Annotated in this window: 56 protein-coding genes and 1 tRNA gene; 33 read left to right on the top strand and 24 right to left on the bottom strand. The window is 64.1% G+C overall.

All coding sequences use genetic code 11. The features are described from left to right. Window positions 1-73 precede the first annotated feature (73 nt). Both ACREB4_RS16805 and ACREB4_RS16800 read left to right on the top strand, forming a co-directional pair. Window positions 74-1,792, top strand: a complete 1,719-nt coding sequence (locus tag ACREB4_RS16805; protein ID WP_431589387.1) for an NAD+ synthase — start codon at window positions 74-76, stop codon at window positions 1,790-1,792. A 64-nt stretch (window positions 1,793-1,856) separates the two neighbouring features. Continuing rightward, window positions 1,857-2,195: a P-II family nitrogen regulator gene (locus tag ACREB4_RS16800; RefSeq protein ID WP_431589386.1), complete on the top strand. Its 339-nt coding sequence runs from the start codon at window positions 1,857-1,859 to the stop codon at window positions 2,193-2,195. Between the two features lie 37 nt (window positions 2,196-2,232). On the opposite strand, the gene ACREB4_RS16795 is transcribed toward ACREB4_RS16800, so the two are convergent. The 5 genes from ACREB4_RS16795 to ACREB4_RS16775 all read right to left on the bottom strand — a co-directional run bounded on the left by ACREB4_RS16795 (window position 2,233) and on the right by ACREB4_RS16775 (window position 5,539). Continuing rightward, window positions 2,233-2,826 carry a TIGR00730 family Rossman fold protein gene (locus ACREB4_RS16795; protein WP_431589385.1) on the bottom strand — a complete coding sequence of 198 codons (594 nt, stop codon included), beginning with the start codon at window positions 2,824-2,826 and terminating at the stop codon, window positions 2,233-2,235. A gap of 49 nt (window positions 2,827-2,875) precedes the next feature. Further along, on the bottom strand, window positions 2,876-3,421 hold the full coding sequence (locus tag ACREB4_RS16790) for an RDD family protein (protein WP_431589384.1): 546 nt from the start codon (window positions 3,419-3,421) through the stop codon (window positions 2,876-2,878). A 66-nt stretch (window positions 3,422-3,487) separates the two neighbouring features. Beyond that, complete coding sequence (locus ACREB4_RS16785; protein WP_431589383.1) at window positions 3,488-4,297, bottom strand: DUF3106 domain-containing protein; 810 nt, start codon at window positions 4,295-4,297, stop codon at window positions 3,488-3,490. Beyond that, window positions 4,294-4,917: a DUF3619 family protein gene (locus ACREB4_RS16780; RefSeq protein WP_431589382.1), complete on the bottom strand. Its 624-nt coding sequence runs from the start codon at window positions 4,915-4,917 to the stop codon at window positions 4,294-4,296. Before ACREB4_RS16780 ends, ACREB4_RS16785 begins: the two co-directional genes overlap by 4 nt. Before the next feature lie 37 nt (window positions 4,918-4,954). Further along, a complete protein-coding gene (locus tag ACREB4_RS16775; protein WP_431589381.1) occupies window positions 4,955-5,539 on the bottom strand; it encodes an RNA polymerase sigma factor in 585 nt (194 codons plus the stop codon). Between the two features lie 300 nt (window positions 5,540-5,839). Here ACREB4_RS16775 and ACREB4_RS16770 point away from each other — a divergent pair, with 300 nt between their 5' ends. From ACREB4_RS16770 to ilvC, 3 genes are all read left to right on the top strand, one after another. Then, on the top strand, window positions 5,840-7,579 hold the full coding sequence (locus tag ACREB4_RS16770; RefSeq protein ID WP_431589380.1) for an acetolactate synthase 3 catalytic subunit: 1,740 nt from the start codon (window positions 5,840-5,842) through the stop codon (window positions 7,577-7,579). 177 nt (window positions 7,580-7,756) lie between these two features. After that, window positions 7,757-8,248, top strand: a complete 492-nt coding sequence (ilvN, locus tag ACREB4_RS16765; protein WP_431589379.1) for an acetolactate synthase small subunit — start codon at window positions 7,757-7,759, stop codon at window positions 8,246-8,248. A gap of 67 nt (window positions 8,249-8,315) precedes the next feature. Beyond that, window positions 8,316-9,332, top strand: coding sequence for a ketol-acid reductoisomerase (gene ilvC, locus ACREB4_RS16760; RefSeq protein ID WP_230179540.1), 1,017 nt, complete (start codon window positions 8,316-8,318; stop codon window positions 9,330-9,332). 58 nt (window positions 9,333-9,390) lie between these two features. Here ilvC and ACREB4_RS16755 read toward each other — a convergent pair whose 3' ends face one another. After that, window positions 9,391-10,029: a transglutaminase-like domain-containing protein gene (locus ACREB4_RS16755; protein ID WP_431589378.1), complete on the bottom strand. Its 639-nt coding sequence runs from the start codon at window positions 10,027-10,029 to the stop codon at window positions 9,391-9,393. A 140-nt stretch (window positions 10,030-10,169) separates the two neighbouring features. Between ACREB4_RS16755 and ACREB4_RS16750 the strand changes: the two genes are divergently transcribed. Together ACREB4_RS16750 and xerD are read left to right on the top strand one after the other, a co-directional pair. Next, window positions 10,170-10,808 (top strand): chalcone isomerase family protein, encoded by a 639-nt coding sequence (locus ACREB4_RS16750; protein WP_431589377.1) that lies wholly within the window; start codon window positions 10,170-10,172, stop codon window positions 10,806-10,808. Continuing rightward, window positions 10,792-11,712 carry a site-specific tyrosine recombinase XerD gene (gene xerD / locus ACREB4_RS16745; RefSeq protein WP_431589376.1) on the top strand — a complete coding sequence of 307 codons (921 nt, stop codon included), beginning with the start codon at window positions 10,792-10,794 and terminating at the stop codon, window positions 11,710-11,712. Before ACREB4_RS16750 ends, xerD begins: the two co-directional genes overlap by 17 nt. 28 nt (window positions 11,713-11,740) lie before the next feature. Here xerD and ACREB4_RS16740 read toward each other — a convergent pair whose 3' ends face one another. Then, a complete protein-coding gene (locus ACREB4_RS16740) occupies window positions 11,741-12,544 on the bottom strand; it encodes a ferritin-like domain-containing protein (RefSeq protein WP_431589375.1) in 804 nt (267 codons plus the stop codon). 41 nt (window positions 12,545-12,585) lie between these two features. Next, window positions 12,586-13,434, bottom strand: a complete 849-nt coding sequence (locus ACREB4_RS16735; RefSeq protein ID WP_431589374.1) for an undecaprenyl-diphosphate phosphatase — start codon at window positions 13,432-13,434, stop codon at window positions 12,586-12,588. 262 nt (window positions 13,435-13,696) lie between these two features. Between ACREB4_RS16735 and ACREB4_RS16730 the strand changes: the two genes are divergently transcribed. From ACREB4_RS16730 to ACREB4_RS16720, 3 genes are read left to right on the top strand one after another with little or no spacing between them, the layout of a single operon-like run. Next, window positions 13,697-14,338, top strand: a complete 642-nt coding sequence (locus ACREB4_RS16730) for a septation protein A (protein WP_431589373.1) — start codon at window positions 13,697-13,699, stop codon at window positions 14,336-14,338. A gap of 16 nt (window positions 14,339-14,354) precedes the next feature. Next, the gene (locus tag ACREB4_RS16725) at window positions 14,355-14,624 is read left to right on the top strand and encodes a BolA family protein (protein WP_431589372.1); all 270 of its coding nucleotides are present in this window, start codon (window positions 14,355-14,357) and stop codon (window positions 14,622-14,624) included. Between the two features lie 28 nt (window positions 14,625-14,652). After that, entirely contained in the window at window positions 14,653-15,474 is an 822-nt protein-coding gene (locus ACREB4_RS16720; RefSeq protein WP_431589371.1) for a peptidylprolyl isomerase, read from the top strand. Window positions 15,475-15,485: 11 nt separating this feature from the next. On the opposite strand, the gene putA is transcribed toward ACREB4_RS16720, so the two are convergent. The 4 genes from putA to ACREB4_RS16700 form a co-directional block, all read right to left on the bottom strand. Continuing rightward, window positions 15,486-18,575: a bifunctional proline dehydrogenase/L-glutamate gamma-semialdehyde dehydrogenase PutA gene (gene putA / locus ACREB4_RS16715; protein WP_431589370.1), complete on the bottom strand. Its 3,090-nt coding sequence runs from the start codon at window positions 18,573-18,575 to the stop codon at window positions 15,486-15,488. Window positions 18,576-18,646: 71 nt separating this feature from the next. After that, on the bottom strand, window positions 18,647-19,372 hold the full coding sequence (gene trmB / locus ACREB4_RS16710) for a tRNA (guanosine(46)-N7)-methyltransferase TrmB (protein WP_431589369.1): 726 nt from the start codon (window positions 19,370-19,372) through the stop codon (window positions 18,647-18,649). 463 nt (window positions 19,373-19,835) lie between these two features. Beyond that, window positions 19,836-19,909: transfer RNA gene (locus ACREB4_RS16705), tRNA-Gly, on the bottom strand. Window positions 19,910-19,923: 14 nt separating this feature from the next. Continuing rightward, window positions 19,924-20,721, bottom strand: coding sequence for an AraC family transcriptional regulator (locus ACREB4_RS16700; protein ID WP_431589368.1), 798 nt, complete (start codon window positions 20,719-20,721; stop codon window positions 19,924-19,926). Window positions 20,722-20,777: 56 nt separating this feature from the next. Between ACREB4_RS16700 and ACREB4_RS16695 the strand changes: the two genes are divergently transcribed. Beyond that, on the top strand, window positions 20,778-21,980 hold the full coding sequence (locus ACREB4_RS16695) for an MFS transporter (protein WP_431589367.1): 1,203 nt from the start codon (window positions 20,778-20,780) through the stop codon (window positions 21,978-21,980). 30 nt (window positions 21,981-22,010) lie between these two features. Here ACREB4_RS16695 and ACREB4_RS16690 read toward each other — a convergent pair whose 3' ends face one another. From ACREB4_RS16690 to ACREB4_RS16670, 5 genes are all read right to left on the bottom strand, one after another. Next, window positions 22,011-23,792 (bottom strand): ATP-binding protein, encoded by a 1,782-nt coding sequence (locus tag ACREB4_RS16690; protein WP_431589366.1) that lies wholly within the window; start codon window positions 23,790-23,792, stop codon window positions 22,011-22,013. A 12-nt stretch (window positions 23,793-23,804) separates the two neighbouring features. Then, complete coding sequence (locus ACREB4_RS16685) at window positions 23,805-24,206, bottom strand: response regulator (RefSeq protein ID WP_431589365.1); 402 nt, start codon at window positions 24,204-24,206, stop codon at window positions 23,805-23,807. A 3-nt stretch (window positions 24,207-24,209) separates the two neighbouring features. Next, window positions 24,210-25,679 carry a PAS domain-containing sensor histidine kinase gene (locus tag ACREB4_RS16680; RefSeq protein WP_431589364.1) on the bottom strand — a complete coding sequence of 490 codons (1,470 nt, stop codon included), beginning with the start codon at window positions 25,677-25,679 and terminating at the stop codon, window positions 24,210-24,212. Between the two features lie 75 nt (window positions 25,680-25,754). Then, entirely contained in the window at window positions 25,755-26,684 is a 930-nt protein-coding gene (locus ACREB4_RS16675) for an aspartyl/asparaginyl beta-hydroxylase domain-containing protein (RefSeq protein WP_431589363.1), read from the bottom strand. A gap of 7 nt (window positions 26,685-26,691) precedes the next feature. Further along, window positions 26,692-28,179, bottom strand: a complete 1,488-nt coding sequence (locus tag ACREB4_RS16670) for an NAD-dependent succinate-semialdehyde dehydrogenase (RefSeq protein ID WP_431589362.1) — start codon at window positions 28,177-28,179, stop codon at window positions 26,692-26,694. 136 nt (window positions 28,180-28,315) lie between these two features. On the opposite strand from ACREB4_RS16670, the gene alaS reads away from it, so the two are divergent. The 6 genes from alaS to dut all read left to right on the top strand — a co-directional run bounded on the left by alaS (window position 28,316) and on the right by dut (window position 36,319). Further along, a complete protein-coding gene (alaS, locus tag ACREB4_RS16665; RefSeq protein WP_431589361.1) occupies window positions 28,316-30,976 on the top strand; it encodes an alanine--tRNA ligase in 2,661 nt (886 codons plus the stop codon). A gap of 158 nt (window positions 30,977-31,134) precedes the next feature. Further along, complete coding sequence (locus ACREB4_RS16660; RefSeq protein WP_431589360.1) at window positions 31,135-32,019, top strand: metal-dependent hydrolase; 885 nt, start codon at window positions 31,135-31,137, stop codon at window positions 32,017-32,019. A gap of 120 nt (window positions 32,020-32,139) precedes the next feature. Further along, the gene (locus ACREB4_RS16655; RefSeq protein ID WP_431589359.1) at window positions 32,140-33,201 is read left to right on the top strand and encodes a helix-turn-helix domain-containing protein; all 1,062 of its coding nucleotides are present in this window, start codon (window positions 32,140-32,142) and stop codon (window positions 33,199-33,201) included. 330 nt (window positions 33,202-33,531) lie between these two features. Then, window positions 33,532-34,587 (top strand): AraC family transcriptional regulator ligand-binding domain-containing protein, encoded by a 1,056-nt coding sequence (locus tag ACREB4_RS16650; RefSeq protein ID WP_431589358.1) that lies wholly within the window; start codon window positions 33,532-33,534, stop codon window positions 34,585-34,587. A 36-nt stretch (window positions 34,588-34,623) separates the two neighbouring features. Further along, a complete protein-coding gene (gene coaBC, locus ACREB4_RS16645; RefSeq protein WP_431589357.1) occupies window positions 34,624-35,853 on the top strand; it encodes a bifunctional phosphopantothenoylcysteine decarboxylase/phosphopantothenate--cysteine ligase CoaBC in 1,230 nt (409 codons plus the stop codon). 16 nt (window positions 35,854-35,869) lie between these two features. Beyond that, window positions 35,870-36,319: a dUTP diphosphatase gene (gene dut, locus ACREB4_RS16640; RefSeq protein ID WP_431589356.1), complete on the top strand. Its 450-nt coding sequence runs from the start codon at window positions 35,870-35,872 to the stop codon at window positions 36,317-36,319. Window positions 36,320-36,334: 15 nt separating this feature from the next. On the opposite strand, the gene ACREB4_RS16635 is transcribed toward dut, so the two are convergent. Beyond that, the gene (locus ACREB4_RS16635) at window positions 36,335-36,859 is read right to left on the bottom strand and encodes an FKBP-type peptidyl-prolyl cis-trans isomerase (RefSeq protein ID WP_431589355.1); all 525 of its coding nucleotides are present in this window, start codon (window positions 36,857-36,859) and stop codon (window positions 36,335-36,337) included. Between the two features lie 58 nt (window positions 36,860-36,917). Here ACREB4_RS16635 and ACREB4_RS16630 point away from each other — a divergent pair, with 58 nt between their 5' ends. The 3 genes from ACREB4_RS16630 (at window position 36,918) to ACREB4_RS16620 (ending at window position 39,036) form a co-directional block, all read left to right on the top strand. Then, complete coding sequence (locus ACREB4_RS16630; protein ID WP_431589354.1) at window positions 36,918-38,078, top strand: JmjC domain-containing protein; 1,161 nt, start codon at window positions 36,918-36,920, stop codon at window positions 38,076-38,078. A gap of 30 nt (window positions 38,079-38,108) precedes the next feature. Continuing rightward, complete coding sequence (locus ACREB4_RS16625; RefSeq protein WP_431589353.1) at window positions 38,109-38,636, top strand: hypothetical protein; 528 nt, start codon at window positions 38,109-38,111, stop codon at window positions 38,634-38,636. Between the two features lie 160 nt (window positions 38,637-38,796). Then, window positions 38,797-39,036, top strand: a complete 240-nt coding sequence (locus tag ACREB4_RS16620; RefSeq protein ID WP_431589352.1) for a hypothetical protein — start codon at window positions 38,797-38,799, stop codon at window positions 39,034-39,036. A 146-nt stretch (window positions 39,037-39,182) separates the two neighbouring features. Here ACREB4_RS16620 and bamC read toward each other — a convergent pair whose 3' ends face one another. From bamC to fliE, 6 genes are all read right to left on the bottom strand, one after another. Then, window positions 39,183-40,325, bottom strand: coding sequence for an outer membrane protein assembly factor BamC (bamC, locus tag ACREB4_RS16615; RefSeq protein ID WP_431589351.1), 1,143 nt, complete (start codon window positions 40,323-40,325; stop codon window positions 39,183-39,185). Window positions 40,326-40,393: 68 nt separating this feature from the next. Beyond that, window positions 40,394-41,275, bottom strand: a complete 882-nt coding sequence (gene dapA, locus ACREB4_RS16610; protein ID WP_431589350.1) for a 4-hydroxy-tetrahydrodipicolinate synthase — start codon at window positions 41,273-41,275, stop codon at window positions 40,394-40,396. A gap of 106 nt (window positions 41,276-41,381) precedes the next feature. Continuing rightward, a complete protein-coding gene (locus ACREB4_RS16605; protein ID WP_431589349.1) occupies window positions 41,382-42,191 on the bottom strand; it encodes an SDR family oxidoreductase in 810 nt (269 codons plus the stop codon). After that, window positions 42,188-42,334 (bottom strand): hypothetical protein, encoded by a 147-nt coding sequence (locus tag ACREB4_RS16600; protein ID WP_431589348.1) that lies wholly within the window; start codon window positions 42,332-42,334, stop codon window positions 42,188-42,190. The genes ACREB4_RS16605 and ACREB4_RS16600 overlap by 4 nt, the downstream gene beginning before the upstream one ends. 10 nt (window positions 42,335-42,344) lie before the next feature. Beyond that, window positions 42,345-43,592, bottom strand: a complete 1,248-nt coding sequence (locus tag ACREB4_RS16595) for an MFS transporter (protein WP_431589347.1) — start codon at window positions 43,590-43,592, stop codon at window positions 42,345-42,347. A gap of 51 nt (window positions 43,593-43,643) precedes the next feature. Next, window positions 43,644-43,994, bottom strand: a complete 351-nt coding sequence (gene fliE / locus ACREB4_RS16590; RefSeq protein ID WP_431589346.1) for a flagellar hook-basal body complex protein FliE — start codon at window positions 43,992-43,994, stop codon at window positions 43,644-43,646. Window positions 43,995-44,199: 205 nt separating this feature from the next. Between fliE and fliF the strand changes: the two genes are divergently transcribed. From fliF to ACREB4_RS16525, 13 genes are all read left to right on the top strand, one after another. Next, a complete protein-coding gene (gene fliF / locus ACREB4_RS16585; RefSeq protein ID WP_431589345.1) occupies window positions 44,200-45,927 on the top strand; it encodes a flagellar basal-body MS-ring/collar protein FliF in 1,728 nt (575 codons plus the stop codon). Window positions 45,928-45,943: 16 nt separating this feature from the next. Then, a complete protein-coding gene (gene fliG, locus ACREB4_RS16580) occupies window positions 45,944-46,939 on the top strand; it encodes a flagellar motor switch protein FliG (protein ID WP_431589344.1) in 996 nt (331 codons plus the stop codon). After that, on the top strand, window positions 46,926-47,993 hold the full coding sequence (locus ACREB4_RS16575) for a FliH/SctL family protein (protein ID WP_431589343.1): 1,068 nt from the start codon (window positions 46,926-46,928) through the stop codon (window positions 47,991-47,993). Before fliG ends, ACREB4_RS16575 begins: the two co-directional genes overlap by 14 nt. Continuing rightward, on the top strand, window positions 47,990-49,423 hold the full coding sequence (gene fliI, locus ACREB4_RS16570; RefSeq protein WP_431589342.1) for a flagellar protein export ATPase FliI: 1,434 nt from the start codon (window positions 47,990-47,992) through the stop codon (window positions 49,421-49,423). Before ACREB4_RS16575 ends, fliI begins: the two co-directional genes overlap by 4 nt. Window positions 49,424-49,428: 5 nt before the next feature. Then, window positions 49,429-49,917 (top strand): flagellar export protein FliJ, encoded by a 489-nt coding sequence (gene fliJ, locus ACREB4_RS16565; RefSeq protein ID WP_431589341.1) that lies wholly within the window; start codon window positions 49,429-49,431, stop codon window positions 49,915-49,917. A gap of 27 nt (window positions 49,918-49,944) precedes the next feature. Beyond that, complete coding sequence (locus tag ACREB4_RS16560; protein ID WP_431589340.1) at window positions 49,945-51,348, top strand: flagellar hook-length control protein FliK; 1,404 nt, start codon at window positions 49,945-49,947, stop codon at window positions 51,346-51,348. A gap of 142 nt (window positions 51,349-51,490) precedes the next feature. Continuing rightward, on the top strand, window positions 51,491-52,129 hold the full coding sequence (locus ACREB4_RS16555) for a flagellar basal body-associated FliL family protein (RefSeq protein ID WP_431589339.1): 639 nt from the start codon (window positions 51,491-51,493) through the stop codon (window positions 52,127-52,129). Window positions 52,130-52,150: 21 nt separating this feature from the next. After that, complete coding sequence (gene fliM, locus ACREB4_RS16550; RefSeq protein WP_431589338.1) at window positions 52,151-53,152, top strand: flagellar motor switch protein FliM; 1,002 nt, start codon at window positions 52,151-52,153, stop codon at window positions 53,150-53,152. Further along, complete coding sequence (gene fliN, locus ACREB4_RS16545) at window positions 53,145-53,636, top strand: flagellar motor switch protein FliN (RefSeq protein ID WP_431589337.1); 492 nt, start codon at window positions 53,145-53,147, stop codon at window positions 53,634-53,636. The genes fliM and fliN overlap by 8 nt, the downstream gene beginning before the upstream one ends. Before the next feature lie 26 nt (window positions 53,637-53,662). Continuing rightward, a complete protein-coding gene (locus ACREB4_RS16540; RefSeq protein WP_431589336.1) occupies window positions 53,663-54,025 on the top strand; it encodes a FliO/MopB family protein in 363 nt (120 codons plus the stop codon). Between the two features lie 24 nt (window positions 54,026-54,049). After that, complete coding sequence (gene fliP / locus ACREB4_RS16535; RefSeq protein ID WP_431589335.1) at window positions 54,050-54,814, top strand: flagellar type III secretion system pore protein FliP; 765 nt, start codon at window positions 54,050-54,052, stop codon at window positions 54,812-54,814. Between the two features lie 10 nt (window positions 54,815-54,824). Then, the gene (gene fliQ / locus ACREB4_RS16530) at window positions 54,825-55,094 is read left to right on the top strand and encodes a flagellar biosynthetic protein FliQ (protein WP_431589334.1); all 270 of its coding nucleotides are present in this window, start codon (window positions 54,825-54,827) and stop codon (window positions 55,092-55,094) included. Between the two features lie 6 nt (window positions 55,095-55,100). Further along, window positions 55,101-55,688: flagellar biosynthetic protein FliR (locus ACREB4_RS16525; protein ID WP_431589333.1), on the top strand; the 588-nt coding region annotated here is incomplete at its 3' end.

Raw genomic sequence — 55,688 nt, 5'->3', positions numbered from 1 at the left:
AGTCCCGGGGCCGGGCGGCTACCATGCTGACTTGCGCGCACCTGCCGCGCCATCATGGGTTCTTGTCTTGATCATGAGTTCTGCTGTGTCCCTTGCCTCGCCAGTGTCCGCCACCGCGCCTTTGTCGGTGGCCTTGCTTCAAATCAACCCCACGGTGGGTGACCTGGCCGGCAACGCCCGCCAGATCATCGACAGCAGCCAGCAAGCCTACACCGACGGTGCCCGGCTCGTGGTCACCCCCGAGTTGGCCTTGTGCGGCTACCCACCCGAAGACCTGCTGATGCGGCCGGCTTTCCTGGCGGCATGCGATGCGGCGGTGCTGGACATCGCCAAGGCCCTGGCCCACCTGCCCGACCTGCACCTGGTGCTGGGCCATCCACGCCTGGGCCAGTCCGAAGAACTGCGCACGCGCTCCGTGTCAGCCCCTCGCTTGCTGAACGCGGCGTCGGTTTTGAATGGCGGCCAGGTGACGGCCACCTATGCCAAGCGCGAGTTGCCCAATTACCAGGTCTTCGACGAGCGCCGCTATTTCGTCAGTGGCCGTGAGGCTGAACTCGGCGCCGTGGTGATCGACGTCGCTGGATGGCGCGTCGGCCTGCTGATTTGCGAGGACGCCTGGTTCGACGAGCCGGCTGCATCGGCCAAGGCCCTGGGCGCGCAAGCCTTGGTGGTGCTGAACGCCTCGCCCTTCCATGCTGGCAAGCGTGCCGAACGCGAAACCAGCATGCTCCAGCGCGCGCGCCAGACGGGCCTGCCCTTGTTCTATGCCCACCAGGTGGGGGGGCAGGACGAGGTCGTGTTCGATGGCGCTTCTTTCGCCGTCGATGCCCAGGGCCAGATCCGCGCCCGTGCCCCGAGCTTTCAGGCCGCCACCCTGCTGGCCACCCTGCACCCCGATGGCGCGCTGCACGGTTCGGTGGACGATCCCTTGTCGTTCGAAGCCGAGATCTGGGCGGCGCTGGTCTGTGGTGTGCGCGACTACATCGGCAAGAATGGTTTCCCCGGCGCCATCATCGGCCTGTCGGGGGGCATCGATTCCGCCCTGGTCCTGGCCATCGCGGTCGATGCCCTGGGCACCGACAAGGTCCGCACGGTGATGATGCCATCGCCCTACACGGCCGACATCTCCTGGATCGACGCCAAGGACATGGCCGACCGCTTGAACGTGCGCCACGACGAGATCGCCATCGCGCCCATGTTCGGCGATTTCAAGGCCTCGCTGGCACCGCTCTTCGTGGGCCGGGCCGAGGACACCACCGAGGAAAACATCCAGGCCCGCATTCGCGGCACCTTGCTCATGGCCTTGTCCAACAAAATGGGCGCCATCGTGCTCACCACGGGCAACAAGAGCGAACTGGCCACGGGCTATTGCACTTTGTACGGCGACATGGCGGGGGGCTTTGCCGTCATCAAGGACCTGGCCAAGACCCTGGTCTACAAGCTGTCGCGCTGGCGCAATGAGCAGGCCGTGGCCGCCGGCCAGGTGGAACCCATCCCCGATCGCATCATCACGCGGCCGCCTTCGGCCGAGCTGCGCCCGGACCAGACCGACCAGGACAGCCTGCCGCCTTACGAGGTGCTCGATGCCATCCTGGAGCGCTACATGGAGCTCGACCAGTCCATCGAGGACATCGTCGCGGCAGGATTTGCACGCGCCGATGTGGACCTGGTCACGCGCCTCATCAAGGTCAATGAATACAAGCGTCGCCAGGCTCCGGTGGGGGTGCGCATCACACACCGTGCTTTTGGCAGGGATTGGCGTTATCCCATAACCTCCAAATTCCGCGCCTGACGAATAATCCAGCGAACGTGCTTAAATTGTCACTATCCTTTCGCAGATCTTCCCGGAGCATTCCATGAAACAAATCACCGCCGTCATCAAACCTTTCAAGCTCGAAGAAGTCCGCGAAGCGCTGGCTGAAGTGGGTGTCACCGGCCTGACGGTCACCGAGGTCAAGGGCTTTGGCCGCCAGAAGGGCCACACCGAGCTCTACCGTGGCGCCGAATACGTCGTCGACTTCCTGCCCAAGGTCAAGATCGAAGTCGTCGTCAAGACCACCGACGTGGACCGCTGCATCGAGGCCATCGTCAAGGCTGCCAAGACCGGCAAGATCGGCGACGGCAAGATCTTCGTGACCGCCGTCGAGCAAGTGGTTCGCATCCGCACCGGCGAAACCGACGAAGCCGCCGTCTGACGTCAGGCCGCCCGCATGGCGGCCACGTTGTTCGACCTCAAATGTCAGGCGAGACGCCGCCTGGGCCGACACCATTCGCGCCCGGCGGCGTTTCTGTTTGCGCGGCCTGTGCTTTCAGCCGCGAGGCGTCGGCGTGCAGGCGATCGAGCAGTTCGCCAACCTGCGTTTCGACCAGCAGCAGTTCCTGCACATCGGGCCACAGGAAGCCACCTTCGCGGCTGCGGCCGATGAAGCGCAGCAGGTCGTCGTAGTAGCCTGAAGTGTTCAGCAGGCCCACGGGTTTGTGGTGGTAGCCGAGCTGGCGCCAGGTCCACACCTCGAAGAGTTCTTCCATGGTGCCGATGCCCCCCGCGATGGCCACGAAGGCGTCGGACTGCATGGCCATGAGGTGCTTGCGCTCGTGCATGGTGTCGACCACCTGCAGGTCGGTGACGCCGGGGTGCCCCAGTTCCCGCTGCACCAGCCGCTGAGGGATCACGCCGATCACCGAGCCACCGTGGGCCAGCGCGGCATCGGCCACGGCGCCCATCAGCCCCGTGCTGCCACCGCCGTACACCAGTTGCCAGCCTCGCAGCCCGATCTGGCGGCCCACTTCCCGGGCAGCGGCTTCGTGGGCTGGGTCGGTGCCCATGCGGGATCCGCAATAAACGCACACTGAAAAATCGGCCATGGAAAAAAACTCAGGTTCGGGTGTCGATGAGGCGTGTCTTGCACAAGACATCGTGCAGGAACTGGCGTTGGGGGTGCAGCCAGCTCAGCAGTGCGTACACCGCGATCCAGCCCAGGATGGCGCCGTACACCCATTTGGATTGGTGCCAGCCCAGGAGCCAGGCCCCCACGAAGATCGGCATGAACCAAAGCCAGGCCGCGACGTACCGCATCAATGCCTGGCGGGGGCCCAGCGTGCTGCCATCGAAGGACACGACGCGCAGGTGCCAGGCCCTCATGGCCAGTGTCTGGCCACCATGCGTCCAGAACCAGATGAAATACAGGGCCATGACCAGGAAGGCGGTGGCCATCAGGCCGGACCGGTGCACCAGGGCATGGCGCTGGTTCATCAAAGGCCCGAAGATCATCCCGCTGACAAACAGCACGCCGAACAGCAGCATGCCTTCATACAGGAATGCTGCCAGGCGCCGTCGCACGGAAGGGGCCTGACCTTGCGCGCGCGCAGCGCATTCGGCGGCAGGCAAGGGCAGGAACGGAACGGGGGGGCGGGATTTCATCGGCGGCGCAAGCGGGGCAAGGCGCGAACGATACACCAAGGCACGGGGCCCTTGGTCGGGTGGCGGTCAGCGGGCTTGTGACGCCGGAACGGCTGTCATGGCCGCGCCCTGTGCGCCTTTTTTGGGCAGCAAGGTGACCGGGTCGACGAAGCCTTTGGTGCCCGCGATTTTCGTCAGGCCGGTTTGCTGGTGCAGTGGCGGCGTGGGCCGTTGGCTGACGAGCGTCGTGGTGGCACCGCGCCCGGCCTTGATCAGCGAAGGGGCCACGGCCACGGGGGCCGGGGCGTTCGGGGTCGCACCAGGCACCCAGTTGGACTTGCCGATGGCCTGGTTGTCGCGGTGGCGCTTGCCCGTGGGTTGGCCCAATTCGCGGGGGCCGGCCATGTTGTCGCTCAGGACCACCGGTTGTTGTTTACGGCGCGCTTGCTGGGCCAGGTCACTGCGTTCTTCCGGGCTGAGCGCTTGGTAAGACGCCCATTTTTTCTGGCGCTCTTCGGGCGACAGCTGACGGGTTTGCTGGAACCTCAGGCGCGCTTCACCACGCTGCTGTGCCGGCAATTTGGACCACTGCGTCATGCGTTCCTGCATGCGTTGCTGCTCGACCGGCGAGAGGCCGCCAAACCGGTTGGCCACGTTCACCCAACGTTCCCGGTTGGTGATCTCCATGGTCGGCCACAAGGTGGCCAGAGGCTGAAGGGCCCGGCGCTGGGCGTTGCTGAGGCTGGACCACGAGCCATCCGAGGCGGTGGGCGCGCTGCCGGCGGCATGGGCCCGGGAGGGCGCGGCGGTGGTGCTGAAGTGGCTGAACGCCAGGCTCAGACCCAGCACCGTCGCCCCCAGGGAGGCGCCGAAGGCGACGGAAGCGCGCCGTGTCATGGCTGAGCCTCAGCCTCGTCGCTGCCCTCGTCGTCGTCGTCTTCGCCGGTCGACCCGTCGTCCGAACTGACCGCGGCCTCGTCGGAAATCAATGCGGTTTGTTCGGCGGCCACTGGCGGCTCGGTCTGCAAATATTCTTCGAAGCCCGGGTCGGCATAGGCGGCGGGCGGCAGATCATCGGTCAGCAAGGCCATGTCCACATCGGAGGCGGCTTGCACTTTCTCGGACCGGTACCAGGCGTGGATGCCCCACAAACCGACCACCAGGGCCAGTGCTGGGAGGGCGGACGCCAGGCGCCAGCCCCAGGGCAGGGGGCCTTCGTCCATGCCGCGGCCTTGGTCGCGGTGGCGCATGCCGTCGGTCCAGCCGGACATGGACTGGCCGGACGAGCCCGAACCAGCGAGGCTCATGCCCGCCAGTTGGGTGGCCGGCGCATACGAAGGCGCGGTGGCCACCGCCACTTGCGGGCGGGCCAGCACGGCGGCGCGGACGGCCTGCTCGCGCGCCACGCGCAGACGTTCGGTGATGTCGTGGGGCAGGGCCTGGGCCGATTCATCCAGCCGCGCACTGACGCGCAGGGCAAAGCGGGCCTCGATGGCCTCGATTTGCGCTCTCGACAATGGGGTGTTTGAATTTTTCACAATGCGACTGCTTTTGTTACAACGACATTCCGCGACCATTCAGGGCTCTGGACAGCGCCTGGACGGCCCGGGAGCAATGCGTCTTGACGCTGCCTTCGGAACATCCCATGGCGACCGCCGTTTCAGCGACGTCCATTTCCTCCCAGTAACGCAGCAGGAAGGCTTCCCGTTGACGCGTTGGCAATTTTTGAACTTCGGCCTCGATGATCTTGAGGGTTTCGCCGCGGCTGGCGGTGTCCTCAGCACCTTCCGTGCCCGGTTGATCGATCCGGAGCGCCTCCAGCAGGTCGAAATCACCGTCTCCATCGTCCGCTGACGACTCGAAGTCTCCCAGGTTCTGGAAGACGGCATTGCGAACTTTTTGGCGTCGGAACCAGTCCAGCGTGGCATTGGACAGGATCCGGGCGAACAGCATGGGCCATTCGTTGGAGGGTCGGTCGGCGTAGCTTTGCGTCAGGCGGATCATCGCGTCCTGCACGATGTCCAGGGCCGAATCATCGTCACGCACGGCGAAGGCGGTGCGCTTGAACGCACGGCGCTCAACACTTTTCAGGAAGTCGTTGAGTTCGTCGGCGGTGGAGGGACTGGGCTGGGCGGTCAAGACGCGGGGGCTGGGACAGCCGGATGGCGAGGGCGGATTATGGCACCGGGGCGCAGTCTTTCACACGCGGCGCCTTGAATCACGCACAAGGGGTGCGATAATGTTCGTCTTTGCGTCATCCCGATCTGGCCTGAATTGATCCCCCACCCGGTTATCAACTGGGGTTCGATGGCAGGCCGCGCAGGCTCCAATTCCGCCTCACAAGGGCGAGCACGCTGGTGATCCGTCACCGCAGATGCTGTTTGAGGAGGGGCACCGATCGTTTTTCGTTAGAGAAAATCCGAAAGGTCTTTTTACACCATGGACATGTCCTCTCCCACCACGCCCGAAGTCCTCAATGGCTCCGACATCCTGGTCCGCTGCATGCAGGCCGAAGGTGTCAAGTACATGTGGGGCTACCCCGGCGGCGCCGTTCTGTACATCTACGACGCCCTCTACAAGCAAGACACCATCCAGCACGTGCTGGTGCGCCACGAACAGGCCGCCGTCCACGCCGCCGACGGCTATGCGCGCGCCACGGGTGATGTCGGCGTTGCCCTGGTGACCTCCGGTCCCGGCGTGACCAATGCCATCACCGGCATCGCCACGGCCTACATGGACTCGATCCCCATGGTGATCATCACCGGCCAGGTGCCCACGCCAGCGATCGGCCTGGATGCCTTCCAGGAGTGCGACACCGTCGGCATCACGCGTCCCATCGTCAAGCACAACTTCCTGGTCAAGGACGTGGCCGACCTGGCCATGACCATGAAGAAAGCCTTCCACATCGCCCGCACCGGCCGTCCCGGCCCCGTGGTGGTGGATGTGCCCAAGGACGTCTCGCTCAAGACCACCGCATTCAGCTACCCTGAAACGGTCGAGATGCGCTCGTACAACCCGGTGCGCAAGGGCCATGGCGGCCAGATCCGCAAGGCCGTGCAGCTGCTGTTGGCGGCCAAGCGCCCCTACATCTACACCGGCGGCGGCGTGATTTTGGCCAACGCGGCCAACGAGCTGCGCGAGCTGGTCAACTTGCTGGGCTACCCCACCACCAGCACCCTGATGGGCCTGGGCGCCATTCCCGCATCCGACAAGACCTTCCTGGGCATGCTGGGCATGCACGGCACCTACGAAGCCAACATGACCATGCAGAGCGCCGACGTGGTGCTGGCCGTGGGTGCGCGCTTCGACGACCGCGTGATCGGCAACCCCAAGCACTTCGCCCAGGTCGAGCGCAAGATCATCCACATCGACATCGATCCTTCCTCGATCTCCAAGCGCGTCAAGGTGGACATCCCCATCGTGGGCGACGTCAAGGACGTGCTGATCGAATTGATCGCGCAGATCAAGGAATCGACCCAACGCGCCGACCCGAACGCCCTGGCCACCTGGTGGAACCAGGTCAACGAGTGGAAGAAGCGCGAGTGCCTGAAGTACAAGACCTCCGACGAGGTCATCAAGCCCCAGTTCGTGATCGAAACGCTGGCCAAGCTGACCCGGGGCACCGACAGCTACGTCACGTCCGACGTGGGCCAGCACCAGATGTTCGCGGCGCAGTTCTACCCCTTTGACGAACCCCGCCGCTGGATCAACTCCGGTGGCCTGGGCACGATGGGCGTGGGCCTGCCATACGCCATGGGCATCAAGCTGGCCAAGCCCGACGCCGACGTGTTCTGCGTGACCGGCGAAGGCTCGATCCAGATGTGCATCCAGGAGCTGTCGACCTGCCTGCAGTACCAGACCCCGGTCAAGGTGCTGTCGCTGAACAACCGCTACCTGGGCATGGTGCGCCAATGGCAGCAGCTGGACTACGGAAGCCGCTACTCGCACAGCTACATGGACGCGCTGCCCGACTTCGTGAAGCTGGCCGAGGCCTATGGCCACGTCGGCATGCTGATCGAGCGCCCGGGTGACGTGGAAGGCGCGCTGCGCGAAGCCATCAAGCTGAAGGACCGCACCGTGTTCCTGGACATCCGCACCGACCCGACGGAAAACGTCTGGCCGATGGTGAAGGCTGGCCAGGGCATTTCCGAGATGCTGCTGGGTTCGGAAGACCTGTAACGCTCACTTTGTTCCCGGCCTTCGCGAGGGGGCCGCAGCCAGGTGCTTGCCGGTGCCTGCGCGGGCGGTTTCTTCAAGCTTGGTCGGGGTTTTGACACCACTCATTGATCGAACGACGTGGCCACGGCCATCGGGTTACCGCCCGCTGGCTCAAGAGCGCGAAGAACGATGGACAACATGAAACACATCATTGCATTGCTGCTTGAAAACGAACCCGGCGCGCTGTCGCGTGTGGTCGGCTTGTTTTCCGCCCGGGGCTACAACATCGAGAGCCTGACCGTGGCCACCACCGAGGACGCTTCCCTGTCGCGCATGACCATCGTCACCAGCGGCTCGGACGACGTGATCGAACAGATCACCAAGCACCTCAACCGTTTGATCGAAGTCGTCAAGGTCGTCGACCTGTCCGAAGGCCCTTACACCGAGCGCGAGCTGATGCTCATCAAGGTGCGCGCCGTGGGCAAGGAACGCGACGAGATGAAGCGCATGGCCGACATCTTCCGCGGCCGCATCGTCGACGTGACCGACAAGACCTACACCATTGAATTGACGGGCGTCGCCGCCAAGCTCGATGCCTTCATCGAAGCCATCGACCGCGCCGCCATCCTAGAAACCGTGCGCACCGGGACCAGCGGGATCGGGCGTGGCGAGCGCATCTTGCGCGTCTGAACTTCTCCCGCTTTTTTCCGCTGTCCTCAGCACCCACACATTCACTGATTTTTCGACGGAGCACCACATGAAGGTTTATTACGACAAAGACGCAGACCTGAGCCTGATCAAGGGCAAGAATGTCGCCATCATCGGCTACGGCTCGCAAGGCCATGCCCACGCCCAAAACCTGACGGACTCGGGCGTGAAGGTCACGGTCGGCCTGCGCAAGGGCGGCGCGTCCTGGAGCAAGGTCGAAGCCGCTGGCATCAAGGTCGCTGAAGTCGACGAAGCCGTCAAGGGCGCCGATGTCGTCATGATCCTGCTGCCCGACGAGAACATCCCCGAGGTGTACAAGAACAACGTCGAGCCCAACATCAAGCAAGGCGCCGTGCTGGCCTTTGCCCACGGCTTCAACGTGCATTACAACCAGGTCATCCCCCGCGCTGACCTGGACGTGATCATGGTCGCCCCCAAGGGCCCTGGCCACACCGTGCGTTCCGAGTACAAGAAGGGCGGCGGCGTGCCTTCCCTGATCGCCATCTACCAGGACAAGTCCGGCAAGGCCAAGGACATCGCCCTGTCGTACGCGGCGGCCAACGGCGGCACCAAGGGTGGCGTGATCGAGACCAACTTCCGCGAAGAAACCGAAACCGACCTGTTCGGCGAACAAGCCGTGCTGTGCGGTGGTGCCGTCGAGCTGGTGAAGATGGGCTTCGAGACGCTGACCGAAGCCGGTTACGCGCCTGAAATGGCCTACTTCGAATGCCTGCACGAACTGAAGCTGATCGTTGACCTCATGTACGAAGGCGGCATCGCCAACATGAACTACTCGATCTCGAACAACGCCGAATACGGCGAGTACGTGACCGGCACGGAAGTGATCAACGAGCAATCGCGCGCCGCCATGCGCAATGCCCTGAAGCGCATCCAGACTGGCGAATACGCCAAGATGTTCATCCAGGAAGGCAAGACGAACTACCCGAGCATGACCGCTCGCCGTCGCCTGAACGCCGTGCACCCGATCGAAACCGTCGGTGGCGAACTGCGCGCGATGATGCCCTGGATCTCGAAGAACAAGCTGGTCGACCAGTCCAAGAACTGATCCACCACTGATCAGCGCTTGAATTGAAAAGCCGCCTGGGGTGACCCGGCGGCTTTTTTCATGCTCGCTGAGTTCCAGTCAAGCCCGTGGCTGGCTGGGTGATCTCGATGTCCGGGTAGTGGTTGAAGAACTCTTCGACGGAGCCGGCCGAACTCAAGGACTCGATCACGACGGGCAGGGGATCGGGCCAGATCTCGGGAAAGTCGCATTCCTGCGGCAGTTGCAGGGCAAAGGCCAGTTGCTCGACCGGCGGCGTGAACTGCGCGCACACCCCGGGCTTGTTGCCGCGCGGATCGAGCCGGTACCAGCCGTGGTCTTTCAGGTGCACCGCGTTCAATCCATGCAGGCAGAAGGGCCCGCGGCCGGGATTGACGGCCAGGCGCTGGTAGCACAGCCCGGTGGGAATGCCCTTGGACCGCAGCAGGGCGGCCAGCAGGTGGCTCTTGGCATAACAATAACCCGTGCCATGGGTCAGCACGTCCGAGGCGCGGATGGTGACCGGGTTGAGCTTGAAATCGCCGCTGTGCTTGACCTCGTCGCGCACGAATTCGAAGCAGCGTTGGGTGGTCTCCAGGTCGGTCTGGCAGCCCTGCGTCAGTTCGTCGGCCTTGGCGATGATGCTGGGGTGGGCATGGTCGATGAATTCAGTGGAACGAAGGTAGGGGGCGAGTGGCATGGTCTTGAGGAGGGGCGTCACGATGGCGGGTAAAACCTGTCACGATCAAGGGTAGCGGGTTTACGCAGCTTTACACCGGGGAAACCCGATCTTGTCAGCGCGGCTTGTCGTCGCCACGTTGTACAGCTACCGCCCGCTTTCGAGGCGGAAAATGGGGGTCTATGAATTCCACGAGCATCGCCTCGCTGGCCATGCGGCAATTGATGGTGGCGGCCGCCCTGATGGTCTTGTCGGGGTCCATGGGCTTGCCCGTGCCTGCGCCACCGGGGTTGGTCCAGGCGGCGTCGCTGGAAGATCAAAGCTTTGACGATACCCTGGTGGTGTCCGACCGCACCTTGCGCCTCAATGGCCTGGGTTTGCGGGGTGTGGCCTGGGTCAAGGCCTTCGTGGCGGGTCTTTACCTCGCCGCGCCTTCCAAAGAACCAGGCCAGATCCTGGCCATGCAGGGCCCCAAGCGCCTGCGCCTCAAGGTCATGCTGGAAGCGCCCAGCGTCGAGTTGACCAAATCCATGCGCCATGGCGTGCAGCGCAACGAACCCGCCGAGCTTCATGCGCAACTCCAGGACCGCGTCAATGTGCTGGCCGCTGGCATCGACGGCATCGGCACCTTCCATCCTGGCGATGTGCTGGACCTGGATTTCGTACCGGGCCAGGGCACGCAACTGGTGCTCAATGGCCGGACCCTGTCCACGGTGATCGCGGGCGACGACTTCTACCGGGCGATCCTGAAGATTTTCATCGGCGAGCGGCCGGTGGACAAACGCATGAAAGCGGGGTTGCTCCGTGGTTCGGCTGCCTGACGAAACGCGGGCGTCCGACGACCCGCACCTGCACCGCTTCATCGATGCCCTGTGGCTCGAGGATGGGCTGAGCGCCAACAGCCTGGCCGCCTACCGCCGCGACCTGGCCGCGCTGGCCGTGTGGCTGGCCTCGCAGCCCGCCCGGTCCACGCTGATCCAGGCCAGCGAGCTTGACCTGCAGGCTTATGCCGCGGCCCGCCATGCCGAATCCAAGCCGACCTCGGTGGGGCGCCGCCTGAGTGTGTTCCGCCGGTTCTACCGCTGGGCACTGCGCGAGGGCCTGACCACGCAAGATCCGACCCTGCGCATGGACGCGCCGCGCCAGCGCCTGCGCACGCCCGGCACGCTCACCGAAACCCAGGTAGAGGCCTTGCTGGCCGCGCCCGATGCCGACGAGACCCTGGGTCTGCGCGATCGCGCCATGCTGGAGTTGATGTACGCCAGCGGCCTGCGCGTGAGCGAACTGGTCGAACTCAAGACCGTGCACGTGGGCCTGAACGAAGGCGTGCTGCGCATCACCGGCAAGGGCAGCAAGGAGCGGCTGGTGCCTTTCGGGGCCGAGGCCGGCGAATGGCTGCAGCGTTATTTGATCGATTCGCGCGCCTTCATCCTGAACGGGCAGAGCAGCGATGCCTTGTTCGTCACGTCGCGTGGTGGTCCGATGACGCGGCAGATGTTCTGGAAGCTGGTCAAGAAATACGCCTTGCTGTCGGGCATCAGCCAGGCCTTGTCGCCGCACACCTTGCGCCATGCCTTTGCCACCCACTTGCTGAACCATGGTGCTGATTTGCGCGTGGTGCAGATGCTGCTGGGCCACGCCGACATCTCGACCACCCAGGTCTACACGCACGTCGCACGCGAGCGGCTGCGCTTGCTGCACGCGCAGCACCATCCCCGAGGCTGATCCGGCTGCTTGTTTCTGGGCGTTCCGTTCAGTTCAGCGCTTTGGACGTCCAAAGCTGTTCCAGCGCGTAAAGCTCGTCCTCTTCAAAGCCGGCCGCGCGGCGGGCTTCCAGGTTGAACGGGCCTTTCAGACGGGGCGCGCTGAACCGGGCGGCCAATTCGGCGTAGGTCGACAGCGGGTCCAGGCCACGTTGCGCGCACAGAATCCGATACCACTTGTTGCCCACGGCCACGTGCCCAATCTCATCCCGCAGGATGATGTCGATGATGTCCGCACCCTTCTGGTCTTCGATGTCCAGCAGCTTGGCCTTGATCGGCGGCGATGCATCCAGGCCGCGTGCTTCCATCGTTCTGGGCACCAACGCAATCCTGGCCAGCATGTCGTGCTTCGTCTTCTCGGCCATTTCCCACAAGGAGTTGTGGGCCGGGAAGTGGCCGTAGTCGAACCCCAGGCTCACGAGGTGGTCGCGCAGGAGTGTGAAATGCAAGGCCTCTTCCTTGCTCACTTTCAGCCAGTCCTGGTAGAACTCATCTGGCATGCCGTGAAAGCGGGCGGCCAGGTCCAGCGCCAGATCAATGGCGTTCAGTTCGATGTGGGCGAGGGCATGGATCAGCGCCGCGTGCCCCTCGGGGTTTCGCACGGACCGCGTTTTGAGCTGGGTGTGCGGCACCAGTTCAGGGCGGGCAGGGCGCCCTGGGATGCCCGCGGGCTCTGCCATGGCCTCTGCCGCGCCGCAAGGGCCACTCAGGTCGAGCGCCATGGTGCCCTTGGCTTTCGTCTCGGGATCGCGGGTCAGGAGAAGGCCGAGGGCTTGTCGTCGAAGGGTGTCCATCACCCGATGCTATCAATGGAACGGCGCTGGTGCGCCGCGGCTCACTCCGCCCAGACGATCCAGCCCTGGTGGGCCGACACCAGCACCAGGATGCCGAACGCGATCCGGTACCAGGCGAAAGGCACGAAATTGTGGGTGGCCACATAGCGCAGCAACCAGCGCACGCAGACCCAGGCCGAGATGAACGAGAACGCGAGGCCCACGCCGAAGAGCGGCAGGTCGGCCAGGGACAGCAGTTCGCGCTCTTTGTACAGGCTGTACAAGCCGGCGCCCACCAGCGTGGGAATGCCCAGGAAGAAGCTGAACTCGGTCGATGCCTTGCGCGACAGCCCCAGGAACATGCCGCCGATGATGGTCGCGCCCGAGCGGCTGGTGCCAGGGATCATGCCCAGGCACTGGACGAAGCCGATCTTGAGGGCGTCCAGCACGCTCAGGTCGTCCACCGTCTGCACGCGGGGGACGGCGTGCTCGGCTTTGCTGGCACGGCGCTCGGCCCACAGGATGATCAGGCCACCCACGATGAAGGCACTGGCCACCACGGGTGCATTGAACAGGTGCGCCTTGATGACTTTGCCCAGGGCCAGGCCGATCACGGCCGCGGGCAAGAAACCCACGACCACGTTGATGGCGAAGCGTTGAGCTCGGGGCTCGGAGCCCAGGCCTGCCAGCGTGTCGCGCAGCCGTTGCCAATAGACCAGCACGATGGCGAAGATGGCCCCGGACTGGATGGCGATGTCGAAGACCTTGGCCTTGTCGGCACCGACGTTCGACTGGAAATCGAGCAGCGAACCCGCGAGGATCAGGTGTCCGGTGCTGGAGATGGGCAGGAATTCAGTCAGCCCCTCCACGATACCCATCAACACGGCCTTGAAAAACAGCATGGTATCCACGTCGACGAGTCCTCTGAGTTGCTAGCAAGCGGGCATCTTAGGGCAGGGCAAGCCCGGCCAACCCCCCAGCCTGTTGGCGGGAAATGAGCTCGGGCACCCTTGGATGGGGGGTCTTGTCTACGCTGCGCCACAGGTCCGCTGTCTGGCGGAACCATTTGGCCGCCACCGCGATCTTTCAAGGTGCTTTGCTCGGCATGAGCCGCCTCGACGCCACCGCGATAGACTTCGGCCGCGCTGATTCGCCTTTCAAACCCGGTTTCCCATGAAGATATTTTTCGACCTGTTGCCGCTGCTGCTGTTCTTTGGTGCCTACACCTGGGCTGGTGGCCACAAGGAGCTGGCGGCCGAATGGATGACCCATTACCTGGGCTTCATGGTGTCTGGCGGGGTGGTCGCGGCCAAGGAAGCGCCCATGCTCTTGTCCACGGTGGTGATGGTGTGCTGCGGCGTGGTCCAGATCGCCGTGCTCAAGATCCTGCGCCACAAGGTGGACATGATGCTGTGGGGCACCTTGATCGTGGGCACGGTCCTGGGCGGCGTGTCGCTGTGGTTGCACAGTGCCATCTTCTTTCAGTGGAAGCCCACTGTGTTGTACTGGCTGATGAGCGCTGGTTTCCTGATCGCCGAGGTCATCATGAAGCGGCGCGTGCTGCACAAAATGATGGGGGGACAGATCGACGCACCCGATGGTGTGTGGCTCAAGCTGGGCTGGGCCTGGGCGGGCTTCTTCGCCTTCATGGGCATCCTGAACCTCATCGTGGTCTACAACTTCACCGAAGAGCAGTGGGTGAGCTTCAAGGTGTGGGGCACGTCGGCCCTGATGGTGGTGTTCATGCTGGCCCAGGGGCTTTACCTGAGCCGGCACATGCCGCCCGTCCCCGACGACGCTGCCAAGGCCAAGTGAACTTTTCAGGCACCCCATGACTCCACACCAAGGCGTGACCGCCGAACAAATCCAATCCGCCCTGACATTGGCGCTTGAGCCGCTCAGCATCGAAGTGACCGACGACAGTCACCTCCATGCGGGGCACGAGGGCGCCAAGTCCGGGCGGCATTTCAGCGTGCATTTGCGTGCGGCCTGCTTTAACGGCCTGTCACACGTTCAACGGCATCGCCTTGTGTATGATGCCCTTCGCGATTTGATACCGCAGGGCATCCATGCGTTGGCCATCAAGGCCGAGCCTGTCTGAAACCGAAACAACCTAACAAAATTCGCTCATGAAGACTTTCCGCACCCATGTCATCAAGTCTGCCGTGCTGGCCGCGACCCTGTCGCTGGCGGCACCTCTGGTGATGGCCCAGAACATCGCCATCGTCAATGGCAAGCCGGTGCCCAAGGCGCGGTTCGACGCCATGATGACCCAGATCCTGAAGCAAGGTCAGCAAGCCAAGACGCCCGACCTGGAAGCCAAGGTCAAGGAAGAGCTGGTGCTGCGCGAGATCTTCGTGCAAGAGGCCGAGAAGAAGGGCATCGCCCAAACCGCCGACTACAAGACGCAAATGGAATTCGCGCGTCAGTCGATCCTGATCCAGGCCCTGTTCGCCGACTTCCAGGGCAAGAACAAGGAAAACGAGGCCGAGTTGCGCGCCGAGTACGACCAGATCAAGGCCCAGAACGGCGACAAGGAATACCGCGCTCGCCACATCCTGGTCGAGAAGGAAGAAGACGCCAAGGCGCTGATCACCCAGCTCAAGGCCGGTGCCAAATTCGAAGACCTGGCCAAGAAGAACTCCAAGGACCCCGGTTCCGCTGAAAACGGCGGCGACCTGGATTGGGCAGCCCCTGGCAACTACGTGCCCGAGTTCTCCGAAGCCATGTCCAAGCTGGAAAAGGGCAAGTTCACCGAAACGCCGGTGAAGTCGCAATTCGGCTACCACATCATCAAGCTGGAAGACACGCGCGCCACCCAGTTCCCGCCCTACGACGAAGTCAAGGCCCAGTTGCAGCAGCGCAATGCGCAAGCCAAGCTGGCCAAGTACCGCGACGAGCTGAAAGCCAAGGCCAAGACCGATTTCAAGTTCAACGCCCCCGTGAACTGATCGTTGTCAGGTCAGCCTGCCCGGGTCAGCAGCGCGGCATTGCCGCCTGCCGCCGCCGTGTTGATGCTGACCACCTGCTCGGTGCAAAACCGCAGCAGATAGTGAGGGCCCCCGGCTTTCGGGCCGGTGCCGCTCCACCCCTGGCCGCCGAAGGGCTGCGACCCGACCACGGCGCCAGTCATGCCCCGATTCACATACACATTGCCGACGCGTGAGCGTCGGGCGATGTGCTGCGCGCGCGAATCGATGCGGGTCTGCACCCCCAAGGTCAAACCATAGCCCGTGGCATTGATCTGATCGATCAGGGCATCGATGTCTGGCGCGGTGGTGCCGGGGCCCCAGCGCACCACGTGAAGGATGGGGCCGAAATGCTCGGCCGTCAGTGCGCTGACGCTGGGCAAGGTGTAGGCCGTGGGCGGCACGATGTGGGCCGTGCCGACAGCCGGTGGCGCCAGCTTGGTCCGGCCGATCAGGCGGACGCCCGACCGAGGCTGCTGCGATTGGTGGTCCAGTTCGGACAGGTGAGCACCGAGCAGTTCATGCGCGTGGGCGTCGATGACCGGGCCCACGTCGGTGGCCCAATCGGCGCTGTCGCCCGTGACCAGCGTTTGCAGGGCACCGGCCAGCATGGCTTCCAGGGCATCGGCCGTGGCGCTGTGCAGGCACAGCAGGCGCAGTGCCGAGCAGCGCTGGCCCGCGCTCAAGAAAGCGCTGGCCACCACGGCGTCCATCACCTGTTCGGGCAGGGCGGTGCTGTCGACCACCATGGCGTTGAGGCCACCGGTTTCGGCGATCAGGGGAACGATGGGCCGGTCGCCCTGGGCCAGCATGCGCTGGATGCGTTTGCCCGTGGCCACCGAGCCGGTGAAGGCCACGCCCGCGCAGTGCTTGCTGGCCACCAGGGCAGCGCCGACGATTGGCCCGGGGCCACAGGCGCAGCCCAGCGCGTTGGCAGGCACCCCGGCCTGGTGCAGCAGGGCCACGAAGCGTCGGCCGATGGCGGGGGTTTGGTCGGCGGGTTTGGCCGCCACGGTATTGCCGGCCGCCAGCGCTGCCATGACCTGCCCGCCAAAGATGGCGAGGGGAAAGTTCCAGGGCGCGATGCAGACGAAGACGCCTCGGCCGCGCAGTTGCCATTCGTTGCTCTCGCCGGTGGGACCGGTCAGCACCTGGACCTTTAAATGGTGGCGGCCTTGCTGGGCGTAGTAGCGCGCCAGGTCGATGGTTTCGCGCACCTCGGCCACGGCATCGCTCATGGTCTTGCGGGCCTCGACCACCAGGTCGGCGGCCCAGCTGTCGAACTCGGCCTCCAGTTGGTTGGCCACGCGGTCGAGCATGGCGCAACGCGTGGTCGCGGGCGTTTCTTCCCACGTTGACCAACCCTGGCTGAGCGCTTCCATCAAGGCCTGGCTTTCAGCGGCGCCCAGGTCATGGCAGGGCGAGGGCACCTTCGATTGCTGGCGCCGCAGTTGCACGGAGGCTTCGAGGGCGTCCCGGTGCAGTTGGCAGTTCAGGTCGCGGCCCAGGGCATTGCGCCGTTCCGGGCCATGCAAGCGCACTGGCGGCACCACCGCCAGATCGTGGTCCGCATTGGCGGTGGTGAGCCAGGGCGAGGCCAAAAGTTCATCCAGGCTGACTTGCGGATCGGCCAACTGGTGCACGAAGGACGCGTTGGCGCCGTTTTCCAGCAGCCGCCGCACGAGGTAGGCCAGCAGGTCGCGGTGCTCGCCCACCGGGGCGTAGATGCGCAGGGCCGCGCCGGTCTCGGGCGATGCCTTGGGGCGGCGCAGTTCGCGGTAAACGCCTTCGCCCATGCCGTGCAGGCGTTGCCATTCATAGCGTTCCGGCCCGACGCCGTGTCGCCGTGCCAGTTGCATGACGGCGGCGATGGTGGCCGCGTTGTGGGTGGCGAACTGGGGGTAGAGCACACCGCTGTGGGCCAGCAGGGCATCGGCGCAGGCCAGGTAGGACAAGTCGGTGTTGCCCTTGTGCGTGTAGACGGGGTAGCCGTTCAAGCCGAGTTCTTGGGCGCGCTTGACCTCGGTGTCCCAGTAGGCGCCTTTGACCAGGCGCACGGTGAGGCGCTTGTCATGGGCGGTGGCCAGGCGGTGCACTTCGTCGATCACGGCCAGGGCACGGTGCTGGTAGGCCTGCACGGCCAGGCCCAGGCCATCGCCGGCGGCGGGCATCAGGCGGGCGAGCAGATCCAGTTGCAGCTCCAGGCGGAAGGATTCCTCGGCATCCAGGGTCAGCAGCACGCCGGCTTCGTCGGCCTGGCGGGCGAGTTGTTCCAGGCGGGGCAACAGTTCGCGAACCAGGGCCGTGTGTTGCGAAGGATCGAAGCGTGGGTGCAGGGCGGACAGCTTGATGGACAGGCCCTGGCGCTCCGAGAACGGCAATTGGCGCGCAGGGTGGCCATGGGCTTGGCCCAGCTTCGACAGGGCTTGCTGGTAGGCGGCCAGGTAGCGGTCGGCGTCTACCCAGGTGCGCGCGCCTTCGCCGAGCATGTCAAAGCTGTGGCGGGTGCCCAGGCCTTGGTCGGTGTCGGCCTGGGTTTGCTTGCGGGCCTGGCCCAAAGCCTCGTCCATGGTCTGGCCGAGCACGAACTGGCGTCCCAGCAACTGCAGGGCACGGGCGGTGGCCGACACCACGGTGGGCCCGCCCAGGCGCTGCACCAACGACGGGGTGGTGCCTTTGGCGTCCGAGGCTGGCAGCAGTTGGTGCGCCAGGTCCAGCACGCGGGCCGAGGCGCCGGACAACCAGGGGTGGGCAGAGCCTTGGCCCACGTGCTTGGCGAAATCGGCCTGGCCGAGCTGGTCGCCGATCAGGGCTTGGGCGGTGTCCTGGTCGGGCACGCGCAGCAGGGCTTCGGCCAGCCGCATCAGGGCCAGGCCTTCGCTGCTGGACAGCGGGAACTCCTGAAGCAGGGACTCGAGCGCCCAGAAAGGCGGTGGCCGGTGGCGGATGCCACGCACCCACGGCTCGCATTGCTGGCGGACCTGGCCCCAGTCCAGCCTGTCCTGCAGGCGAAGCCTCAGCTTGTCGACTTGCTCGGCCTCGTCGGCCCAGGGCAGCGGTAAGCGGTCGGAGAGTTTGTTCACGGCGCACTCCAATCAACGTCTTCAGACTAACGTCAATGGGCGCGCGGGGTCTAGTGCATCAGCGGGACTTTTCAGCGCTTTTTGAACACCAAGTCCCACACACCGTGGCCCAGTTTCAGTCCGCGGTTCTCGAACTTGGTCAGCGGGCGGTAGGCGGGCTTGGGGGCGTAGCCTTCGGCGGTGTTGACCAGGGTGGGTTCCTCGCTCAGCACCTGCAGGATCTGGTGGGCGTAGGGTTCCCAGTCGGTGGCGCAGTGAAGGTAGGCGCCGGGCGCCAGGCGCGAAGCCAGGTGGGCCACCAGGGGCGCCTGGATCAGTCGCCGTTTGTGGTGGCGCGTCTTGTGCCAGGGGTCGGGGAAGAAGATGTGGACACCGGCCAGCGAGGCGGGGCTGATCATGTGGTCGAGCACCTCGACGGCGTCGTGCCGGATCAGGCGCAGGTTGGTGATGTTGTGATCGCCGATGCGCTTGAGCAGCGCGCCCACGCCGGGTTCGTGCACCTCGACGCCGATGAAGTCGGTGCCGGGCAAGGTCTGCGCGATGGTGGCGGTGGCGTCGCCCATGCCGAAACCGATCTCCAGCACGACGGGGGCCTGGCGCTGGAAGGTGGCGGCGTAGTCCAGTGGCGTTTTTTCGAAAGGCAGCAGGAATTTGGGGCCAAGTTCGGTCAAGGCCTTGGCCTGGCCTTCGGTGGTCCGGCCGGCACGCATCACGAAACTGCGGATGGTGCGGTGCGGGTAAGGCGTGGGCGACTCGGCTGCCGGGATGTCGTCGTCGGGTGGCGGGGCGGTGCTCATGGTGGCGTGGGGCGGTGCTGACTTGGTGAGTCCGACATTGTCCTCGACCCGTGGCCTAGGGCTGTCCCTTAAACCGGAGGGGGTACTAAATCACGCTGAGTGCCTGCCGATGCCGGCAGGACATCCAGATGGGGGGTGAATGGCCCGTTTATTCAAAGAGCGTGGGCGCATCATTCACTGAGCGGATTCGACCGCCTTTGTTCAGTGGAGTTTTGAACGTGCACCCTGTTTCCCCGTTGTTGAACGCCAGTCGCTGTATCGCTGCGTTCAGCCTGCTTGTGTGCATGGTGAGTGCCCATGCGTCGTCCGGCTTGCAAGGCAAGTTCAGGGATGCCAGAGCGTCCAGTCCGGCAGTTCCTTCCGCCGTTTCCGAGCCACCCAGTTTGACTTTGCTGGCCTTGGGCCTGGTCGGGATCGGCCTGCATGGATTGGGGCGAACCAGGCGCCACCAGTGAGGTCCGTGTGGAGCGGGTGATGGGAATCGAACCCACGTTATTTGCTTGGGAAGCAAGAGTCCTACCATTGAACGACACCCGCGGACTGCGCGCATTCTAAACCTCGAAGTAGCGGCTCGGCTCCACCCCCATCGCTTTCTTGAACATCGCCGTGAAGGCACTGGGGCTGCGGTAGCCCAGCCGGCCCGCCACGCGTGCGATGGGTTCGCCTTTGCTCAATTGGCCCAAGGCTTCGACCAATCTGGCCTGTTGCCGCCAATGGCTGAAGCTCATGCCGGTCTCGCGGTGGAACAAGCGGGCCAGGGTTCGGCTGCTGGTGGCGCACTGGTCGGCCCAGCTTTCCAGCGTCTCGGTTGAATCGGGCTGGTCGATCAGCGCCCTGCACAGCTTTTGCAGCCGGGGCTCGGTGGGCACGGGCAGGTGCAGGGCGGCGGTGCGCAGAAAACGCAGTTCCTTCAACACCAATGCGGCGATCAGCCCACCCCGGCCAGCTTGGTCATAGTCCAAGGACTCGTCCACCAAGGCGTAGATCAGTTCACGCAACAACGGCCGCACTTCCACCAGGCAGCAGGCGTCTGGCAAATCTGGAGCGGCCTCAGGGCGAAAGTACAAGGTGCGCATGGCCACCGTGCCCAGCATCACGACCTGGTGGTCGACCCAGGCGGGAATCCACACGCCCCGCAAGGGCGGCACCACCCAGCTGCCGGCCGAGGTCTCCACGCGCATCACGCCTTCGCCAGCGTAGATCAGTTGTGCGCGCGGATGGTGGTGGATGGGCGTGGCACCACCCTGGTAATTGCGCGCTTTGGCCGTCACCAGGTGGGGAAGGGTTTGCTCGACGTCTTGGTGCGTGACCTTTTCGGAGCCAGCAACCACGGTGGGCAGTTTTGTCATTTTTGCGATGATTGTTGGCGAGACATGTTCAAAGCAGACAGATAGATTACACCTCCATGAGCAAAAGCATTCCCATCTCCACTTCTTCGCCTCGTGGCACCGCGTACAAGGTCATCGCGGCCATCAGCTTCACGCACCTGCTGAACGACATGATGCAGTCGCTGCTGGTGGCCATCTACCCGGTGATCAAACTGGGGTTGCACCTTTCGTTTGGTCAGATCGGCCTGATCACCTTGACCTACCAGATCACGGCCTCGCTGCTGCAGCCGCTGATCGGGCTGTACACCGACCGCAAGCCGCAGCCTTATTCATTGCCGATCGGCATGGGCTTCACGCTGGTGGGTTTGCTCTTGCTGTCGCACGCGTACACGTTTGAACTGGTGCTGCTGTCGGCGGCCCTGGTGGGCATGGGCTCGTCGGTGTTCCACCCCGAGTCGTCACGGGTGGCGCGGATGGCGGCGGGCCAGCAACCGGGGCTGGCGCAATCGCTGTTCCAGGTGGGCGGCAACCTGGGCAGCGCCATCGGGCCTTTGCTGGCGGCGCTGATCATCGTGCCGCACGGGCAGGGCAGCGTGGCCTGGTTCTCGGTGGCTGCTTTGATCGGTGTATTCGTGCTGTTGAAGGTGGGGCGTTGGTACCAGGCGCAGGCCAGTAGCGCGGCGGGCCAGGCCAAGGTCATCGTGCCGCATGGCTTGTCGCGCGCCAAGGTGGGTTGGTCGCTGGGCATTCTGGGCGTGCTGGTGTTTTCCAAGTACTTCTACATGGCCAGCCTGAGCAGCTACTACACCTTCTACCTGATGGAGAAGTTTCACTTGCCAGTGGACTCAGCGCAGCTCTACCTGTTCGCTTTCTTGTTTGCGGTGGCGGTGGGCACCATCGTGGGTGGGCCCGTCGGCGATCGCATCGGCCGCAAGCGCGTCATCTGGATCTCGATCCTGGGCGTGGCGCCGTTCACGATGATGCTGCCTCATGCGAACCTGTTTTGGACGGGCATCCTGTCGGTGGTCATCGGCCTGATCCTGGCCTCGGCGTTCTCGGCCATCCTGGTCTACGCCCAGGAACTGGTGCCGGGCAAGGTGGGCGCCATCTCGGGCCTGTTCTTCGGCTTCGCCTTTGGCATGGGCGGCATCGGTGCCGCGGTGCTGGGCCACCTGGCCGATGCGACCAGCGTGGCGCATGTCTACCAGTTGTGCGCTTACCTGCCCTTGATCGGTTTGCTCACCGCGTGGCTGCCGAATGTGGCGGGCCCCAGGCGTTGAGTTGAGGTAGTAAGGCTGCTCAAGGATGGGTTAGATGGGGATCATCGATGGCTTCTCGCCAAAGCTGAAATAAAAAGTGGCGCCCTTCTCGGGGATGCCTTCTGCCCATACTTTCCCACCGTGGCGGTCGATGATGCGCTTAACGATGGACAGGCCCACGCCCGAACCTTCAAAGCGGTTATCGTGCAGTCTTTGAAATGGTTTGAACAACCGTTTGGCCTGTTCCGAGTCAAAGCCGACGCCGTTGTCACGGACGAAGAAAATGGGCTGGCCCGCTGATTCGACCACGCCCACTTCGACACTGGGTTTGCTGGCCTCTGCTGCGAACTTCAACGCATTGCCGATCAGGTTCACGAAAACCTGCCGAGCCAATTCGAGATCGGCTTCGATCTTAGGAAGGGGCGTGGGGACCACAGGAATCGATCCTGCCGATCGGGCCAGACGTATCGACTCGATCACCTCACTCAACAGGATGTTCATGTCCACGCTGCGTGTTTGCAGGGTGACGTTGCTGGTGCGCGCCAATGCCAGCAGAGACTCGACGACTTTCTCGGTCATCGAAGCCTGCGCTGCGACAGCTTGCAGCAGGCGGATGGCCCTGGCTTTCTCGTCCGCCTCAATCAGATCCTGGGCCATCTTGGCTGCACTGGCGATGCCGCCCAGCGGACCTCGGATGTCGTGGGATACGTTTCGATTGAAAGTCTCCAGACCCTCGATGGTTTCGTTCAATTCGGCCGTGCGCAGTTGAACGCGGTGTTCCAATGTTTCATTGGCCTTGACCAGGGCTTCTGCAGCGAGTCTGCGTTCAACAATTTCGATCTGCAGTTGCTGGGCGGTGTGTTTGATTTCGTTGTAAAGACTGCCATTTTCGTAGATACGCCCGGCCTGGGCCGCATGGATAGTCAACAGCTGAGCGTCGTCTTCGGTGAAGGCTTGTGAACCCAACTTGTCGATCAGCAGGATCCATCCGTAGGTGCGGTTCAGCGACATCACGGGGGCCAGCAGCCCGCATTCTGCCGACGGGTAGGTGTCAGGCAGTCTTGAGGTAGAGGGGCGTGCCTCCGACCTCGAAAAGCGCTGAGCGCGGCCTTCTGCCATGACTTCGCTGAAGATCTGGTCGTCGATGCCGAGGCGCTTGATTTTCTCCGCTTGTTCCGGCGCCAAGCCCCAGGTGGAAATGTATTCGTCGCCGTCGCCATTTTTGTCGTGCACGCCCAGGACGCCGTAACGAGCACCCAGCAGGTCCCGCGCACCACGGCATACCTTGTCTAGCAGCACGTGGGGATCCCGTTCCGACGCCAATTGCAAATTCAGGTCGGTCAGGGCCGACAGCCGTTGGTTGGCACGCTCCAATTCGCTGACCTTGAAGGCCAGCTTGTCGGTCAGCAAACGCAAATGCTCGCGGTCGAACTGCAGTTCGTCGGGCTGCATCTCTATCGAACTGGCGTGGAGCAGCGCATGCTCGACAATGCGCAGGATCTCTTGAGGTTCGCACGGCTTGATCAGCACATTGGACACGCCACAGGCATTGGCCAGGCTTCGGGCTTCGCGTTCCATGAACGTCGCCGTGTAGAAGATGACTTCGGTTTGGGCGATGGCAGGGTCCGCCCGCAACTGCCTGACGAATTCATAGCCATCCATGGTGGGCATGAGGATGTCGCAGATCACCAGGTCGGGCTTTTCGATGCGAACCTGTTCAAGGGCAAGGCTGCCATCCGAAGCTTCGATCGATTGGTGCCCTTCGTAGCCCATGAGCGCGACGATCAAATCTCGATTGGGGGCATGGTCATCGACGACAAGTATCTTTGCCATGGCGCATGGACCTCAATGACCCGGCACAGGGCGTGGCAACCGCATGCGTTCAGGTAGAAATGATTCGATTTGATTGACGAAATTTTCAGGCTCGATGGGCTTGGAGATATAACCATTGAACCCGGCTGTCATGACTTTCTGGCGGTCATTGGGCATGGAAAAAGCGGTGACGGCGATCACGATGGCTTGCGCGCCTTGGGGGCGGGAGCGCAGTTGCTCAAGCACTTGGTAGCCGTCCAATCCGGGCATCTGCAGGTCGCAAATGATGAGATCCGGCTGCTCGCGCAATGCGATCTCCAGTCCTTGCTGACCATCGCGAGCCAGCAGCACCTCATAGCCGCTGAATGTCAGCAGATAGCGCACTAACTCCATATTGGCCGCGTTGTCTTCGATGATGAGGAAGCAGGTCGTCATGACTCAGTCTCCCGACAGGATCAGCGAAAAGGTGCTGCCCTTGCCGCTTTCGCTTTGAAAGATGATCTTGCCTCCCAGCAACTCGGCGAGCTTCCGGCTCAAGTGCAGGCCCAGCCCGGTGCCCTCTGGGGCATCTGGGCGTTCATTGCGCACTCGGCTGAAAGCGCCGAAGAGCTTGCCCTGATCTTCCAGCGGGATCCCGATGCCGGTGTCTTCGACATGGATGGTGGTAGCGTTGTCCACGCTCTGCTCCAAGGTGAGTCGCACCTCACCTTGATCGGTGAACTTCAGTGCATTGCCCGCCAGGTTCAGCACGATCTGGCTGAGGGCTCTTCGGTCTGTCTGGATCGTGGCGCCCTGCGACGGTCCTTGCACGCTCAACATCAGTCCTTTGCTGTTGGCCTGAGGTTGCAAGGTGGCGGCGATTTCATCCAGAACGGCCCGGATATCGACGAACTCGAGGTTCAACTCCACCTTGCCGGCTTCGATTTTGGAAACATCCAACAGGTCATTGATCAGTGCCAGCAGATGGCGTGCGCTGGATTGAACGGTTTTCAGCTGCTTTTGCTGTTCCTCATTGAGAGGGCCGGGCAACTTCATCAACAGGGTGCCTGTGAATCCGATGATGGCGTTCAGAGGGGTTCTCAATTCGTGGCTCATGCCCGCCAGAAACCGGTCTTTGGCCTGATTGGCGTTGGCCAGTTCAAGGTTTTTTTCCTGGAGCGCTTTTTCAAAACGCTTGCGTTCGCTGATGTCCCGGATGGCGCTCATCACGAAAGCGCTTTCCTCCGTGCGCAAAGGGCTGAGGCTGATTTCAATCGGAAACTCGCTGCCGTCCTTGCGCAGTCCCGATAGATCCAGGCCCGAACCCATGGCGCGCTTGCGAGGCTGCAAAAAATAATTGGATCGGTGGCCCACATGGGCCTTGCGGTAACGCTCAGGCAGCAATTCGTCAACGGAGCGACCTCGCAGTTCGCCTTCGGCATAGCCGAACAAGCGCTCGGCCTGACTGTTGGCGATGACGATGTGGCCCGTGGGGTTGGCCATCACGATGCCGTCGGGGGTCGACTCCAGCAGGTCGCGAAACCTGGCTTCCATGAGCTTGGCGTCTCGCAGCACCTTGATGGTGGTCACATCCTTCTCGGCGGACAGGACCATGGGCTCAAGATCGGCGGTATGCACCAGCTTTGTTGTGACATCCACATACAGCAGGGAGCCGTCTTTTCTACGTCGCACTGCTTCGTAGGTGACCGTACCAAGGGTCAGCGTGTCCTGGAGACGGGTGCCTTGCTCGGTTGACTGATCAGCGGGAACTCCGAGAGTCTCCCAATGTTGGCCATCGACTTCTCGTTCGCTGTATCCAAATATGGCCTGCGCGCCCTTGCTCCAGTGGGCCACATGGCCTTTTGCCGTCAGCAAGACCAAGGCGTCGGGCGATTCGCTGGTCATCAATGCGACGGTCTCGGCTTCCATGGAGTGAGCCTCTTCCCTTTTTTGTATCGGCCATTAAATCACTTATCAGGCGGCGATACCAGTCGGGCCACATGCTCAGTAAAACAACGCCCAAAGCACGCCGCCGATCAACACCCATTTGCCCACGTAGTAAGCCGTGCGGTTGCGGGCCTTCAAGGCCTTGGCCTTGGTGCGCAACTGGTAGAAGTGGAAGAAGAATTTGTTGAGCCCGCCGACGGGTTCGCCTTCCACGTTTTGCGTGGCGGCGGCGGTCATCACCAGCGTGCCGAAGCCGTGGTTGAGCCAGCGCATGATGGGCGTCCAGACCGGGCGCTCGATGTCGGCGAACAAGATGATGCGCGGGTGGTCGGTGGTGTTCTCGGCGTAGTGGATGTAGGTCTCGTCGAACATCACCACTTCGCCGTCTTTCCAGTGGTACTTCTCGCCATCGACGTCGATGTAGCAGCCGGGGTCGTTGGGCGTGATCAGGCCCAGGTGGTAGCGCAGCGAGCCGGCGTACGGGTCGCGGTGGCGCACCAGGCGGGCACCGGGTGGCAGTGAGGCAAACATGGCGGCCTTGATGCTCGGGATCTGCTTGAGCAAGGCCACCGTCTTGGGGCACAACTCTTGCGCCGAGGGCAGTTCATCGGCATACCACTTCAGGTAGAAACGCTTCCAGCCCGTGCGGAAGAAGGAGTTGAAGCCGATGTCGTTGTAGGTGTCGGCGGCCTTGATGTTGCCGCGCCCATCCAGGTTCAATGCCTCTTCGCGCATCACCTGCCAGTTGTCCTGAAGCAGCTTCAGGTCGGGAAACTTCTTCGGATCAAGGTAAGGCTGCGAGCCCACCTTCGAGAACAGCACCATCAGTGAATTCAGCGGTGCGATCAGCACGGTGAAGTCGGTCAGTGCGCGCACCAGGCCAAAGCGCATCTTGCCTCGCAGGTGCGAGTGCAGGGCGGCGGCAATGAAGGCCAGCAGCACCCAGTGGCGTGGCGCCAAAGGCCACAGTTCATTCAAAAAACTCATGCTCGGCTCACTTGTCCAATCCGCCAAGGCAAAGGTACTTGGCTTCCAGGTAATCGTCCATGCCCTGGCGCGCGCCCTCGCGGCCCAGGCCGGATTGCTTCACGCCACCAAAGGGCACTTCACAGGTTGAAATCAGGCCGGTGTTGACACCGACCATGCCGTATTCCAGCGCCTCGCCCACGCGGAAGATGCGGCCGACGTCGCGGCTGTAGAAATAGCTGGCCAGGCCGAACTCGGTGTCGTTGGCCATGGCAATCGCCTCGGCCTCCGTGTCGAACTGGAAGACGGGCGCCACGGGGCCGAAGATTTCTTCCTTCGCCAAGCGCATGCTGCTCGACACGTTCGACAGCACCGTGGGCGTGTAGAAGTTGCCGCCGTCCACCGGCGCTTTCTTGCCACCCGTGACGACCTTGGCGCCCTTGGCCAGCGCATCGGCCACCAGGTCTTCGACTTTGGCCAGGGCTTGGTCGTCGATCAGCGGGCCTTGCGTCACGCCGGCCTCGAAGCCATTGCCCACCTTCATCTGCGCCACGCGCTCGGACAGCTTGGCCACGAACTGGTCGTAGACCTCGGCTTGCGCGTACAGTCGGTTGGCACACACGCAGGTCTGCCCCGCGTTGCGGTATTTGGCGATCAGCGCGCCCTCCACGGCGGCGTCGATGTCGGCGTCGTTGAACACGATGAAGGGCGCGTTGCCGCCCAACTCCAGCGACAGCTTCTTGACCGTGGGCGCGCACTGCTTCATCAGAATGCGGCCGACTTCGGTCGATCCGGTGAAGGACAGGTGGCGCACCGTGTCGCTGGCGCACAGCGCTTGGCCCACTTCGATCGAACGCTCGGCATCGGCCGTGATGATGTTCAGCACACCGGGCGGCATGCCCGCGCGCAAGGCCAGTTCGGCCACGGCCAGGGCCGACAGCGGCGTGGCCTCGGCGGGCTTGATGACCACCGGGCAGCCAGCGGCCAGGGCGGGCGCCACCTTGCGGGTGATCATGGCGATGGGGAAGTTCCAGGGCGTGATGGCCGCGCACACACCAATCGGCTGGCGGATCACCAGGAAGCGCTTGGTGGCGTCGGTGCTGGGCACGGTTTCGCCATACACGCGGCGCGACTCTTCGGCGAACCACTCGATGAAGCTGGCGCCATAGGCCACTTCGCCCTTGGATTCGGCCAGGGGCTTGCCTTGCTCGGCCGTCATGATGCGGGCCAAGTCGTCCGCGTTCTCATGCAGCAAGCCGAACCACTTCATCATGATGGTGGCGCGCGCCTTGGCGGTCAGGCCCTTCCAGGCGGGCCAGGCGCGGTTGGCGGCGGCGATGGCCGCTTCGGTCTGGGCGGCGCCCAGGTTTGGCACCTGCACCAGCAATTGGCCCGTGGCCGGGTCGCGCACGTCAAAACGGTCAGCGGCATCCACCCATTGCCCATCGATCAGGGCCTGGGTCTTCAGCAGCGAGGGGTCTTTCAGGGCAGCCAAGGGGGAGGTGGAGGCGGTCATGGCGGTTCTCGGGAAAGCATGCACGGGCCAGAATCATAGGCCACCCCCCTGAAACCTATAATCCTGGGCTTGGCTTTACCCGGCTGCCAGCAGGCCCGGGTCGATGCCGCCCATGTTCTGAACCGGAAGCCCCCAGATGAAAGCCGCCGAGATCCGCTCCAAGTTTTTGAAGTTCTTCGAGTCGAAGGGCCACACCATCGTGGCCTCGAGCCCCGTGGTGCCCGGTGACGACCCCACGCTGCTGTTCACCAACGCGGGCATGAACCAGTTCAAGGACGTGTTCCTGGGTTTCGACAAGCGCCCCTACACCCGCGCCACCACCTCGCAGAAGTGCATCCGCGCCGGCGGCAAGCACAACGACCTGGACAACGTGGGTTACACCGCGCGCCACCACACCTTCTTCGAAATGCTGGGCAACTTCAGCTTCGGGGACTATTTCAAGCGCGACGCCATCAGCTTCGCCTGGGAATTGCTGACCGAGGTCTTCAAGCTCCCCAAGGACAAGCTCACCGTCACGGTCTACGCCGAAGACGACGAAGCCTACGAGATCTGGAACAAGGAAATCGGCGTGCCGGCCGAGCGCATCATCCGCATCGGCGACAACAAGGGCGCGCGCTACGCCTCCGACAACTTCTGGATGATGGGCGACACCGGCCCCTGCGGCCCCTGCACCGAGATCTTCTACGACCACGGCGCCCACATTCCCGGTGGCCCGCCCGGCAGTCCCGATGAAGACGGCGACCGCTTCATCGAGATCTGGAACAACGTGTTCATGCAGTTCAACCGCGACGAAGCGGGCGTGATGCACAAGCTGCCCAAGCCCAGCGTCGACACCGGCATGGGCTTGGAGCGCATCGCCGCCGTGCTGCAAGGCGTGCATGGCAACTACGAGATCGATTTGTTCGTGGCCCTGCTGGATGCGGCTGGAAAAGCCGTAGCGGACGCGGGAGGCGCAGTTGAAATTGTTGAGGGCAAGCTGAAAGGTGCTCCTGCCCCCAGCCTGAAGGTGATCGCCGACCACATCCGCGCGTGCTCGTTCACCGTGGCCGATGGCGTGATCCCCAGCAACGAGGGCCGCGGCTACGTGCTGCGCCGCATCACGCGCCGCGCCATCCGCCATGGCTACAAGCTGGGCGCCCGCACCCCGTTCTTCCACAAGCTGGTCGGCGCCCTGGTCGAGCAGATGGGCGACGCCTACCCCGAACTGCGCCAGAATGAAAAGCGCATCACCGAGGTCTTGAAGACCGAAGAAGAGCGCTTCTTCCAGACCATCGCCAATGGCATGGAAATCCTGGAAACCGCGCTGGCCGCCGTTGAAAAATCCGGCACCAAGGTGATCGATGGCGACACCGCTTTCAAGCTGCACGACACCTTCGGCTTCCCCGTCGATCTGACCGCCGACGTCTGCCGCGAACGCGACGTGACCGTCGACAGCGCCGGCTTCGACGCCGCCATGAACCGCCAGCGCGAACAAGCCCGCGCCGCCGGCAAGTTCAAGATGGCGGCCGGCCTGGAATACACCGGTGCCCCCACCACCTTCCACGGCTACGACCAATTGACCCACGAAGGCTCGAAGGTCACCGCCGTCTACGTCGATGGCACACCCGCCCCATCCGCCCGCGCCGGTGACGACGCCGTCATCGTGCTGGACGACACCCCTTTCTACGCCGAGTCCGGCGGCCAGGCCGGCGACAGCGGCGACCTGCGCAATGGCACCTCGCGCTTCGTGGTCGAAGACACGCAGAAGATCCAGGCCGATGTGTTCGGCCACCACGGCCGCGTGGTCGAAGGCGAGATCAAGGTGGGCGACACGCTCAACGCCCGCGTCGATGCCGACATCCGTGCCCGCACCATCCGCAACCACAGCGCCACCCACCTGATGCACCTGGCCTTGCGCACGGTGCTGGGCGGCCACGTGCAGCAAAAGGGCTCGCAGGTCACGGCCGACCGCACGCGCTTCGACTTCGCGCACAACGTGCCGATGACGGCCGACGAGATCCGCCAGGTCGAAGAACTGGTCAACGCCGAGATTCTGGCCAATGAGGCCACCGATGCCAAGGTGATGAACCTGGACGATGCGCAAAAGAGCGGCGCCATGATGCTGTTCGGCGAGAAGTACGGCGATGAAGTCCGCGTGCTCAGCATCGGCTCATCGAAAGAGCTGTGCGGTGGCACCCACGTCAAGCGCACCGGTGACATCGGCGTGTTCAAGATCGTGGCCGAAAGCGGCGTGGCCGCGGGCGTGCGCCGTGTCGAGGCCGTCACCGGCGTGGGCGCGCTGAGCTACCTGCAGTCGCTGGAAGGCACCGTGCAGGGCCTGGCCAGCCTGCTCAAGGCGGCGCCCGCCGAGGTGCCCGCGCGCGTTGCCGCGGCACAAGATCAGATCCGCGCGCTGGAAAAGGAACTGGCCGCCATCAAGGGCAAGCTGGCGTCCAGCCAGGGTGACGAACTGCTGAGCCAGGCCGTCGACGTCAAGGGCCTGAAGGTGCTTGCCGCCGTGCTCGACGGCGCCGATGCCAAGGCCCTGCGCGAGACCATGGACAAGCTCAAGGACAAGCTCAAGACCGCCGCCATCGTGCTGGCGGCCGTCGAGGGCGGCAAGGTGCAGATCGCGGCCGGCGTCACCGCCGACAGCATCGGCAAGGTCAAGGCGGGCGAGTTGGTCAACTTCGTGGCCCAGCAGGTGGGTGGCAAGGGGGGTGGTAAACCCGACATGGCCATGGCCGGCGGTACCGACCCCTCCAAACTGGCGCAGGCCCTGGCGGGCGTGCAGGGATGGGTGGCTGAACGACTCTGAGTCGCGCACAAACCCCACAAGGCTCCTTCGGGAGCCTTTTTCTTTGTGCGAATGTCGGCGCCAATGCCATCTTGTCATCCAGCATCCTGTAAGCGGTGGCACCGCATCCCTATAGTTCAATCACCGAGGACCGACTGACTACAAGAAAGGTGATGCTCATGACCACCCACGTTGCACAACATCCGATCGTCCCCCGCGAGAAGCTGAATTTCGGCCTGGACGGCGACATCCCCAAGTACTGGTTTGGCGGCGACCCTTTCAAGTCGCGCTTCTGGGACGCCCTGTCGATCATCTTCCCGCCTGGTGAAAAATTCTTCATGACCTGTGTGCGCGATTTCCGCGACCAGGTCACCGACCCGAAGATGCTGCAAGAGATCAAGGATTTCAACAAGCAAGAAGCCCAGCACGGCATCGTTCACCGCCAGGACAACGACCGCATCCGCAAGCAGGGCATCGACACCGACGCCCTGAGCGCCTGGGTCGAAAACTTCCTGACCAACCGCTACCGCAAGTGGTACAGCCGCAGCTACACCGTGGCCGTCACCGCCGCGTTGGAGCATTTCACCTCGATCATCGCCCACAGCATGTTCGACCAGCGCGACCTGCTCAAGGAAGCCGACCCCCGCGTGCGCGCCATGTACGCTTGGCACGCCATCGAGGAAGTCGAGCACAAGGGCGTGGCCTACGACGTGATGGTCGATGTCGCCAAGGTGGGTTACTTCAAGCGCGTGCTGGCCCTGGTGGACGCCACCATCCTGTTCCCCGCGACCATCTTCTACATCCAGCGCAAGATGCTGATCCAGGACGGCTTCAGCTTCTTCCAGCGCGTGAAGCTGACCGCTGGTGGCCTGTGGTGGCTGCTCAAGCCCAACGGCTTGCTGGCCCCCATGGCCAAGGCTTACTGGACCTACTACAAGGTGGGCTTCCACCCGTGGCAAGAGTCCGAGCAACGCGGCTACCCCGAGTGGCTGGCCGCCTTCAACGGCAGCGGTGGCGACCCTGTCAAGGCCAGCGAACAGATGCGCCAGACCCTGGCCATGTGATCCGCTGACGCCCCGCGAAAAGCCTCCGTCGCCGGAGGCTTTTTTCATGGGCCAAGCAAGAAGTTGTTGAGCGACTTCGTTAGACTGCAGCACACTCACACGGGTGAGCAGTTTCCACTTATGCAGATTCCATCGATCGTTCTCAAAGCCCTCGGCATCAAGCCCATTCCGCTGTTCATGCTGTCCAGCTGGATCAAGGCGGCCGCGAAATGCGGCTTCAATGTGCAGCCTTTGTTCAAGGAAGCCGGCATCACCATCGACCTGATCCGGTTGGAGGATGCGCGTGTTTCGCCCCTGCAGTTGATTTCGGTGCTGGAGCAGTGCGTGGCCATGTCGCCGAACAAGCACTTCCCGGTGGTGCTGGGCGACACCTTCGCCTTTGAATCGCTCCCCGAGTTCGAAACCCTGCTGACCACCAGCCCCACCTTGCGCCAGGCCCTGGACGTGGCCGAGATGGCCAAGCGCATGGTCCTGCCCTGGGCCCAGTTCGATATCCGCGAAGAGGGTGACCTGGCCTACGTGGCCATCAGTTTCGAAGTGCCCCTGGTCGAGGTGAACAACCTGGGCCTGCCGCTGCACTACGTGACCGAGGCTCTGCTGGCCTGCATCCGCAAGTTCGGCCGCTCGCTGCAAGGTTCTTCCGATGGCTTCGTGTCGGTGTCGATGAAGCGCCCGCCGCCGCCATATGCCGAGCAATTGCAGCAGTTCTTCGAGGTGCCGGTGAACTTCAACCAGCCGATCGATGCGCTGGTGTTCGAAAGCCGCATCCTCGACCTGCCCCTGGAAGGCGCTTTCCCGGCCCTGCACGAGCAAGCGCATTTCCTGGCCGAGCAGCGCCTGGGCAAGGAAGCCCGCCGTCAGGGCGTCGCCGCCGAGATCGAAGAGATCATCGCCCTCAAGCCCGGCCTGCTGGCCCTGGGCGTGGAGGACATGGCCGAGCGTCTCAACCTGCACCCCCGCACGCTTCAGCGCCGCCTGAAGGACGAGGGCGACGGCTACTTGCACCTGCAGGCCCGCATGCGCCACCGTCTGGCCTGCGATTGGCTGCGCAAGGGCGACATGTCCATCGACGACATCAGCGCGCGCCTGGGCTTTTCGGATCGCCGGGCTTTCACCGCGGCGTTCAAGCGCTGGGAAGGCTGCACGCCGAGCAATTGGCGCGACCAGCAAGGCCGTGCCTGATTCGATATACGCAGACAACAGCTGTATCCTGATATTCGTTTTGGCCCAAGCTGCCTCTTGCAGGTGGCTTGGGCCATTCGCGCGTTCACCCCATGTGTTTGGCCGCCAAAGAGGCACTTCTCGATTGCAAAACGACGGGATAGTCGTCTTTTGTTCCTGTTTGAGTGGCCGAAAGCTTGTGACGGCCCTGGAATTTAAATAGATTGGATTCATCAATTCATACGAACGTTCGATATTCAATGAATTGAGGCGCTTGTTAGAAAACAAATGTATTCAAATATTCAAGTCAAGCCCTCCGTGAACCAGGCCTGGAGCCCGGAGGTTTCGAGTTTGTCGGCCCCCATCCCCATGTTCGGCGTGCCCAGCTGGGTTCGTGCCGCCGCGCGTTGTGGCTTCTCGGTCGAAGCCGCCTTCCAGGAGGCGGGGGTCGAGCTGGACATGAACCAGGCCCCTGGCGGCTTGGTGACCGCCGACGCCTTGCTGCGGGCCGTGGACGTCTGCGTCAGGCGATCGACCGAACGCTACTTTCCCCTGGCGTTGGGCGAGGCCTACGTCTTCGACCGTTTCCCCCAGGTCGAGGCTTTCATGGCCACCAGCGCCACCCTGCGCGAGGCCATCGAGGCCTTGCCCTGGATTCGGGCCATGCAACTGCCCTGGCTGTGGCTCAACCTGGAAGAGACGGAGGATCTGGCGGCCTTGGTGGTCACTTTGGACCCTGAAATGGCACGCCGGCCAGAGGCGCCTTTCGTGATCGAAATCGTGCTGGCCGCCTGCCGCAAATTCGCCAAGGCCATGCTTGGTCGCTCGCTGGCCCAGTTTTCACCGCCGATCCACGCAGTGCAGTTTCAGAAGGCGCGCCCTGACAACGCCGCCATGTTCCAGGATTTTTTCCCCTGCCAAGTGCAGTTCGGGGCGCCGCGCAATGCCCTGGTCTTCCCGAAAGGCATGCTCGACATTCCCCTGGAAGGGGCCTTGGCGAGTGTGCACGGGCAGGCTCGCCGCGCCATCGAACTGGAGTTGGCCGCCAGCCAACCTCGCTTTGCGACGACCGAGTCGGTGCGCCAAGCCCTGGAAGCGCAGTCCGAGCTGCTCAAGGGCGGATTGGAAGAGGTGGCCGAGGCCATGGGGGTCCACGCGCGCACCTTGCAGCGTCGCCTGCAGTCCGAAGGTTTCAAGTTCGCCGATCTGCTGGCCCAGGCCAAATATGCGCGGGCACGGCAGATGTTGTCCCGCAAGGCCATCAGCATGGAAATCATCAGCGTCGAGCTGGGCTTTTCAGACCGGCGCGCGTTCACCTATGCCTTCAAACGCTGGTCTGGCATTTCGCCCAGCACTTACCGGGGCCAGGTTCTCCAGACCGCGGTGGCGGCTTTCCGGTCAACTTGAACGGGCAGGCCGGGCAAGCCTGCTAGAGTCCGGCCCATGTCAGAACGTTCAGATCTCCAGGGCAAGCACATCGTGCTGGGCCTGACAGGCGGCATCGCCTGCTACAAATCGGCCGAACTGGTGCGCCTCCTGGTCAAGGCGGGCGCCACCGTTCAAGTGGTCATGACCGAGGCGGCGCAGGCCTTCATCACCCCAGTGACGATGCAGGCCTTGTCCGGCCGGGCCGTGGCCACCAGCCAATGGGACGCGCGCGAGCCCAACAACATGGCCCACATCAACCTCAGCCGCGAAGCCGATGCCATCCTGGTCGCGCCTGCCAGCGCCGATTTCATGGCCAAGCTGGTGTTGGGCCGTGCCGACGAACTGCTCAGCCTGATGTGCCTGGCCCGCCCGCGCGATCGCTGTCCCTTGTTGCTCGCGCCGGCCATGAACCGCGAGATGTGGTCCCATCCCGCCACCCAGCGCAACGCCCGGACCTTGCGCGACGACGGCACCATCCTGCTGGGCCCCGACAGTGGCGACCAGGCCTGTGGCGAAGTCGGCGATGGCCGCATGAACGAGCCCGCCGACCTGCTGGCCGACCTGATCGCTTTTTTCCAGCCCAAGATCCTGCAAGGCCAGCGTTTGTTGATCACCGCGGGCCCCACCTTCGAGTCCATCGACCCGGTGCGGGGCATCACCAACCATTCCAGCGGCAAAATGGGTTTTGCCCTGGCCCGTGCGGCCGCTGAGGCCGGTGCGCAAGTGACCTTGATCGCTGGGCCGGTGCACTTGCCCACGCCGCGCGGCGTGCGCCGCATCGACGTGATGTCGGCGCTGCAAATGCAGGATGCCGTGCTGCCCAGGGCCGCCGAGCACGATGTGTTCATCGCCACGGCGGCGGTGGCCGATTGGCGCCCGGCCTCGCTGAGCCAGCACAAGATCAAGAAGGAAGGCAAGAAAGTGGCGCCCACCTTCGAGCTGACCGAGAACCCCGACATCCTGGCCGCCGTGGCCGCCTTGCCCCAGGCGCCTTATTGTGTGGGCTTCGCCGCCGAGAGCGAGAACCTGCTGGAGCATGCCCGCGCCAAGCTATTGCGCAAGCGCATCCCACTGATCATTGGCAACTTGGGGCCGGCCACCTTCGGCCACGACGACAATGCCCTGCTGGTGGTGGACGCGACCGGCCACCGGCAGTTGCCCGAAGATGGCGGCAAGGCCGACAAGCTGGTGCTGGCTCGTGCGCTCGTGGCCGAGCTGGCCCGCCGCCTGAACCTTCTTCCATGAACCGAAGCTTTACTTCATGACCACCGTCGACATCAAAGTGCTGGATGCACGCATGGCCGAACATTTGCCCGCCTACGCCACGCCTGGTAGCGCCGGCCTGGACTTGCGGGCTTGCCTCGATCACCCTGTGCTGCTGGAACCTGGGCAGGCCCACCTGATCCCGACGGGCCTGTCCGTGCACCTGGCCGATCCCCGCCTGGCCGCCATGATCCTGCCGCGGTCCGGTCTGGGCCACAAACACGGCATCGTGCTGGGCAACCTGGTCGGCCTCATCGATTCCGACTACCAGGGCCCCTTGATGGTCAGCTGCTGGAACCGGGGCACCGAGCCCTTCATCGTCCAGCCGATGGAGCGCATCGCGCAGATGGTGATCGTGCCCATCGTGCAGGCGCATTTCCGCCAGGTCGAGTCGTTCGACGCCTCGTCGCGGGGCGAGGGCGGGTTCGGCTCAACCGGTCGCGGCTGAGCCTCCTGCCAAGGTTCAGTGCAGCACTGAACCTGGTGGTGCCACATTCGGCGCCAGGGTGAACACCGACTCGGCCACGGAGCCTTGCTCGATTTCTTCCGGCGTGGCTTGGCGCACGCCTTCCACCTTCATGGACAGGCGCAAGGCGATGCCCGCCAGCGGGTGGTTGCCATCCAGCACCACGTGGGTTTCATACACCTCGGTCACGGTGTAGAGCGCATCCAGCGGCAAATCTGGCGTGGTCGAGCCTTCGGGTGGGCCTTCGAACTGCATGCCCACGTCCACTTCGGCCGGGAAAATATCCCGTGTTTCGAAGAACACCAGCTCGGGCTTGTAGTCGCCAAAAGCCTCGTCGGGCTCCAGGTTCAGCTCGGCCGTGAAACCGGTGGTCTGTCCGATCAGGGCTTCTTCGACCTTGGCCAGCAGGTCATCGCCACCGACGAAAAACTCCATCGGTTCGGGCAGTTCGTCGATCAGTTGGCCTTGCGCATCTTCGAGTCGCCAGACCAGGCTGACGACGCAGGGAGAGGAAATCATCATCCCTCGATCATCTCATGGCCGCTCCACCAGCATGCGCCAGTGGTCGCACAATGTCGGGATGACATCGACCACCCAGAACAACCTGAACCACGCGCCCCTGGACGCGCCTTTGACCCTGCTCGGCGGCCTGTCGCCCCAGCAATTCATGCGCCGCCATTGGCAGAAGAAGCCCTTGCTGATCCGCCAGGCGATGCCTGGCGTCAAGTCGCCCATCGACCGTGCCGCCTTGTTCGCCCTGGCGGGCCAGGACGACGTGGAATCCCGCCTCATCGTGCAGGACCGGGCGAGCGACGACTGGCGTTTGCGCCAAGGCCCCATCGCCCGGCGCGCGCTGCCCAAGCTGGACCAGGCCGGCTGGACGCTGCTGGTGCAAGGCCTCGACCTGCACGTGCCTGCCGCCCATGCGTTGCTGCGCCAGTTCGGTTTCGTGCCCCAGGCCCGCGTGGACGACCTGATGATTTCCTACGCCAGCGATGGCGGAGGCGTCGGCCCGCACTACGACTCCTACGACGTGTTCCTGCTGCAGGTGCAAGGCCGAAGGCGTTGGCGCGTGGGTCCGCTCAAGGACGCGAGCCTGCGCACCGACGTGCCCTTGAAAGTGCTGTCCAACTTCGAGCCGCAAGAAGAGTGGTTGCTGGAGCCTGGCGACATGCTCTACCTGCCGCCCATGTGGGGCCACGATGGTGTGGCCGAAGGCGAGTGCATGACCTGCTCGATCGGGTTCCGGGCGCCCGAAGCCATTGAAATCACCCGTGAGGTGCTGGGTCGCTGTGCCGAGGCCCTGGAGCCCGCCCTCAAGCCCAAGCTCTACAAGGACCCTCAGCAGCCCGCCACCGACCAGCCTGGACGCATCCCGGCCGATTTGCAGCAGTTCGCCGTGGACGCGGTGCAGCGTTTCCTGAGCGATCCGCAGCAGATCCAGGCGGCCTTGGGCGAATCTTTGACCGAACTCAAGCCCCGCGTCTGGTTCAACATTGGCGATCCTTTGCCGGATGGCGTGGGCGTGGTGCTCGACGCCCGCACGCGCATGGCCTACGACGACAAACGCATCTTTGCCAATGGCGAATCCTGGTTGGCCGCCGGCGCCGACGCGCGGCTGATGCGCGCGCTTGCCGATCGCCGGCAGCTGGACGCGTCGCTCGTGGCCAAGGCCAGCGCCGAGGCCCGCGAGTTGCTGGACCAGTGGGCCGAAGACGGCTGGTTGCATCCCCGCGTGTAAAGATCCTTGACTGTTGATGGAGGCTTTGCCATGGATCCGATTGAGATGATGCCCGCGGCGATTGATCCGAGCGAGCCCGCGCTCGGCCGCATCGACGGCTGGCCAGATTTCATCGACCGCGTGCGTGCCGCCATGGCGGTGGCCGCCGCGCAGCCCGTGTCCTTGTACTTGTGCGATGGCGATTTCAGCCGGTGGCCATTGGGTGAACGCAGTGTGATGGAGGCTTTTCAGCAGTGGGGCTTGAACAGCCGCGTGCCCCATTGCGTGCTGGTGGCCGCCACGCTGGATGAAATCCCCCGGCGGCATCCCCGCTGGGTGGCCTGGCGCGGCACCTGGGCGCACCGCGTGAAGTGCTACCTCGCGGATCCTGATCAAGCGGCTTCGTTGATGCCGACCTTGCTGTTGGAAAAGCAACTGGGCTTGCGCCTGCTGGACCCCATCTCTGGTCGGGGGATTTGGTCGCGCCGCCCCTCCGATTTGAGCGAGTGGCGCCAGGAAGCTGATGTTATTTTGCAACGTTGTAGTGAGGCGTTGCCACCCACCACTTTGGGCCTATAGGGAATTGCCCGAAGCATCGTATAATTGCAGTCTGAATGAGTGGCAATTTAACGATTGCGACGCATCCAAAGTCACTGTCTCACTTTTCATGGGGCTGTGAGCTTTGCACATGGTTCCATAGAATCCCCGTTTTTTGACTATTCCTTTTGAGGACACAAGCATGAAAAAGTCGCTCCTGCTGGCTTCGCTGATCGCTGCCATGGCCCTGGCCGCTTGCGGTAAGAAAACTGAAGAACCCGTTGCTGAAGCCGCTTCGGCCGCTTCGGAAGCCGCTTCTGCTGCTTCGGCTGTTGCTGAAGTTGCTTCGGACGCTGCTGCCGCTGCTTCCACTTCCGCTTCGGAAGCCGCTTCGTCTGCTGTTGACGCTGCTTCGGCCGCCGTTGACGCTGCCTCGAAGTAATCTGTCCTCACAGATTGAAAAAGCCGCTCTTCGGAGCGGCTTTTTTGCGTCTGTGCATGCCTGAAGAATGAAAAAGCCCTGGCCGATGGTCTACATCAGTGCAGGGCTTTTTGGCAGGCCACATCTTCTGGCCCACGTTCTGTCGATCAGCTGAGTTCGTCCAGCAACTGCTTGGTGATGCGGCGGCCTGTGTCCGAGGCCTCGGCTTCGCCTTTGGTGTTGAGCACCTTGACCGTGCTGTTGCTGCCTTTCGCCGACACCTGCACGCGGTAGCGCTTCAGGCCATCGGTGTTCTCGGCCGAGCCGAACCAGCGCGCGAACAAGCCTGGCTTGCTGGCATTCGGATCGGCTGGCGCCAGGCGGATTTCATAGGTGCCCTGGCTGCGGTCGCGGTCTTCGATGGTGAAGCCGCCGCGGTCCAGGGCCAGGCCCACACGGCGCCACACGGTGTCGAAATCGTCGTCGGCTGCCAGCGAGACGCCATCGGCTTCCAGGCGCACGCGAGCCGGCGGCAAGGCGGCGGTGCTGGGATTGGCCGCATCGGTCTTGACGGCGGTGGCGGCGTCTTTGGGTGCTCCCAGTTTCAGCATCAGGCGCGACAGCATTTCTGCTTCCAGGCCGGTGTCGGAAGGGCGCGCCACCCACTTGGTCTGGTCCTTGCGCGCGTCTTCGTAGATTTCTTGCGTGCCGCGGTGCGTGATGTAGATCTCGCTGCCTTGCGCCGTGCGTTCGATGCGGGTGCGGAATTGATCGCGTTCGCCGGTGTCGTACAGGCTGTCGATGATGCCGCCCAGCAGCTTGCGCACGCCGGTTTGAGGCAACTTGGCGCGGTTCTCGGACCAGTTGGTTTCCATGACGCCTGCTGCGGCTTGGTCCACCGGTAGCTCAAAACCCATCTCGAGCCAGAAGGCCTTGACTTGTTCCCAGACTTTTTCCGGGGGCAGGGCCACGCTCAGCCAGCGGTTCTGGCCGCTGCGTTCCAGCTTGACCACGCCGACTTGCGGGGCGGCCACGGTGCTGGTGTCCAGCGCAGAGGGCGCGCGGTCAGGCACAGCCAGGCTGCTGGCCGACACGGTGGACGGCTGGTTCTGGCCATAACGCGATTGACCGGACAACTGGCTCAGGTCTGGCGGCACGTCCAGGTTGACGGTCTTGACGCCGCTGGTGCGGTAGTCGACCTTGTCGCCCGCCAGCACGTTGTTGACGGAAGAGCACCCGGTGGTGCTCAGCGCACCGACCAGCGCCAGGCTGAGAGCGGTCAGACGAAAAGGGCTTGAAGTCTTCAACATGGGCAAGGGCATCCGGGGTCGATTCAATTGGCGCATGGCATGCGCACAGGAGGGTGATCCTACAGGGATCAGAGCAGGCCGCATTCGCGGAGCGCGGATTCGACGATGGCTTGTCCTGATTCGGACAGCGGCGTCAACGGCAGGCGCAGCGCGCCACCGGCCTTGCCCATGCGGGCCAGGGCCCACTTGACGGGGATGGGATTGGGTTCGACGAAGAGATGCTTGTGCAGGGGCAGCAGGCCCATGTGGATCTCGACGGCGCGCTTGGTGTCGCCGGCCATGGCAGCCTTGCACAGCTCGGCCATGCCGCGCGGGGCCACGTTGGCCGTCACGCTGATGTTGCCGTGTCCGCCCAGCAGCATCAAAGCCACGGCGGTGGGATCATCGCCCGAGTAGATGCCGAAGCCCTTGGGCGCCTGCTTGATCAGCCAGGCGGCGCGTTCGATGTTGCCGGTGGCTTCCTTGAGGCCGATCACGCCGGGCAGCTTGGCCAGGCGCAGGGCGGTCTCGGGCAGCATGTCGGCCACGGTGCGGCCGGGCACGTTGTACAGCACCACGGGGATGTCCACCGCTTCAGTGATGGCCTTGAAGTGCTGGTAGATGCCTTCTTGCGTGGGCTTGTTGTAGTAAGGCACGACCTGCAGGGTGCAGTCGGCGCCGACCTTCTTGGCGTACTCGCTCAGCTCGATGGCTTCGCGGGTGGAGTTGGCGCCGCAACCGGCCATGATGGGCACGCGGCCAGCAGCCTGCTCGACGGCCACGCGGATGATCTCGCGGTGCTCTTCGACCGACACGGTGGGTGATTCGCCCGTGGTGCCGACCACGCCGATGCAGTTGGTGCCCTCGGCGATGTGCCAATCGATCAGCTTGCGCAGACTGTCGTAGTCAACGCTGCCGTCGTCGTGCAGTGGGGTGATGAGGGCGACGATACTGCCAAAAATGGATTTCATGCTGATTCCTTCAATCGCGGGATTTTACCCAGCGCGAGGGGTGTCCTGTGTAAAGGGGAATGCGGGGTATGCCCGGGGCCTGTGTCGCAGCCGATGGCCCCCGAGTTCAATGCGGGTGGACGTCCTGGTTGAGCGCGGCCAGGGCCAGCTTGTCGACCAGACCCGGCGCCACCAGCTTCATCCAACGCGCCAGCTTGCCTTTGGCCGACATGACCACCTCGCGGTGGCGTTTTTCAGCGCCCACGCGGATCAGGCGGGCACATTCCTCGATGGACATGGCGCCGCGCTCGTCCAGGCCGCTTTGGCCAGCGGCCTGCCCCTGGGCGTTGAAGCCTCGGTAGCGGATCTCGGTGGCGACCACGCCGGGGTAGGTGAGGGTGACCGACACGCCGTGCGGCAGCAGTTCCACGCGCAGGGCTTCGAAAAAGCCGGTCATCGCGAACTTGGTGGCGCTGTAGGCGGTGCGGCCCGGCACGCCGACCAATCCGGCCAGGCTGGACACGACCACGATGCGACCTCGGGCGGCCTTGAGGTGGGGCAGGGCGGCGTGCGTGCACCAGGCGCTTCCCCACAGGTTGATGCGCATCAGTTGCTCGTACCAGGCCATGTCTTTCACATCCTCCAGCAGGGCGTGCGCCGACATGCCAGCGTTGTTGACCAGGGTGTCGATGCGGCCGAACCGGCCCACGGTGTCGGCGATCAGGCCCCGGCAGGCGTCTTCCTGGCCGACATCGGTGGGGCGCACCAGCACTTCGGCGCCGGACTCGCGGCATTGCTTGGCAACCTGCTCGAGTTTGTCGGCGCCGCGGGCGGCCAGCACCAGGGCCAGCTTGGCGCCTTCCACCTGGGCCATTTGCCGGGCCAGTTCTGCCCCGATGCCATCAGAGGCGCCGGTGATGATCACGACTTGTCTCAAAAGCAACTCCAGATGCGCGTGGCCAGGTCAAAGACCAGTTGGCTGCGGAAATACATGAGGAACACCAGCGCGAGGACGGCGCCCGCGGCCAGGTAGGCCAGCCAGCGGCGCGGCGATCGGCGCGGTGCCTGGTGGTGGTTCATGGACCGCGGCTCAGGCCCGGGCCAGCGCGCGACCGGCGGGCGCCCGATTTTCCTGGACGGGCAAGTTCAGCGCGGCAGCCATCAGCCCCAGGCCGACCGCGATCCACCAGACCACATCGTAGCTGCCCGTGGCATCGTACAGGCGCCCACCCAGCCACACGCCGACGAAGGAGCCGATCTGGTGCGAGAAGAACACCAGCGCGCCCAGCATCGACAAGTGCTGCACACCCAGCATCTGAGCGACCACCGCATTGGTGGGCGGCACGGTCGACAGCCACAGCGTGCCCATGGAGGCGGCGAACAGGCCCACGCTGAGGGGCGTGAGCGGCGTCAGGATGAAGGCGACCATGACCGCCGACCGCAGGGTGTAGATGGCCGACAGGATCCAGGTCTTGCGCCATTTCTGCCCCAGCGCCCCGGCCACGTAGGTGCCGACCACGTTGAACAGGCCGATCAGCGCCAGGGCGGTGGTGGCCACGGTCGGGTCGAGCTGGTGGTCCTTGAGGTAACTGGGCAGGTGAACGCCGATGAAGGCCAACTGGAAGCCGCACACGAAATAACCGCCCGTCAGCAGCAGGTAGCTGGGGTGGGTGATGGCTTCACGCAGGGCTTGCCCGGCGGTCTGCTTCAGTTCGGGTTTGGCTTGGCCGGCGTTGCGGGCACTGGCTTCGTCGCGCAAGGCTTGCGGATCGTCGCGCAACCCCCATGCCAGCGGGATCAGCAGGAGCGCCAGGCTGGCCAGCGTCCACAGCGCGTGTTGCCAGCCAATGTGGCTGATCAGCAGGCTGGACACCGGCACCATCAGGAATTGTCCGAAAGAGCCAGCCGCCGCCGTGATGCCCATGGCCCAAGAGCGCTTGGCCGGATCGACGTGCCGGCCCAGCACGCCATACACCACCGCGTAAGTGGAGCACGCCTGGCCCAGGCCGACCAAAACGCCGGTGCTGAGCATGAACAGGGTGGGCGTGGCGGCCAGCGACATGCCGAGCAGGCCGGCGCCGTAGAGCAGTGCGCCCGCCCACAGCACGCCGAAGGCGCCGCGGCGGTCCGCCCACAGGCCGACCAAAGGCCCGGCCGCGCCCCAAACCAAATTTTGAACGGCCATGGCCAAAGAGAACGATTCGCGGCTCCAGCCCCGTTCCATGATGATGGGTTGCAGCCACAGGCCGAAACCGTGGCGGATGCCCATGGACAGGGTGACGACCAGGGCGCCGCAAAGCAGCAATTGCCGCAAGGGCAGGCGGGAATCTTGGCGCATGGGCAAAACGCCCGGGCGGCGGGCGCGGTGGATTGAACGGGGACAGGTCGCTCAGACCTGCATGTTCATGATATCCGTGTACGCCTGAACGAGCTTGTTGCGAACCTGGACGGCCGACTGGAAACCCAGCTGCGCCTTCTGCATGGCGACCATGGTCTGTTCCAGGCTGACGGTGGGGTTGTCGAATTGAACTTCGCGCTGCATCGCGGTAGCCTGATTCTGGGATTGGCTGACCGATCCCAGGGCACTTGAGAAAGCGGCCTGGAAACTGGATTTTTCAACGTTTCCCGAGCCGCCCAGGGCGTCCAGCCGGGTCTTGGCCTGAACGCGCGCGGCGACGTCGGACATGCCGGCCTTGGCGGCGGCTTGCGCGAAATCAAAAGGCTTCAGTTTCAGGTCCATGTGTCGTTAACCCAGACAAGGCGTGATGCAGTTCACCACGATGCCAATACTAGGCAGTCCGGCCTGATCCGAAGTCGGGAAGTGCTTGGTAAATCTGCGGCTGTTCCCGGCACTTTTGCCCGGTCTTCCCTCGAATAATGAACGTGTTCCAGCGGGTTTGCGGCATCGTATTGTTTCGATGCGCGACCCAACGCTTCGACCACACATGGAAGTCACAGTCGCACAACCTCAAGCTGTCATCGCATCGCCCAACCAGGCGGTCGAGCCCCCCGCGCCGCTCAATTTCGTGCAGCGGGTGAACGCTTTGCCCATGCAACGCAAGTTGATGCTGGGCGGCGGCCTGGCGGCCATCATCGCCATTTTCGTGGCCATGGTGATGTGGGGGCAGCAGGGCGATTTCCGCGTGCTGTACGCCAATTTGTCCGACAAGGATGGCGGCGCGATCGTGGCCTCGCTGCAGCAGATGAACGTGCCTTACAAGTACGCCGACGGCGGCGGTGCCATCCTGGTGCCGGCCGACAAGGTGCACGATGTGCGCCTGAAGTTGGCCTCGGCCGGCCTGCCCAAGGGTTCGGTGGTGGGTTTCGAGCTGATGGAAACCCAGAAATTCGGCGTGACCCAGTTCCAAGAGCGCCTGAACTTCCAGCGTGGCCTGGAAGGCGAGCTGACCCGCTCCATCCAGACCCTGAACGGCGTGCAGAGCGCCCGCGTGCATTTGGCCCTGCCCAACCAGAACGGTTTCTTCCGAGAACAGCAAAAGCCTTCGGCTTCTGTCGTGCTGACTTTGTACCCCGGCCGCACGCTCGACCGCGGCCAGGTCGCCGGCATCGTCCACCTGGTGTCGTCCAGCGTGCCTGAAATGCCCACCAAGGCCGTGAGCGTGCTGGACCAGTCCGGCGGTTTGCTGTCCGGCCCCAGTGAAGGCGTGGACCAGGCGGGCCTGGACGCCCAGCAACTGCAGTACGTCCACCAGATCGAAGCCAATTACACCCAGCGCATCAAGGACATCCTGGAGCCGGTGCTGGGCCAGAACAACCTGCGCGCCCAGGTCACGGCCGACGTCGATTTCTCGCAGGTCGAATCGACGGCCGAAGAGTACAAGCCCAACCAGGGCCAGGCCCCGGCCTCGGTGCGCAGCCAGCAAAGCACCGAACAGTCGGGTGGTGGTAGCGCCACGCCTTCGGGGGTGCCCGGCGCCGCCAGCAACCAGCCGCCCGTGCCTGCCACGGCCCCGGTGAATGGTTCGGCGCAAGCCCTGCAAGCCGGTCAAGGCGCAGGCGGCACCAACGGCACCAGCCGCCGCGAAGCCGTCACCAACTACGAAGTCGACAAGACGGTGCGCGTGACCCGCAATGCCACGGGCTCGATCAAGCGCCTGAACGCCGCCGTTGTCTTGAACAGCCGCTCGGTGACCGACGCCAAGGGCAAGACCACGGTCCAGCCGATCAGCCAGGAAGAACTGGACAAGCTGACGTCCCTGGTGCGCGAAACCATTGGCTTCAACGAACAACGCGGTGACTCGGTCAAGCTGATCAACACGCCGTTCCAGATCACCAAGGAAGAGCCGGACAACACGCCGTTCTGGAAGAAGCCTGAGACGGTGGACCTGTTGCGCACCCTGGCCGTGCCGGGCGCCCTGACGCTGGCCGCGCTGATCGTGGTGTTCGGTGCGATCCGCCCGGCCATCAAGGCGGCGCAGCCCCTGCCAGCCGAAGAAGACAAGCAGCCCAAGTTGAGCGCCGTGGTCGATGACGTGCAGGAACTGCCCGACCTGCAGACGGTTCCTCCCGGCATGGTGATGGGCCCGAACGGCCAAATGTTGCCCGCCCTGGGCGCACCCACGGGCGATGCCCGCCTGGAAGCCGCGCGCCAGCTGGCACGAGAGAACCCGGGCGCCATGGCTGGCGTGATGCGCGAATGGATGATGGGCTGATCAAGGACGAATGAACATGGACGAAAAAGGACTCGAAGACGCCGCGATCTTGCTCATGTCACTGGGCGAGGAAGAGGCTGCCGAGGTCTTTAAACACCTGGAGCCCAAGGAAGTGCAGGGCCTGGGTGAAACGATCGCCAAACTCAAGACGGTGCCGCGCGAGCGTGTCGACAAGGTGTTGACGCGTTTCGCGGATGATTCCACCGACCTGGGCGTGCTGGTGCCCGACACCGACGAGTACATCAAGGCCGTGCTGCGCAAAGCCTTGGGCGACGAAAAAGCCAATCTGCTGATCGACCGGATCATCCAGGGCAGCGACGTCACGGGCATCGAAAGCCTGAAGTGGATGGACGCCCAGTCGGTGGCAGAACTGCTGCGCAACGAGCACCCGCAGATCGTGGCCGCCATCCTGGTTCACCTGGACCCGGACCAGTGTTCGATGGTGTTGAAGTCGTTCTCGGACCGCCACCGCAATGAAGTGATGGTGCGCATCGCCACGCTGGACGGCATCCAGCCTCAGGCCCTGAAGGACTTGAACGAAGTGCTGTCGCGCGTGCTGGCCGGTGGCACGCAGGTGCGCAAGTCCTCGCTGGGTGGTGTGAAGCCCGCGGCCGAAATCATCAACCTGATGGGCTCCAGCCTGGAGACCTCGGTGCTGGACTACATCCGCGAAAGCGATGCCGACCTGGCGCAGAAGATCATGGACAACATGTTCGTGTTCGACGACCTGGAGAAGCTGGACGACAAGGGCTTCCAGTCCCTGCTCAAGGAAGTGCAGACCGAGTCGCTCATCATCGCGCTCAAGGGTGCGTCGCCTGAGATCCGCGACAAGGTCTTCAAGAACATGTCCAGCCGCGCCGCGGAGACGCTCAAGGAAGACCTGGAGTCGCGTGGCCCGGTCAAGCTGTCCGAGGTCGAGGCCGAGCAGAAGGAAATGCTGAAGATCGTGCGCCGCCTGGCCGATGAAGGCCAGATCGTCCTGGCCAGCGGAGGCGACGATGAGTACGTCTAAGCCCGTGCCGCCCGGTGGTGGCAATGGCAACAACAACGGCAACGGGAATGGCGGCAACGGCCATGTGCCGAACTCGTACACGCGCTTCATCCCGCGTGAAGAGCTGGGCTCGTTCGCGGCCTGGAATCCGCAAGCTTTTGAGAAGCCCGTCCCACAGGCCGACGCGGCGGGCGATTCCGGCGTGCGCAAGCCTTCCTTCGCCGAGCGTGCCGCCGCCAGCGTGCCGCTGACCGTCAAGCCGACGGCCGCGACCCCCACGAAAGCCGCCCCTGCCAGCAAGCCTGCCGCGGCACCTGCGCGCCCGGCGGCAGCGGCGCCCAAGCCCGCGCCCAAGGCCAATGTCACCAGCATCAAGCGCCAGCCGCTGGTCGGTGGCATGCCCGGCGAAGAGGCCCCTTTGCCGCCCGAGCCGCCCGCACCGCCCGAGCCTTTGCCCAATGTGGAAGAGCTGATCGACCAGGCCCACAAATCGGGTTACCAGGATGGCTACCGCAATGGCCTGATCGCCCTGGAAAGCTACAAGCAAACGCAAGCTGCTCAACTGGCGGCCTACATGAACGACCAGATCGGCGCCTTGTCGTCCGACTTCCACCACCGCCTGGAATCGCTGGAGCAGCAACTGGCTGGCCGCATCGCCGGCGTGGCGCTGGAACTGGCCCGGCAGGTGGTCCGCAGCGAACTCGACCAACGCCCCGAGGCCGTGCTCACCGTGGCCGAAGAAGCCCTGGGCGTGTTGCTGTCGACCGCCCGCCAGATCACCGTGCGCCTGAACCCCGAGGACAACGCCTTGGCCCAGGGCTCGCTGACCGAAGTGCTGGCAGCCCGTGGCGCCCGTTTGATGCCCGATGCCTCGGTGACCCGTGGTGGCTGCGTGGTCGAGTCCGACATCGCCGTGGTGGATGCCAGCGTGGAAGCGCGCTGGTTCCGCGCCGCTGCTGCGATGGGCAGCCAGACCGAATGGCACGGCGGCCACGAAATGCCCTACACCCCGGTCAACACCGGCGATGACCCCGACATGAACGACGAACTGCCTTCCACCGGAGCTGCCGAATGAACATGCCTGTCCGAGCCGCTGGCCAAGGTGTGGCCATGGACCGCTGGAACCGTTTCCTGGGCGATCTGGACGATTGCGCGGGCACGGTGATTCCCTTGGAGAACCAGGGCAAGCTGGTCCGCGTGGCCGGCCTGGTGCTGGAAGCCGCCGGCCTGCGCCTGCCCGTCGGTGCCGTCTGCGAGATCCATTCCGAAACCCGCCTGGAAACCACGCCCGTTCTGGCCGAAGTGGTCGGCTTTGCCGGCGACCGTGCCTACCTGATGCCCACCGCCGAAGTGCACGGCCTGTCGAGCGGCGCCCGCGTGGTGCCCCGCGCCATCCCCATCAACCCGCCTTTGCTGGGCCGCCCGAACCACCCCTGGCGCCGCAGCGAAGACCGCACCCGCCACCTGCCCATCGGCGCCGGCCTGCTGGGCCGCGTGGTCAATGCCCAGGGCGAACCCCTGGACCGCCACGGCCCGCTGAACCACGTGCGCAGCGAACCCCTGGTGCGCCGCCCCATGAACGCCATGGAACGCGACCCCGTGCGCCTGCCCCTGGACACCGGCGTGCGCGCCATCAACACCATGCTGACCGTGGGCCGTGGCCAGCGGATCGGCCTGTTCGCCGGCTCCGGCGTCGGTAAATCCGTGCTGCTGGGCATGATGGCCCGCTACACCCAGGCCGACGTCATCGTCGTGGGCCTGATCGGTGAACGGGGCCGCGAAGTCAAGGAATTCATCGAGGACATCCTGGGCGAAGAGGGCCTGGCCCGCTCGGTGGTGGTGGCCGCGCCTGCGGATGCACCCCCATTGACGCGCATGCAAGGCGCGAACTACGCTACCGCCGTGGCTGAACACTTCCGCGACCAGGGCCTGCACGTGCTGTTGTTGATGGACTCGCTCACCCGTTACGCCATGGCCCAGCGCGAAATCGCCCTGGCCATCGGCGAGCCGCCTGCCACGAAGGGCTACCCGCCTTCGTGCTTCGCCAAGCTGCCCCAACTGGTGGAGCGCAGCGGCAATGGCCTGAACGGCCATGGCTCGATCACCGCTTTCTACACCGTGCTGTCCGAGGGCGACGACCAGCAGGACCCCATCGCCGACGCGGCCCGCGCCATCCTGGACGGCCACATCGTGCTGTCGCGCGACCTGGCCGAATCGGGCCACTTTCCGGCCATCGACATTGAAAAGTCGGCATCGCGCGTCATGAACAACGTGGCCAGCAGCGAGCACATCGATTCCTCGCGGCGCTTTCGCCAACTGTGGTCGAAGTACAGCAAGGCCAAAGATTTGATCCAGTTGGGCGCTTACGTGCCCGGCCACGACCGCGACCTGGACCAGGCCGTGAAACTGCATCCGGCGATGGTCGCCATGCTCCAGCAAGACATGCACCTGCCCGCGCGCCTGGATGAAAGCGTCGATCAGTTGCGTCAAATCGTGGGCGATTGAATCACATGAGCAGCATCCAGCCTTTGTTGATCCTGATCGAGTCGGCCGAAAAGGCCCGGGACGATGCCGTCTCGCAACTCGAAGGCGCCCGCCGTGCCCACGAGGCCGCGCGCCAGCAGGCCCAGTCCCTGGCGGACTGGCGCAAGGAATACCAGCAGCGTTGGAGCAGCCAGTTCGCCAAATCGGGCGGCATGGAAATCATGCGCTGCTACCAGGATTTCACCGCACGCCTGGGCGATGCGGTGGCCGAGCAGGACAAGCGGGTCGCCCAGGCCGCGCAGGTCATGGAGCAATGCCGGCTGCAACTGATCGAGCGCGAACGCAAGGTGGCCGCCGTCGGCCAACTGATCGATCGCCGCGTGCTGGAAGCCGCGCAACGCGAACAACGCCGTGACCAGAAGGCCACCGACGAGCAGGCGGCCCGCGCGGGCCGGGGCTCGCCCCTGTCGTCTTCGTTTGGCGGCGGCAACAAGTTCGCGCCCACGTCCTACTGAATTGAATGATCTTGAAAGGTTGTTGACATGAACGGTCCTCTCAACGCCCTGCCCAATGCAGGCAAGTCCAACGCCTCCAATACCGCGGCCACCGATTGGGCCGCCAAACTGTCGTCGTCCAACCAGGCGGGCAAGTCGGATTCGGCCACCATGCAGTCGGACTTTTCGCGCTGGATGGCGCAAGCCGCGGCCACCAACACGCAGGCTTCGGCCGCGGCCACCTCCTTGTCGGCCAATGCCACCACGCCGGCCAAGGCCAATGCGGGGCAGGGCACTTCGTCGTCCACCTCGGTGGAAGCGCGCAATGCCCTGGCACGTGCCCAGGCCAATGCGGCGCAGGCCAAGCGCCAGGTTCCCATGACCAAGGCCGAAACGCCGCACGCCCCCAAGGCTGAAAAGCCCAAGGCCCCGTCGGCCGAAGCCCACAAGTCCGCCAAGACCGACGCCGCCAAGGGCCACCAACCCAAGGAAAATGCCGACAAGGTCGACCGCCAGGACGCCGCTGCGTCTGAAGAGGTGTCTGCCGATGCTGGCAAGGTCGATGCCCGGCAGGGCGAAGCCGCGGTCAAGGACGCGCAAGCCACGGAAGGTGCCCATGCCACCGACCCATCGTCGATGCTGGCCTGGCTGGCCAACTTGACGCAGGGCGGGGCGGCGGCCCAAAACACGCTGGGTGGCGACGCCCAGCAGGCTGGCGGTGACGCACAGGCCCAGCTTCAAGCCAAGGATGCCGCCGTGCCTGGCGCTGCCAGTGGCCACGACGCCCTGGCCGCCATCGCCTCATCGGGCGACAAGGGCGCCGTCGATGTCTCGACCTTGCAGGCCACCGAGGGCCGCCTGGCCGTGCTGGAAGGCTCGGCCGACGCGTCGGCGAAAGGCGCCGACTTCGCCAGCACCTTGTCGACCGAAATGATGCGTGGCCTGGCCGCCAAGACGGCCGAGGCGAGTGCCACGGCCCAGACCAGCGCCACCCTGGCCCCGTCGGTGCACAGCCCGGAGTTCCCCCAAGCCCTGGCCGACCGCGTGGGCATGTGGGTCAACGCGGCGGGCGAAGATGGCACGATGTCCGCGGAGTTGCACCTCAATCCGGCCGAAATGGGCCCCATCAGCGTGAAGATTTCACTGGATGGCCAATCCGCGCAGGTTGATTTCGCGGCGGCCAACCTCGAAACTAGGCGTGCCATCGAGGCCAGCCTGCCGATGTTGTCCGCCTCCCTGGACGATGCCGGTTTCAGCCTGGGTGGCTCGGGCGTGTCGGATCAGACGCCCCAACAACAGTTCAACCAACAGGCCTCGGGCCAGCCTGGGGGTGCCCCGGCCTGGGGTGGTGGGTCTTCGGGTCAGGCGTCGTCGGGTGGGGAAGCCGTTGAAGGCCGAGCCGCCGCGGCCGTCCAGGCAGGGCGGCGTGGTGGTCTTGACCTGTATGCATAGGACTTGAGCGGTCCCGGCCAGAATCGCGCGGATTTCACATCGCTTATCGGTTCTTCAGTTTTTGCCCTGACTTCCAATAATCCCATCATGCCTCCTTCGACTTTTCCCGGGTCGAAGGGCTTGAATTTCAGGAGATTTGCGAATGTCAGCTGCTACCGCTGCGGCGCCTGCCGAAGGCGACGCTCCCAAGAAGGGGCCCAAGAAGCTCGTCATCATCATCGCGGCCGTCGTGCTGCTGGTGCTGGTGGGCGGTGGTGCCGCGGTCTTCCTCATGAAGAAGAATGCCGCCGCGGCAGCAGCCGCCGAGGGCGAGGACGGCGAGGTCGAAACCTCGCACGCCGCCAAAGAGGCGCCCAAGCCCAAACATGACGAGCACGGCAAGCCGCCGGCCTTCGTTCCACTGGATCCCTTCATCGTCAATCTGGCCGACCGGGAAACCGAGCGCTTCGCCCAGATCGGTCTGACTTTGCAAGTCGATGACCCCAAGATGGCCGAGGAGATCAAGACTTACATGCCCGCCATCCGCAATTCGGTGCTCATGATCCTGTCTCACAAGACATCGGATCAACTGTTGAGCCAGGAGGGCAAGGAAAAGCTGGCCGAAGAGATCCGCCGTGACGCCGCGCGCGCCATGGGCTATGAGATCGACGATCCTGAAGAGGAAGATGCTCCCAAGGCGGCCGAAGAAGAGGCGCCCAAGAAGAAAAAGAAGAAGAAAAAGAAGGTCGAGCAGTACAACCCGATCGTGAAGGTCAACTACGCCAACTTCATCGTTCAGTGAGCCAACCGCGATAGCCAGGCCATGAATCAGCAAATCCTCTCGCAAGACGAAGTCGACGCCCTCCTGCAAGGCATCACTGGCGAAAGCCAGAAGCTTGAGCAGGAAGACGTGCCCAAGGAGGGCATCCGCGACTACAACCTCGCGAACCAGGAACGCATCGTCCGCGGGCGCATGCCCACGATGGAGATCGTCAACGAGCGCTTTGCCCGCAACATCCGCGTTGGCCTGTTCAACCTGATCCGCAAGTCGCCCGAAGTGTCCGTGGGCGGCATCAAGGTTCAGAAGTACAGCGCCTTCCTGCGCGAGATCGTGGTGCCCACCAACTTCAACATCATGGCGATCCGCCCCCTGCGCGGTTCGGGCCTGGTGGTGTGCGATCCGACCCTGGTGTTCGCGGTGATCGACTCGCTGTTCGGCGGTGCCGGCAAGTACCACACGCGCATCGAAGGCCGTGATTTCTCGCCCACCGAACAGCGCATCATCACGCGCCTGATCGAGGTGATCAGCGAAGAGTACAAGAAGGCCTGGCGCGGCATCTACCCCTTGGAGCTGGACTACCAGCGCTCGGAGATGCAGCCCCAGTTCGCGACCATCGCCACGCCGGCCGAAATCGTCGTGTGCTGCTCGTTCACGCTGGAAATCGGCGATGCCAGCGGCACCATCCACATCTGCATTCCCTATTCCACACTGGAGCCGATCCGGGACATCCTGTTCTCGTCGATCCAGGGTGATTCGGCCGAACCCGACCGCCGCTGGGTGAAGCTGCTGACGCAGCAAATCCAGTCGGCCGAGGTGGAGCTGGTGGCCGAGATGGCCCACGCGCCCGCCACGGTGGAGCAACTGCTGGCCCTCAAGCCCGGTGACTTCATCGAGCTGGACCTCGAAAAACTCATTGAAGCCAAGGTGGACGGTGTGCCCATCCTGGAGTGCTATTACGGCACCTCGAACGGCAAATACGCCTTGCGCATTGACAAGCTACTGACCTCGACCGGCCCTGGCTGGCTTGGAGACCAACATGTCTGACGAAAACGAATCCACTTCCGCCGAAGCCCCTCCGAGCGAAGAACAGGACGCGATGGCCGCGGAATGGGAAGCAGCGCTCGCGCAGCAAAGCTCATCGCCTGCGGCGTCCACCGACGACATCTTCGGATCGGCCAGCGAGGTGACCAACCCGGCGGCCCAGGGCACGCCCGCGGCTTTCGCCAATTTCGCGTCGGCGTCCTCGGGCAACCCGGCGGGCAACGACATCAACATGATCCTGGACATCCCCGTGCAGCTCACGGTGGAACTGGGCCGCACGCGCATCCCCATCAAGAACATCCTGCAACTGGCGCAGGGTTCGGTGGTGGAGCTGGACGCGCTGGCCGGCGAACCCATGGACGTGCTGGTCAACGGCTTCCTGATCGCCCAGGGCGAAGTGGTGGTCGTCAATGACAAGTTCGGCATCCGCCTGACCGACATCGTGACGCCATCCGAACGCATGCGCCGCCTCAGCCGCGGCGGCTGATCGACCCCACAACAATAGGAGACGCGATGCAATCCACCGGCATGCTGATTTTCTGGTTCGTGTTCATCGTGGCCATGATTCCGCTGAGCCTGTACCTGTTGAAGAAATCAGGGCTGGCCAAGGGGCGCATCGGCTCGGGCGACGCGGTGCTCAAGACCGTGAGCCAACTGTCATTGGGCCCCGGGCAACGCATCGTCACCGTCGAGCTGGGCGCGGGCGACCAGAAGACCTGGCTGGTGTTGGGCGTCACGGCCCAAAGCATCACGGCCTTGCACAGCCTGCAGCCCACGCAAGACAGCCAGGACCAGGCGGAGCGCGAGGGAACCGCCTCGACCTTCCCCATCCTGCTGCGGCGCGCCTCCGACGTGGTCGAGACGCCCAAAGTCTGAAGTTCGAACGAACAGGACACCCTCATGCACCGTGCAAAACGTTTGAAAGCAGGCGCCGTGGCCTTGGGCCTGGCGGCATGCTCCATGGCCGTGATGGCCCAGACCGCCCCCACGTCCAGCGGCTTGCCCTTGCTGATCGGGCAGGGCGCGGGTGGCACCAACTACTCGGTGCCCATCCAGACCTTGCTGTTCTTCACCGCCTTGAGCTTCCTGCCGGCGCTGCTGTTGATGATGACGGGCTTCACCCGCATCGTCATCGTGCTCAGCCTGATGCGCCAGGCCATCGGCGCGCAGGCCGCCCCGCCCAACCAGGTCATCGTCGGCCTCTCGCTGTTCCTGACCATGTTCGTGATGGGCCCGACCCTGGACAAGGTCTACAAGGACGCCTACGAACCCTTTGCCGCCAACCAGATCAGCTTCAGCGAAGCCCTGGACCGTGGCCAGGCCCCGATGCGCCAATTCATGCTCAAGCAGACGCGCCAATCCGACCTGGGCCTGTTCGTGCGCCTGGCCAAGATCGAAGGCGAAGTCAAACCCGAGACCGTGCCGCTGCGCGTGCTGGTGCCGGCCTTTGTCACCAGCGAGCTCAAGTCAGCCTTCCAGATCGGCTTCCTGATCTTCATCCCCTTCCTGGTCATCGACATGATCGTGGCGAGTGTGCTGATGAGCCTCGGGATGATGATGTTGTCGCCCGTGATGGTGGCCTTGCCTTTCAAGCTCATGCTTTTCGTCCTGGCCGATGGCTGGAACCTGCTGCTCGGCTCGCTGGCCGCCAGCTTCGCGCAATAGACACCACCCCATGGATCCACAACAAGTCCTGACCATCGGCCGCGATGGCCTGATGGTGCTGCTCACGGTCTGCGCGCCCATCCTGATGGTGGTGCTGGCGGTCGGCCTGATCGTCAGCGTGTTCCAGGCGGCCACGCAGATCCACGAGGCCACCTTGTCCTTCGTGCCCAAGCTGCTGGCGGCCTTCGCCACCCTGGCGGTTGCCGGGCCGTGGATGCTGAGCAGCCTGGTCGACTACATCCAGCAAGTCCTGCAGTCCATTCCCAGCGTGGTGGGCTGATCCAGCATGATCACCTTCAGCGAGGCCCAGGTCATGGCGTGGATCACGCCCTGGCTGTGGCCTTTCTTCCGCGTGATGGGTTTGTTCACGGCGGCACCGGTCTTGTCGATGCGCGCCATCCCACGGCGCGTGCGCATGGGCCTGGGCCTGTTGATCGTGGTGGCCGCCCAGCCTTCCCTGCCCGAGATGCCGGTGGTGGCCTTGAACTCGCCCGAAGCGTTGATGGTGCTGGCTCAGCAGGTGCTGATCGGCCTGACCATGGGCTTTGCCGCGCGCGTGGTGTTCGCCGCCATCGAGTTTGCCGGTGAAATCGTCGGCCTGCAAATGGGTTTGAACTTCGCGAGCTTTTTCGACCCCATGAGCGGTGGACAGGCCACGGCGGTGAGCCGCTTCTACGGCACCTGCGCGGCCTGGCTGTTCGTGGTCATGAATGGCCACCTGATGCTCACGGCGGCGGTGATCCACAGCTTCGACACCTTTCCGGTGTCGGCCCAGCCGCTGGCCTTCTTGAGCGTGGTCCAACCCCAGGTCTGGGGGGCCGAAATCTTCAAGCTGGGCCTGTGGGTGTCGCTGCCTGGCCGTCGACGCCAACGG

The organism is Aquabacterium sp. (assembly GCF_050725395.1).
Classification (GTDB): domain Bacteria; phylum Pseudomonadota; class Gammaproteobacteria; order Burkholderiales; family Burkholderiaceae_C; genus Aquabacterium.
The sequence above is the reverse complement of the archived record's forward strand: the minus strand, read 5'-3'. Positions and strand labels throughout refer to the sequence as shown.

Bases quoted from the DNA above. Each gene is read 5' to 3' on its own strand.
- fliE (WP_431589346.1), bottom strand. From the start codon at position 43,994: ATGGACCTGAAACTGAAGCCTTTTGATTTCGCGCAAGCCGCCGCCAAG.
- ACREB4_RS16700 (WP_431589368.1), bottom strand. From the start codon at position 20,721: ATGACAAAACTGCCCACCGTGGTTGCTGGCTCCGAAAAGGTCACGCAC.
- ACREB4_RS16685 (WP_431589365.1), bottom strand. From the start codon at position 24,206: ATGACGACCTGCTTCCTCATCATCGAAGACAACGCGGCCAATATGGAG.
- ilvC (WP_230179540.1), top strand. From the start codon at position 8,316: ATGAAGGTTTATTACGACAAAGACGCAGACCTGAGCCTGATCAAGGGC.
- ilvN (WP_431589379.1), top strand. From the start codon at position 7,757: ATGAAACACATCATTGCATTGCTGCTTGAAAACGAACCCGGCGCGCTG.
- ACREB4_RS16630 (WP_431589354.1), top strand. From the start codon at position 36,918: ATGACATCGACCACCCAGAACAACCTGAACCACGCGCCCCTGGACGCG.
- ACREB4_RS16790 (WP_431589384.1), bottom strand. From the start codon at position 3,421: ATGAAATCCCGCCCCCCCGTTCCGTTCCTGCCCTTGCCTGCCGCCGAA.
- ACREB4_RS16740 (WP_431589375.1), bottom strand. From the start codon at position 12,544: ATGGACACCCTTCGACGACAAGCCCTCGGCCTTCTCCTGACCCGCGAT.
- ACREB4_RS16600 (WP_431589348.1), bottom strand. From the start codon at position 42,334: ATGAACCACCACCAGGCACCGCGCCGATCGCCGCGCCGCTGGCTGGCC.
- fliN (WP_431589337.1), top strand. From the start codon at position 53,145: ATGTCTGACGAAAACGAATCCACTTCCGCCGAAGCCCCTCCGAGCGAA.
- ACREB4_RS16560 (WP_431589340.1), top strand. From the start codon at position 49,945: ATGAACGGTCCTCTCAACGCCCTGCCCAATGCAGGCAAGTCCAACGCC.
- ACREB4_RS16805 (WP_431589387.1), top strand. From the start codon at position 74: ATGAGTTCTGCTGTGTCCCTTGCCTCGCCAGTGTCCGCCACCGCGCCT.
- ACREB4_RS16695 (WP_431589367.1), top strand. From the start codon at position 20,778: ATGAGCAAAAGCATTCCCATCTCCACTTCTTCGCCTCGTGGCACCGCG.
- fliJ (WP_431589341.1), top strand. From the start codon at position 49,429: ATGAGCAGCATCCAGCCTTTGTTGATCCTGATCGAGTCGGCCGAAAAG.
- ACREB4_RS16655 (WP_431589359.1), top strand. From the start codon at position 32,140: ATGCAGATTCCATCGATCGTTCTCAAAGCCCTCGGCATCAAGCCCATT.
- ACREB4_RS16555 (WP_431589339.1), top strand. From the start codon at position 51,491: ATGTCAGCTGCTACCGCTGCGGCGCCTGCCGAAGGCGACGCTCCCAAG.
- fliM (WP_431589338.1), top strand. From the start codon at position 52,151: ATGAATCAGCAAATCCTCTCGCAAGACGAAGTCGACGCCCTCCTGCAA.
- fliG (WP_431589344.1), top strand. From the start codon at position 45,944: ATGGACGAAAAAGGACTCGAAGACGCCGCGATCTTGCTCATGTCACTG.
- ACREB4_RS16660 (WP_431589360.1), top strand. From the start codon at position 31,135: ATGACCACCCACGTTGCACAACATCCGATCGTCCCCCGCGAGAAGCTG.
- ACREB4_RS16680 (WP_431589364.1), bottom strand. From the start codon at position 25,679: ATGGAAGCCGAGACCGTCGCATTGATGACCAGCGAATCGCCCGACGCC.
- ACREB4_RS16620 (WP_431589352.1), top strand. From the start codon at position 38,797: ATGAAAAAGTCGCTCCTGCTGGCTTCGCTGATCGCTGCCATGGCCCTG.
- ACREB4_RS16670 (WP_431589362.1), bottom strand. From the start codon at position 28,179: ATGACCGCCTCCACCTCCCCCTTGGCTGCCCTGAAAGACCCCTCGCTG.
- ACREB4_RS16795 (WP_431589385.1), bottom strand. From the start codon at position 2,826: ATGGGCACCGACCCAGCCCACGAAGCCGCTGCCCGGGAAGTGGGCCGC.
- fliI (WP_431589342.1), top strand. From the start codon at position 47,990: ATGAACATGCCTGTCCGAGCCGCTGGCCAAGGTGTGGCCATGGACCGC.
- fliP (WP_431589335.1), top strand. From the start codon at position 54,050: ATGCACCGTGCAAAACGTTTGAAAGCAGGCGCCGTGGCCTTGGGCCTG.
- trmB (WP_431589369.1), bottom strand. From the start codon at position 19,372: ATGAGCACCGCCCCGCCACCCGACGACGACATCCCGGCAGCCGAGTCG.
- alaS (WP_431589361.1), top strand. From the start codon at position 28,316: ATGAAAGCCGCCGAGATCCGCTCCAAGTTTTTGAAGTTCTTCGAGTCG.
- ACREB4_RS16730 (WP_431589373.1), top strand. From the start codon at position 13,697: ATGAAGATATTTTTCGACCTGTTGCCGCTGCTGCTGTTCTTTGGTGCC.
- ACREB4_RS16690 (WP_431589366.1), bottom strand. From the start codon at position 23,792: ATGGCAAAGATACTTGTCGTCGATGACCATGCCCCCAATCGAGATTTG.
- ACREB4_RS16540 (WP_431589336.1), top strand. From the start codon at position 53,663: ATGCAATCCACCGGCATGCTGATTTTCTGGTTCGTGTTCATCGTGGCC.
- ACREB4_RS16635 (WP_431589355.1), bottom strand. From the start codon at position 36,859: ATGATGATTTCCTCTCCCTGCGTCGTCAGCCTGGTCTGGCGACTCGAA.
- ACREB4_RS16595 (WP_431589347.1), bottom strand. From the start codon at position 43,592: ATGCGCCAAGATTCCCGCCTGCCCTTGCGGCAATTGCTGCTTTGCGGC.
- ACREB4_RS16785 (WP_431589383.1), bottom strand. From the start codon at position 4,297: ATGACACGGCGCGCTTCCGTCGCCTTCGGCGCCTCCCTGGGGGCGACG.
- ACREB4_RS16750 (WP_431589377.1), top strand. From the start codon at position 10,170: ATGAATTCCACGAGCATCGCCTCGCTGGCCATGCGGCAATTGATGGTG.
- ACREB4_RS16800 (WP_431589386.1), top strand. From the start codon at position 1,857: ATGAAACAAATCACCGCCGTCATCAAACCTTTCAAGCTCGAAGAAGTC.
- coaBC (WP_431589357.1), top strand. From the start codon at position 34,624: ATGTCAGAACGTTCAGATCTCCAGGGCAAGCACATCGTGCTGGGCCTG.
- dapA (WP_431589350.1), bottom strand. From the start codon at position 41,275: ATGAAATCCATTTTTGGCAGTATCGTCGCCCTCATCACCCCACTGCAC.
- ACREB4_RS16675 (WP_431589363.1), bottom strand. From the start codon at position 26,684: ATGAGTTTTTTGAATGAACTGTGGCCTTTGGCGCCACGCCACTGGGTG.
- ACREB4_RS16720 (WP_431589371.1), top strand. From the start codon at position 14,653: ATGAAGACTTTCCGCACCCATGTCATCAAGTCTGCCGTGCTGGCCGCG.
- ACREB4_RS16625 (WP_431589353.1), top strand. From the start codon at position 38,109: ATGGATCCGATTGAGATGATGCCCGCGGCGATTGATCCGAGCGAGCCC.
- ACREB4_RS16725 (WP_431589372.1), top strand. From the start codon at position 14,355: ATGACTCCACACCAAGGCGTGACCGCCGAACAAATCCAATCCGCCCTG.
- fliQ (WP_431589334.1), top strand. From the start codon at position 54,825: ATGGATCCACAACAAGTCCTGACCATCGGCCGCGATGGCCTGATGGTG.
- ACREB4_RS16575 (WP_431589343.1), top strand. From the start codon at position 46,926: ATGAGTACGTCTAAGCCCGTGCCGCCCGGTGGTGGCAATGGCAACAAC.
- bamC (WP_431589351.1), bottom strand. From the start codon at position 40,325: ATGTTGAAGACTTCAAGCCCTTTTCGTCTGACCGCTCTCAGCCTGGCG.
- fliF (WP_431589345.1), top strand. From the start codon at position 44,200: ATGGAAGTCACAGTCGCACAACCTCAAGCTGTCATCGCATCGCCCAAC.
- dut (WP_431589356.1), top strand. From the start codon at position 35,870: ATGACCACCGTCGACATCAAAGTGCTGGATGCACGCATGGCCGAACAT.
- ACREB4_RS16770 (WP_431589380.1), top strand. From the start codon at position 5,840: ATGGACATGTCCTCTCCCACCACGCCCGAAGTCCTCAATGGCTCCGAC.